The following is a 57,089-nucleotide window of genomic DNA, read 5'->3' on the forward strand; positions in this document are numbered from 1 at the left end:
CGACGGGAGCAACCTGAGCGTCTATCTCGCGGGTCTCGAACACACCCTGACCCGGCTCACTGCCGCAGGTAAGCGCGTGGTGTTCGTGCTCGACACGCCGGAGCTGGATTTCGATCCCAGCACCTGCGTACGCCGTCCTGTGCAATTTTCGCTGCGCTCACCCTGCGCGGTCCCACGCGCGAAAGTCGAGCGTCGACTGACGCGCGCGGAAACGCGCATCCTCGCGGTGCTGGCGAGGTATCCCGGTGTAAAGGTGTTCAATCCGCTGCCGTTCCTGTGCGATGCGCAGAATTGCTACGCGCGGCGGGGCGGCGAGTTCATGTACGCGGACCGGGATCACCTGACGCCTGACGGTTCACGCTACGTCGGCAAGTGGCTCGCGCAAGACGTCGAAGACGCAGACGGGACCTGAGCCAGTCAGATCGCGTCCTGTTTGACGGACACGTTGCGTGCCGGGACGTCATGGGCAGCCATAACCGGCTGGTTGATTACCGCGTGCCTCGTTCCATGCCGCGGCATCTTCAGTAGCCGGTGCAACAGCCGGCGCGCGCCGGTGTGCAGCGGCTTGTCGACGAACCAGTAGAGCATGCCGCCCACTGCGGTCGCCACGACGATGATGGTCGCCACCCCGATGGGCGACGTGACGTCAAAACCGTGGATCGCCTTTGGCAAAAGTTTGCGCGCGGCTTCGACGCAGTAGGGATGGCTCAGGTAGACGGCATAGCTGGCATTGCCAACGAATATCGCGCCACGGGTCAGCGGGTCGGAACCGATCATCGATTCGAGACTCAGGCTGCCGAAGACCATCAGAAACGCCGGAATGCCGAAATACAGCAGCGGCGCATCGGCCATCTGGTGCCAGTCGACGAACGCCATCCACACGTAACATCCTGCCACCGTGCAGGCGGCGAGGACCGGATTGATCCGGATCCCACGCTTCCAGAGCCACCAGGCCGTGAAGCCGAGCGGGAACTCAAAGACGCGCTCGTGAGAGTAGAACGTGGCAATCGCGCCGTGCGAGCCGGATGCCCTGACTACGCAAAAGATCGCGAGAATCAACGCCGATGCGAATAGCAGCCGATGGCGGCGCATCAGTATCAACGACACGGCGGCGACCATGTAAAACATCATTTCGTAGTTCAGCGTCCAGCCGACGAACAACATCGGGAAGATTTCGCCGCTTTCCTTGCGGTAGGGAATGAAAAGCAGTGACTTGAGCAGGTTCCCGAGATTGGCCGTGGTTGAATTGAACAATGACGGGGCGATCAGGGTGGCGGCGAACACGCTGAAGGTCAGCAGCCAGTAGAGCGGCACGATCCGGGCAATGCGGTCGGCGAGGAAGTGCCGTGCGGTCATGCCGGGGCTATCCAGCACGAGTGCGATCACAAAGCCGCTCAGCACGAAGAAAATATCCACACCGAATCCGCCGAACGTGTGGCCGGTCGGCGCGAGGGTGTGAAAGAAAATCACCGTCGTGGCTGCGATGGCGCGCAGCACGGTTAGCGAGTGGAGCTTGTTCGTCATGGGCGGCTCATTGGCTACTTTGCGCCCAGCGGCGCGTGTAGTTGCGCATCGACGCGACCAGCTCGAGCAAACGCGCGTAGGCTCGCGGTTCGGTGCGCGCGCTCCACGCGAGCGCAACGGCTGTCGTGCCGAGCCAGACCACGATAGCGGGCCACGTGAGTGGAGCGAAGACGAGCGTGCCGACATACGCGAGCGCGATGATCAGCGCCGGCACGGCCAGCATGCGCGTTGGCCGGGCATCGAGGCGCGCGGCATGGAGCAGCAGCACGCCATCGAGCAGGCAGCGCGCGCTCCATGCGAGTGCAGCGCCCAGTACGCCGAAGTGTTGCAGCATCCACCACAGCAGGGCGAAGAACGGCAACATTTCGTAGGCCTGGAAACGCGCGACGATGCCGGGCTTGCCGATTGCCTGCAGGTGACAGGCGGCGAGCGATGCAATCGAGGTGAGCCAGATGCCGACGAGAATCGTTTCACCCACCGACGCGGCCCGTGCGGCGAAGTCCTGGCCCACCCACAGCGAGAGAAACGGATGCATCAGGAATATGCCGAACACGGTCATCGGCGTGAGTGCGGCGGCGAGGCCCCGTATCGAGCTGGAGGAGAGCGCTGCGGCGCTCGCGGCGTCGAGCGCAGAGAGGCGCGGAAATAGCGTCCGGACAATGACCGAGGGAAAGATCCGCACACGGCCGGCGAGATTGAACGGCACCTGATAGTAGGTGACCGCCTGCGGGCCAAGCGCGTGGCCGATCATGAGGCGGTCGGCGGTCTCCAGCAGAGGCTGCGCGAGGCTGGTCACGCTGATCCAGGCGCCGTACGAAAAGAGTTTGCCGATCAGGTCGCGGCGCGGGCCGGCGGCGAGGCGCAGCGGAAAGACGCGCCACACCGCGAACGCGGTCACCAGCAGCGCCGCGATCCCGGCCACTAGCGTGCCGTACACCAGATACCGCAGGTTCGGGCCGAAGAGAAGCGCCGCCCCAAGCGGCACGAGCTGGTACATCAGGGTGACCGGAAGCGTGACGACGTTGAGCGTGCCAAAACGCTCGCGCCCCACCAGTGCGCCGTTGAAAACGGAAATGAGGTTCGAGAGCGGCACGAGGCAGGCCACGCAGGGCAGCGCGGGCAACAACTCGTTACGCAGGTCCGGACCCATGTCGAAGTACGAGAGCAGAACGTGCATGAGCCCATAAAGTGCGACGCCGCCCGCGAGACCCAGTGCGGCGTTGAGGATCAACGCGGTCCACAGGACGGCCTCGCGCTCGCGGTGCGGCTCTTCGCCGAGTTGCGCGATGCGGTTGGACGTCGCGGATGACAGCCCCAGATCGAGAAAGCCGAAATAGCCCTGCACCATCCAGACGATGGCGAGCACTCCGTAGCGCGCTGCGCCGATGTAGTGCAGATAAATGGGCGTCGTCACCAGCGCGACGAACATGGGCAAGATTCCGCCGATGAAGTTGAGCGTGGCGCTGCGTTTGAGGCTGGGTCTAGCTGTCATGTGGTACTCCAATGCGCGACTTGCACATTCTGGCCGAGGCGGCCCGGAGCGTTTGTGTGTCGGCGCACGGTGGGGTGGGCTTTGCATTATTAAAATTCGCTTGCACCGCGGGGCAAGGCGGTTATGGGCGTTTGCGTGCCGCAGCGGCATGCATGTTGCATGCTGCAGTTGCGTGCGGTAGGCAGCAGTGCCGCGTTTTGTGCGCCGATAACCTGTCTTCTTGAGAAAACTGCTTCGTCCTGCGTGATGTCGTCACATTCGGTCGTCCGCAACATCGTGCGCACTATTGCGAAGAACATTCACGCGTGAGCGTACGGAAAGGCTATGAAAACGATCGCATCGAAAACGATAGCGTTCAACGGCAAGTTCTTCGGAGCGGCGCCGACGGGCGTGCACAGGGTGGCGGAGCAGCTGGTCGCCGCAACGGATGCCCTGATCGCCGGGCAGGGCGGTAACGGCGTGAACTACGCCGTCGTAGTCAGAGATCGGGTCGAGATTCCGCCTTACCGCAATATTTCGTGCGTTCGCGAGAGTCATTGGGCTCGCAAGATCCACAGGATCGCGTGGGAACAAGGCTATCTTCCTTTCGCGCGCAGGAAGGATTTCATTCTCAATCTCTGCAATCTTGGGCCGCTGCTTCATCGCAATTCGGCGACGATGATTCACGACGCCCAGGTGTATTCCGCACCCGAATCCTATTCCCGGGGTTTTCGGACGTGGTACAAGTTTCTGTTCTTTTTCATCGGCAAGCGGCACAAGATCATTTTTACCGTTTCGGAGTTCTCCAAACAGGAGCTCGTACGTTACGGCGTTGCCAGTGCCGACAAGATCGTCGTCGTACACAACGGTTGCGACCATGTTTTGCAGGTTGTGCCGGACGAGGGGCAACTCGCGGCATTGCGCCTCACGCCGCGACGCTATGTGCTTGCGCTCGCGAATACCCAGAAGCACAAAAACATCGGTGTCCTGCTCAAGGCCTTCGCCGATGCGGAGCTGCGGGGCGTCGAGCTCGTGCTGTTCGGTGGCGCGACACAGGCCGATTTTGAAAATCTGGGGCACGTGGTACCGCCCAACGTGCGATTTGCCGGCCGCATTAGCGATCCGGAGCTCGTTGGACTGATGATCAATGCCGGCGCGCTCGCCTTTCCGTCGCTAACGGAAGGGTTTGGTTTGCCGCCGCTGGAAGCGATGGCGCTGGGCTGTCCGGTTGTGGCCGCGCCGTTCGGCGCACTTCCGGAGGTGTGCGGCGAGGCCGCGCTGTTTGCGGACCCTTTCAGCCCGGACGCGTGGCGTCTGAATATTCTGAAGGCGCTCGACAACGAAGCCGTGCGGCATTACCTGATAGCCGCCGGACGCCGGCAGGCTGACGGCTTCACCTGGAAACAGGCGGCGCGCAACCTGTGCGACGCCCTGAAGGCGGCGAACCGCTAACTTGCCTGAAGACAGAGATATTTGGGGTAAACAATGTCGATTGATGTTGATTTCTCATTGGCGCTGAATGATCGTACCGGGAAGCTTTTTTTGGGGAGGGACATTATTTCCTCGCTCGGTCACCGGATCGCGAAGGTCCGCTACGGGCGATTTCACGGATTTCCGCCCAATAATTTCATGCGCCGTGTGGTGGGTCGCCTGACCCACAAGGAAACCATCGCGAGGGTGTATAGGCCCCGGTTGGCTTCGTTCATGCCGGTCATTCGTACGCCCCGTCCTACGTTGCATCTCGATCCGCTCAGCGTCGTGCGTCATCGCCTGGAGGCGAGGGACATCGTGCTCTGTCACGACGTCGGTCCAATCACGCATCCGCAATACTTTGCCCCTGGCGTGAATGATCTGTACAGCCAGGCTTATGAGCAGATCCGTCGAACCGGGCCTCACATGGTGTTTGTCAGCAAGACGTCCCAGCGGGAATTTCATCGGCTCTACGGTGACGAATTTGCTTCGTCGAATGTCATCTACATTCCGACCCGGTTGGGGGTAACGGAGGGCGAAGGGCGCCCGGTGGATGGACTGGAGTTACCCTTTATCCTGACCGTCGGGAGTATCGGTGACCGTAAAAACCAGGCCCGTTGTATCGAGGCCTTCGCGGCAAGCGGGCTGGCGGAGAAAGGGTGGCGGTATGTGATCGTCGGTGGGCGCGAGCCCGGTGCGGATAACGCTATCCAGCTGGCGAAGCAAACCCCCGGGGTTGTGATGCCGGGATATACGACTGATGAGGAGCTTCGCTGGCTCTACCGTAACGCATCCGGTTTTGTGCTGATGAGTCTGCTGGAAGGATTCGGAATGCCGGTTGTCGAAGCAACGGAGCATGATTTGCCGTGCCTCGTTTCCAGCTCCAGTATTTTGACGGAGATAGGTGGGGAGGCGATGCTGGACGCCGATCCGCTCGATCCTGAATCGATCGCATCGGGTATGCGGTTGCTGGCCGGCATGCCGGACGAGGAACGTGCCCGGAGAATTTCCCAGGCCCGTTCGCATCTCCTGAATTTTGCCCGCGAACCCATCCTCGCCAGCTGGAGGGAGCTGATCGAGAGGGTGAGCTGAAGCGGACAGGAAAATTACGACTGTGATGCCGGATTAGCGGACCCGCTCCAGATTGCGAACGATACGCCTGCGCACGGGAACGACAACCTTCATCACCGATGACTTCGCATTGTCGGTGCCGGGGTTCGTACCGGGCGGCTGGGGAGTGACACCGAGTTTGCGGAGGAAGTGATTGGCGGCAAAGATACGGCCACGGGCCCGGCTCGCGTCGGTCTCGTAGACGAACGCATAGGACACGCTACGTTCCGCGCCGGTTTGAACCCAATGGGGCGCGTCCTGCGGCTGATGAAAGCCATTACCGGGCACGAGGTCGAAGACGTGTTCGAGGCTCTTGTCGCGCGTGGCGAGATCCACCTGGCCGATCTCGATTTTGCCCTGCACGTAGAAATCCTCAAGCTCATCTTCCCGAACCGCACTCGGACGATAGACGTGGTATTGCTTGCCGCCCTCGATCTGAAAGAAGTGATTGATTTCCGGATCGAAATGAAACGGTGTGGTCGAGGAGGCGGAGCTGATGAAGATGGCCGATTCGAGCCGCACGATCTTTTCACCGTTGAGACCGCCGCGCAGTTCGGCCACTTTTGCAAACAGTGTGTCCAGCAGTTCTCGAAAGCCGGCGTCATAATTTTCGGGCCGCTTCAAAAGCACGCGCGTCGGCCCCATGGCAAGCTGGGCGAGCGCTTCATCCGGTTTCGACGGTTTTGCCTTGACATCGAAGAACCTGGTCCCCGGCGTGGGGGCCGAGTTGGAGACGTAATAATCCGCGGGTTGCTCACGATACTTCTTTGCCAGCTCCATCAATGCCTCCGGCTGGAACATCGGCAGCTGATGCAGATAGTGTTTGAAACTGAACGGCGTATTGTTGAACGCGGTCTTGTAGACAGCGGGATCAACGGTCAGTAGAGCATCGGCAGAAGGTAGCATTATTGTCAATCCGGACTAGGTGAAACAACTTCTCAAACGCGGCAGGAACCGATGCCCATTCATCCAACTCCGCGTTCTGCGGCACTAACCGCCTCTGCGCAAAGCCGACCTGGCAGCTTCGCGAACGGCCTTCGCTGTCCCAAACGCCATAGCCTTGGCGCGATCCTTCACCGGGCTTTGTCCGGGTGGAGTGGGATTGATTCCAAGCTTCCTGAGGTGATGGTTGGCCCGATAGATATCCGCTCGCACGGAGTCGATAAACTGGAAGTTCACGCTCAAAGTCACTGAGATGTTGTCGGCGTTCTTCAACCAGTGGGGACAGTTGACAGGAACGTGAACGCCATTTCCGGGAGCCAGTTTGTACAGGCGCGCGCGGTCCTGCAGTTCGGGTCTATAGTTTGGCGCGTTGTTGTCCACCGCCCAGAATTCCTCGATTTCCTCCTCTGGAAGAATCTGCCGGTCTTGACGATCGAAGACGTACAGATCCTTTTCCCCTTGGAGCTGAAGAATGAAATTGCATTCACGATCGATGTGATAGGCCGTCACCCGCTTCGGCGACGTCACGAAGATGATGATGTCTTCCCTGCTGATCTGGGGTTCGATGTGGCGTCCAACGAGATCCTTGACCTCTTCCATCGCTTGTCTGTACAGCTCGGTATAGAGCGGATCTCGTTGCGCACTTCTGAAAATGAACCAGGCGTCCGACTCTTCCAGCTGGGTTAGCGCGTTCAGTGGTGAGAACGCGCGATTCGTATCTCGCCATTTTTGACCAGGTGCGACGTTGCCCATGTCGTAGTAGAGATCAAATGGGCGCGTCTTCAGGGTTCGCTCCGCGAGGCCCATCAATTGAGGGAGTTGAAACAGCGGATGGCCCGCCAGATGGTGGGCGACCTCGAAGCTCTTCCGCTCGAAATTCTCGCGGAACAGCGAAGAATCCGAGTCGATCCATTTGTCAGGCAATGTCGCTTCAAGTACTGGGGGAACCGTGGACATGTCCATGCGATCGCTCCTTGCAGTCTGATCAGGAAGCCGTCTCATCCAGCCGCTCGCTTGGCGGCACTGGTATTAAAATCTTTATCTATAAAACGGTACTATTTCAGGGGTTTCGAATAAACCGCTCTGTTGCAACTGGCTCATATGGCCTGAAGTGTGGTCCGTGTTCGCCCCGGCGAATGTGCGCCGTCGCTCATGTCATGCTATTTGGTTAAAGGTGTGAGTAGTGGCGCGTCTGCGCGCGTGCTTGCAGTGAAGCTCGGCTGCAGAAAGCCGAACACTTCGGCATCCGTGACCGGTTTGAGATGCAATCCGAACGCAGTGTTCAGGGAAGTGACAAGGTGTTGCGTCCAGAGGGTATTCCAGACTACGCCGGCATGTCCGTCGGCAAGGACAGCGTTGTGCGGATCATCGCCGGATGCATTGGTGATTGCCCAGCCAGGCGACAGATGCACGGTCTTGTACAGCGGACGGCCCTGGTCGTCGCGGGTGCCCCACAGACTCCTGAACCAGGCGCGATCATCGAGAAAGTGGACATGTCGATCCGCCGCGGCCAACTTGCGCAAGCCGTTGTCGAAGCGATCAAGGCCTGCGTCGATATTGGCTATCTGTCCGGCCGATTGCCAATTGTCGAACTTGATCGACCAGTCCGCATTGCTGAGCACACCCACCAGCACGATATTCGTATCCGGGTGTTTTCTGCGGATCAGAGCGACGCTCTCGGCGATTGCGCCAATGCAGGCGTTGATCGCGGCCCCGGGGCGCGAAGCATTCGGATCACGGGAGAGCTCGTCGAGGATGTCTTGCGCACCGAGATCGTTGATGCCAATCCGGATCAGCACGATGCCGCCTCGCCAGGCTTGTGGCTCGGTGTCCATCAGGTCGACGAGGCGGGGCGTCTCGCGCAACGGATGGCCCATCAGTTGATTGCAGGTAGCGCCGCTGACGGCAAAATTGTAGCGATAGTCGTCCTTGCGAGGCGCCCGGGCGAGAGCACCGAAAGCCTCGTCGAAATAGGCGCGATACTTGCCGGTGCCCCACGTCCCCCAGTCGCCGAGGTCGATCTGGTTGCCCCGCAGCCGGGCGAGGACTTCGGTCCACTGCCAGGTGGTTGCGCGCCGGGGGCCGCCTCGCATGTTCGGGTCTCCCAACATCCGCGTGTCATGGTAGGACTGGCTATCGGAATCCCCGAGCACTGCAAGTCGTATCCTGTCAGACGGCATCGGCAAGCCGGCAGCAAGGGCGGTGGGCGGGCGGCGGAACAGGTAAGGCATGGCGAGCGTGACAAAGATCAGGCCGGCCACGGTCAGTGCACCCAGAAACGCCGCCAATAGCACTCTACGCAAACGGGACATAACCCAGCCGCCTTGTCGAGTCACGTCCCGTTCTGGCGCAAAGGACTATTTTTGAAGCCACTTCTGATCTAGGCCTCGGCACGGCTCAGCAATGCTGCCGGGGCGTCCTGCTCACCCGAACTGGCTGCAACCCTGTTCGCTCCGATTCCGCCCAGGCGTTCACGCAATTGCTTGCCGATCACCGCAGAGCCGGCGGGGCGGAAAATCTGATCGTGCATGCCCGGCACCTCGGTGACGACCAGCCTGTTCCCGACCACCGGTTGCCATCCCAGGTCCCACGCGAACAGACGCCCTTTGAGCACCTGGCCACTGCGGAAGATCTGGACGTCGCCGTCATAGGGTGCCGGACGGTAGCGGGCCTGCTGAGCCAGCAAATACTCGATGTACCAGCGATTCTCAGAAACCATATGCTCCGACGCATTACCCTTGATGAGGCCGAGCCTGAGAGCAAGGTCCGCGATGCCGAGCCAGCGCACGATCCGATACTGCTTGAGGAAGGCGACCATGGAGGTTTCGCCGCGCATGGCCTTGCGGAAGTCGCGCGGGATGTTGTCCGCACGCACCTGCATCTTGCGCAATTTCTGATCGTACCAGGGCATCGACTCGCGATAACCCGGGCACCATGAATCGTTGAGAACGACGAGCTCTACCGTTTCGCCCTCGCGCCGCAGCTGATGGGCCGCCTCCAGCGATAGCGAACCCAGCACGCAATGTCCCATGAGGATGTAGGGACCTGTTGGCCGGGCCAGCCTGATCAGGCGTACGGCGTCCGCGGCGATATCCTGGAAGGCCCGCGGTGGGAACTCACGCGGCGGCCCTTCGGGCACCATCGGAATGTCGATGATGGGCCGGTCGGTGCCGATCTGCCGGGCCAGTTCGTAGAATACGGCCGTGTTGTTGAGCACGATGATCGGCGTGCCCGGCGCGTTCTCGTTGAAGCGCACGATGTTGCGTACTTTTGCCTCGATCTCGGCCTGACTCATGAAACCGCTGGCGCCGACGCCTGCCGTGAGTTTCACCGTCTCTTTCGCCGGTGCGGGTGCTGGCGAGCGCTGCGTGACGATTTCAACGGTTTCCAGCACCTCGCGCCACTTCGCCAGATGACGGTCGATCGTCTCGACATCGTAGAGGTCCGTGTCGCCTTCGCAGGAGATGCGCCAGCCATCCGGGCGCCGCACCATAAAGAAGTTGAGATCGTAGAGTGCGCCCGCGTTGAACGAGGGCGAGGTCGTCGCGGCGAAATCCTGGCGGCGAACCTCGTCGCCCATGCCGACGAAGCTTTGCTGCAGGGCGAAGTTCACCGAGCAAAGCGGCGGGCGATCTACGCTGGAAACCTCGCCGGCCATCTGCATCATCTCTTCGAACGGCAAGTGCAGATGTTCGATCGCGTCGCTAAGCTTGGCGCCACACTGCGCGATTATGGAGGCAACGGTGCTGCCTTCCGGAACGTCGAGGCGCAGGATCACCGTGTTGATGAGCGGTCCGACGACGCCCTCGAGTTCCTGTTGATCGCGCACCGACATCTGCGTGCTGATCGCTACCCTGGTCTGGCCGGCCGCCGTTTGCAGCGCCATCGCGAGGCCCGCAGCCGCCACGCTGAACAGCGTCACGCCCTGGGCCTTGGCGGCCGCTATCAGGCGATCGCTCAGCGCAGCGGGCAACAGAATGGAGCGAATGACGCCCTGGAAGCGCCGCTCCTGCGGCCGGGGACGATCGCCAGGAACGTCGAAGCGGCTGAAACCCTGAAGCTCCTGACGCCAATGGGTGCGGGCGCGATCGAGCGCGCCGCTGGTCAGGAACGCTTCCTTCCACAACGCGTAGTCGCCATGATGAAGGTCGACCTCGGGGAATTCGGCGTCATGGCCGGCATGCAATGCGGCAAGGCCTTCCACTAGCTCGCGCGTGAGGATTGCGAAGGACCAGCCGTCCATCACAAGCGAGTGGAAGGTCAGCTGCAATTCGCCCTGCGTGTTCGACCGGGGCAACCACACGGCGCGGAAGAAGGAGGGGGACGACAATGCGAAAGGCGTGCGAGCCTGCTGTCTGCCGACACGTTCGTCCTCGGCAAGGGCAGCCTTCTCGTCGAAACCGGCAAGGTCGACCACTTCGAGCTGGAAGGGCGCGAAGCTCCAGACCTGCTGCTGCAGCCCCGCCCCCGTCATCAGGAAGCCAGTGCGTAATATCTCGTGCCGTGCAACCAGTTCGCTGAGTACGCGTTCGATCCTCGCGGCATTCAGCGGCCCGGACAACTGCAGCCTGAAGGCGATATTGAGCGCGGACGCCTTCGGCGATGCGTTCTGTTCATGCCAGAACCGCACCTGGCAGGCGGTCGCCGGGAACAAGGCGAAGCTGGCTTCGCTCTCGTCGGTCTCGGCGATCCTTAAGGCTATCCCGTTCATTGCTCAGATCCCCCCTGCGTTCTTGCGCTTGAAGTTCAGGATCGATGGCCGGTTCACCGCAGGAGCCTCCATCGATTCGTTCTCCTGCGTGCCGTCAAGGCTTGCCGCCAATTCGGCGATCGTGACATTCTTCATGAGCTGACGTGCATCCACGCCCAGTCCGCGCTCGTTCATTCGCGCGACGATGCGGAACAGCTGCAGGCTGTCTGCGCCGAGGCTGAAGAACTGCTGGTCGATGCCGACATGCTGCAGGCCGAGCACGTCTGCCCAGATTGCCGCGAGGGTAGCCTGGGTCGGTGTCATCGCTGCGGGTTTGAACACGATGAGTTCGGGCTCCGCCGGTTCCACCGCGGCTGGTTCCACCGGCGTGGAGGCAGGCTGAACCACCTTGAGCGCAGCGTGTGATTGACGCACAGGCGCCGCCACCATATCCGCCGTCGGCACCGGCAGCGCTTTACGGTCGAGCTTGCCGTTGCTGGTCTGCGGCAGCGCGTCGAGCGTCATCCACAGAGTCGGCACCATGTAGGCCGGCAGTTGCGCGGCAACGTGCGCTGCGACCGCGCCCTGGTCGGTCTTGTCCGAGGCCGTCTCGACGATGTAGGCCGCGAGGCGAGGGCTGCCGTTGACCGTATGCAGGGCCACGGCTGCCGCGGCGACGCCAGGCGCCTTGCGCAGGGCAGCTTCGATATCCTCGATCTCGATGCGGAAGCCGCGCAGCTTGATCTGCTGGTCGCGACGGCCGAGGTGTTGCAACGAGCCGTCGGCGAGCCGTTTTGCGAGGTCGCCCGTGCGATAGAGCCGGCTCGGCGCAGCGCCCTCGATGGCCACCTGCCTGAAGGCGGCGTCGGTGAGATCGGTACGGTTGAAATAGCCCTTTGCGAGGCCTTCACCGCCGATCCACAGTTCGCCGCTGACACCTTGCGGCGCCAGACGCAGGTCGTCTGTCAGCACATGCAGTTGCGTATTGGCGAGCGGGGCGCCGATCACCACCGGTCCGTTGGCAACGACACGCGAGGCCGCAGACCAGATCGTGGTTTCGGTCGGGCCGTAGAGGTTCCACACCTGCGCGCCGGTCGCCAGCAGGTCGTCGGCGAGATCGCGCGGCAAGCCTTCACCGCCGCACAGGATCTTGAAGTTCTCCGGTGCCTTGAAGCCCGCTTCCAGCAGCATGCGCCAGAGCGACGGCGTTGCCTGAAGCGCGGTGGCGTTCTGCTCCTTCAGCCGGGTCACCAGTTCGAAGCCGGTGCGTACTTCCTCATGACCTGCAATGAAGGTCTGTCCACCGACGATGAGCGGCAGGAACAGTTCGAGACCGGAAATATCGAACGAGAAGGTAGTAACCGCGATGATGCGGTCGCTAGCCGTGAAGCCTGGCGCTTCCTTCATCGACAACAGGAAGTTGCTCAGGGCGCGATGGGGAATATCCACGCCCTTGGGCTGGCCGGTCGAGCCCGACGTGAAGATCACGTAGGCCGAATCGGTATCCGGCACGATGGGCAAAGACACGGCCGCGTCGTCGCGTTGCGCGAGCAGAGCCTCGAGTTCCAGCACGCGATGTTCGCCCGCTTCCAGCACGGTGCGGCTTGCGCTATCGCTGAGGATAGCGGCAATGCCGGCACCATCGAGGATCTGGCGCAGGCGCGCAGGCGGCATCGTCATGTCGAGCGGCACGTAGGCGCAACCGGCACGCCACACGCCGATCATGGCGGCCACGGTCATCGCCGTGCGGTCCATGGCGATGGCGATGCGTCCGCGCGGTGCGATACCCGCCGCCACGAGTCTGCGGGCGATCTGGCTGGCGCGTGCATCGAGCGCGCCATACGTCAGGCGCGTCGTCTCGTCCGACACGGCTGCGGCGTCGGGGGTTTGGCGAGCCTGCGCAGCGATCAGCGCAGCGGTCGTCTGCGAGAGATCGTAGGCGCGCCCGGAGGCGTTCAGTTCGTCGCGCAGGTGGCGGATTTCGCCATCGTTGAGCAGAGGCAGTGCCGCAACCGGCGTTTCGGGATCGCGGGCGATCGCCGTCAGCAAGGTTTCGTAATGGCCGAGCCAGCGCTGGATCGTCGCCTCGTCATAGACGTCGGTGTTGAAGTCGCAATCCAGACGAAGTCCCTGCGCCGATTCGATGACGTTCAGGAACAGATCGAAGTTGCTATAGGCCTTTGCGTTCGGCGCAAAGCGCGTGGTGACGCCGGCCATGTCGAGCTGCCCGTCGACCTTCTCCAGATTGAACTGCAGATCGGTCAGCGGAAGCCGGTTGAAGTCACGCTTGATACCGAGTTCGCGCACCAGCGCGCCGTAGGTGTAGTTCTGCCGGTCGCCAGCGTCGAAGAGGTGATCGCGCACCGCCTTCATGTGCGCGGCGAAAGGCTTGTCGCCATCGAATCTGACGCGCAATGGCAGGAAGTTGACGCAGTGCCCGACCAGCAGCGCTTCGCCGGCTTGCGACTGACCTGCCATCGGTGCGGCGATGACGACATCGTCCCTGCCGGACAGGCGGCCGAACAGTACTTGAGCGGCGCCGAACAGGGCGGCAAACAGCGAGCAGCCCTGCTTCGACGCAGCGGTTTTGACCTGCTTGAGAAGATCAGCACCCAGATGACGTGTCGTCGATGCACCGTTGAAGGTCTTCACCTCGGGGCGCGCGCGGTCGCCGGGCAAGTCGAGTTGCGGAGCGGGCTCGCGATGAAGGTTCAGCCAGAACTCGCGCGTCTCCTTGTCGATGCCGGCCTCATCCTGATCCTTGGCAAAGGCGAGAAAGCTCTGCACTTCGTCGAGCTCAGGCGCTTGGCCTGAAATTTCAGCCGAGTAGAGCGCTTGCAGATCGCGCAGGACGATGTTGATCGACCAGCCGTCGCAGACGATGTGATGCGCGGTGAACACGAACGCCCATTTCTGGCTTTCCAGACGGATCAACGCGGCACGCACGAGCGGAGCGCGGGTGAGATCGAACACCTCACGCGCTTCCGCATCGACGAGGGCCTTGAGATCGCCGGCTGCATCGGCGTGGCCGGAGAAGTCGATTCTTTCCAGTGGCACGGTCGTCGCTGCATCCACGAACATCGTATCGCCGACGCGCGAGAAGTGAGCGCGCAACGCATCGTGACGGGCAATCGTCGCCGCGAAGGCGCGTTCGAAAGCCGCTTCGTTCAGGTTGCCCATGAGCTCGAGCGTGAAAGACTCATTGAACGCGAGCGATGCTTCGTGGCCGAGCTGGGCCGACATCCAGATTTCTTTCTGCGGCTCGGTGAGCGGCGACTGCGTGAGCTGTTTCGCTTCGACCGGGGTCGTGAGAGACGGTGCTTCCTGCGTGCTTCCGAGAATGCCGACGCTCTGGAGTGCGCGAATGCTTTCGACGAAGGCATCGCCGATCTTGCGGATGTCCTCATCCGAATGGCTGGTGGTCAGGAAGCAGGGGAAGCCTTCCATGATGTGCACGCCGAGGTAACGCATATAGGCATAGAACAGACTGCCCAGACGATCCTCGCCTGCGAAGCTGATATAGAACCAGCTCGAGAACGATTCCGCCCGCGTGGTGATGCCGACTTTTTCCAGATGCGTATTGATGCGCTGTACGAGGCCCTCCATACGTGCACCGAGCGATTCCTGCAGCGCCGGACCGGCCTCCTTGAGATGCATGAGAACGGCTTTCATCGCGGCCAGCACGACCGGGTGGCGCACGAAGGTGCCTGCGAAGAAGGTCGGCGGGACTTCGGGAACCGACGCGTCGCCGAATTGCCACTGGCCGCCGTCGAGCGCATCCATGTACTGGGCGCTGCCGGCGAGCACGCCGACGGGCAGACCGCCGCCGACCACCTTGCCGTACGTCGCCATGTCGCCCTTGATGCCCCAGTAGCCTTGCATGCCGGCCGGGTGCACGCGAAAACCCGTCACAACCTCGTCGACGATCAGCGCGGACTCGTTGGCCGCGGTGACCTCGCGCAATTGCTGAACGAATTCCTTCGGCCGCAGATTGGGATGGCGCGACTGCACAGGCTCGATCAGGACCGCGGCGATATCGTCGATGTTGGCCTTGATCCACTCGAGGCTTTCGGACCTGGCGTAGGGCAGCACGACCATGTTGCCCACGGAGCTCTGCGGGATGCCGGGTGCGAGCGGGAACGCACGCGGCACGCCGGCTTCGCTGCCCGGCTTGACAAGCACTTCGTCGAACTGGCCGTGATAGTCGCCGTCGAAGCAGACGACCTTCTCCTTGCCCGTCACGGTACGCGCGAGACGCATTGCTGCCATCACGGCTTCGGAGCCGGTATTGCAGAAGGTGACGCGCTCATGTCCGGTCATCTCGGCGAACATCTGGGCGACTTCGCCCGCAAGCGGTGACTGAGGTCCGATGGCGAAGCCTTCCGCCATCTGCGCGTTCACCGCTTCGACCACGAAATCCGGCGTATGGCCAAACGCGGTCTGGCCGTAGCCGTTGACCACGTCGATATATTCATTGCCGTCGACGTCCCAGATCTTCGAACCTTTGGAACGCTGGGCGACGATCGGGTAGACGAGTTCCTTCCATTCCTCGCGGAAACCGCTCGCGGTGCGCGGATCGGCAAGCACCGCACGATAGGTCTGCGTACGAGCCTTGGAGGTGGCTGTTTTGGCCGAGTAGCGAACCGACAGGTCGGCGATGAACGCCGTCTGCGCATCCGTGATCTGCGCCGAGCTGGATGCGCCCGGCTTGTACGCGGTGAAGCGCGTCGGCCGGTTCTCCTCGAACTTGATCTCGGGGGCAGCGGCCCGCGCGGGCACTGCGGCTGGCTTCGGAGCCACGGCCGGTGCCGGCGCGGCAGGGGCCTGGGCGGCCACAACCGTTGCTGCTACAGGCTGCTGGACGGCTGCCGGTGCGCCCTGCAGCAGGTCGAGCTGACGCGACATCAGCGACTGCATCGCCGCGAGTTGATCGCGGAACACCGATTGAATGTCGCCCGTGGCCGGGGTGGCCGCAAACGGAGCGGCCGCTGCGACAACAGTGACCGGTGCGGCCACGCTAGGCGCGGCCGGCGCTGCAACGGCTACGGCCACTGCGGCAGGCGCGGCCTCGGCCACGACCGGCGCGACCTGCGGTTCCGGGTCAGGCGGCAATGCGCCATCGAGGAACTGCGCCAGGGCGGGCAGCGTCGGGTAGTCGCTCATGATCTGCCGGAAGCTGATCGTGACATCGTAGCGGCGGCGAAGCTGGCGGGACACCTGTCCCATGAACAGAGAGTCGTAACCGAGATCCCAGAAGGTCACGTCCGGATTGGACGTATCCGGCGCCTCGCCGGACATCTCGGCGAGAAGTGATGCCAGTTCGGCAATGAGACGCGGTTTGCGGTCGATTTGGTCAGTATGGGCCATGGCAGTCTGAGGAATGTCGGTTATGACGTCGGACGAAGCTGGAGCGGCGAGCGTCGCGGCGGGCATCGTCGTGTGATGTGAAGAAGCGGTTGCAGGGGCATCGATCCAATGCCGTTCCGGTTCGAACGGATAGGTCGGTAGCGAAATGCGGTGGCCGGCTTCGGCCCGGACGTTTTGCCAGTTCGGCGTGACCCCGTTCAGCCACAGTCGCCCGGTTGCTTCGGCGAGGACTGAGAGTTCACGGTCGCGCATGGCGAAATCAGGCAGCGAGGCAATCGCGCCCAGATGCCGGTCCTTGGGCAATCCCGGCATGACGAAGGTCGACAGTGTCCGGCCGGGACCGATTTCGAGAAGCAGCGGTTTGCCCTCGGCAGTCACCGTGGTCAGTGCGTCGCTGAAGCGCACGACATTGCGGCAATGACTGGCCCAGTAATGTCCCGGCACCGGCTGATCCATCGACGCCCACTGTCCGGTCACCGAGGACACGTACGGGATCTTCGGCCTTGCGAAAGAAAGACTGTCCGCGAGCTTCGCGAGATCGTCCACGACACCGGACATCATGCGCGAGTGGAAGGCATGAGACGTATGCAGCCGTCGATGCTCGATATCGCCCGCTTTCAGTGTGGCTTCGAAAGCCTCGACCGCGACGAAGGGGCCCGCTACGACGCTGAGCGACGGCGCATTGACTGCGGCCAGATCGACGTCAGCGGGCAGAAGGGGGACGAGGTCCGTCTCGGACAGGCGTACCACCAGCATCGCGCCCGGTTCGGCCGACTGCATGAGCGCACCGCGCCTGGCGATCAGGTACAGCGCATCCTCGAAGGTGATCGCCTCGGCCACGCAGGCGGCGACCAGTTCGCCGATGCTATGGCCGATCATGGCCGTCGGCTTGATGCCGCGCGACATCCACAGTTGCGCCAGCGCATATTCGACCAGGAACAGGGCCGGCTGCGCGTAGAGCGTCGAACGGATGGGATGCGGGGTATCGTCGCCTTCCGGGGAGTCGCTCAACAGCAGGGTGCGGATGTCGAGGCCGACATGCGGGGCCAGCGCTTCGGCACCCTTGTCGATCCACTGGCGATAGACCGGCTCGGTGCGATAGAGCGCTTGTCCCATGCCCGGGTACTGCGCGCCCTGGCCAGGAAACATGAACACAACCGGAGGCGTGGCTTGAGGGGCCTGTGCTTCGATCGCTCCTTTGACGAGCCGAGCCTGAGCCTGGTCGACACTGTCCGCGATGACGACGGCGCGATGCGCGAAGTCACGGCGACCCGTTTGCAGCGTCGCGGCCACGTTGGTGAGCGAGACGCCGGGGTTGGCTGCCAGATGCCCGGCGAGATTAGCCTTGGCCCGTTCGAGCGCTGCCGCGCTCCGTGCCGAGAGCGGCAAAATCTGCAGCGCTTCTTGTGACTTTTCTTGCGGCTCACATGCGGCGTCGACACGGCGCGGCGCTTCTTCCAGCACCACGTGGACATTCGTACCGCCGACGCCGAATGAACTCACGCCGGCGCGACGCGGCGTCGCGCCGGCAGCCCAGGCGTTCGCGCCGACGTTGAAAAAGAAGGGGCTGTTAGCGACATCGATGCCCGGGTTGGCTGAACGGAAATGCAGGAGCGGCGGCAAGACCCGGTCGCGCAGCGCGAGCGACGCAGCGATGAAGCCCGTCACGCCGGCGGCCGCGTCGAGGTGGCCGACATTGGCCTTCGCCGAGCCGAGTGCGCAGAACTGGCCGCCTTCGACGCCGCCGAGGCGGAATGCCTGCACGAGACCCGCGAACTCGATCGGGTCGCCGAGCGGCGTCGCCGTACCATGAGCCTCGATGTAGCCAATGGAGGCTGCATCTACACCGGCTTCGGCGTGCGCGATCGCAATGGCGCGAGCCTGCGCATCGACGCTAGGCGCCGTGAAACCGACCTTGTCGGAGCCGTCGTTGTTGATGCCGACACCACGGATTACGGCATAGATCGGATCCTCGTCGGCGATCGCGTCCTCGAGACGTTTCAGCAGGACAACCCCAGCGCCGCTGCCGAATACCGTGCCCTTGGCCTCGGCATCGAACGGGCGGCACACGCCGTCGGGCGCGCCCATCCCGCCTTCTTCATAGTAGTAGCCGCGCTTTTGCGGGAAGGTGATCGACACACCGCCGGCCAGTGCCATGTCACAGCGGCCCGAGCGCAGGTTCTCTACGGCGAGACCAATCGCAGTCAGCGAGGTCGAGCAGGCCGTCTGCACTGAGAGAGCTGGTCCCTTGAGACCCAGCTTGTACGCGGTGCGCGTGGCGACGAAATCACCGGCCCCGACCAGCTTTTGATACTCGCCGATCTGGAACTGGCTCGTGAACTCGTCGATGACGCCACGGTCCGTCAGCACATGCTTGAGGAAGTAGGTGTTCATCGAGGTGCCGGCGAATACGCCGACGGCGCCTGCGATCGTCGCCGGATCGTAGCCGGCATCTTCGAACGCCTCCCAGGCGATCTCGAGGAACAGGCGCTGTTGCGGGTCGGTCAGCGCTGCCTCGCGCGCGAGCATCCCGAAGAAGCCTGCATCGAAGCGGTCGACGTCCGGAAGGATCGGCCGTGCCTTGACATAACTGACGTCGCGGCGCGAGCTCTCGTCGAAACTGTCTTCCAGTTCCGCCACGTCGAAATGGGTGATGCAGTCGCGTCCCGCGAGGATGTTGGCCCACAGCTCGGAGACATTGCGCGCGCCCGGAAACCGTCCGGACATGCCGATGACGGCGATTGCCCCGCCCTGGGCATCCCGGCGTTGCCGGATTGCCTCGTTCTTTACCGCTCCGAGGGTGGTGCGCAGGTGCGCGGCCAGCGCCTCGACATTGGGATGGCGAAACAGATCCACTAGCGCCATCTTTGCCGCTACATCGCGCGCGATGATGGCGTGGGCCCGCATCAGATCCAGCGAGCGCAGTCCAAGGTCGAAGAAGTTCGCGCGGCGATCCACGGGGTTGCCGAGAATTCCCTCGAACACGGCTGCCAGCTTGCCGGCGATATCGTCGCCCACCTGCTGCGCCGCAGCTGATGCGGCTGCACGCGCATCGGCCTGCGTGAGCTCCTCGAGCAACGCTTTGCGGTTGACCTTGCCGTTCGGCGTAAGAGGAAAGGCCGACAGGACACGCAACTCCGTCGGCACCATGTAGTCGGGCAATGCAGTCTTGAGGTAAGCGCGTAGTCCGGCCAGGAAGACGTCAGACTCCGCCGCGTCGGCCTTCACGAAGCCGGCGATGGACTTGCCTCTGCGGCCATCGAATGCCGCCACCGCCGCATCGCCGACGCCGGGAGCCGCACGCAGGGCATGTTCGATTTCATCGAGCTCGATACGTTTGCCGGCGATCTTGATCTGCCGGTCGTTGCGACCCAGGAAATCGATCGCACCGTCCGGGCGCCGGCGCACCAGGTCGCCGGTGCGATAGAGCTTGCCGCTGGGGCTGAAGACGTCGTCGACGAACTTCTCCGCGCTCAGTTCGGGGCGATTGAGGTAGCCGAGCGCCACGCCGTCACCGCCCACGACGAGCTCACCGACTTCTCCTTCGACAACCGGCACGAGCTTCTCGTCCACGATATAGACGTGCGTGCCCGCGATGGCGTCGCCGATCGGAATGGCGTCGCCATTTGCCAGGGCTTCGCCAGTGCGCGGAATGCGGTAGCAGCAGGAGAAGGTCGTGTTCTCGGTCGGGCCGTAGCCATTGATGATCTGCAGCTCGGGATGCGCCTCCATGACCTTGCGGATATGGACGGGTGACAGCACGTCGCCGCCGGTCAGCGCCTCCTTGAGCGGAAGAAAGGCTTCCGGCCGATAGTCGGCGAGCGCATTGAAAAGGCCGGCTGTGAACCAGGCGCCGGTCGCGCCGAGTCGCGCAATCTCAGAGGCGATCGTGTCGAGCGAAGGCTGAACCTCGTTGATGATCGCAGCGCACCCGCCGTTCAGCAGCGGACCCCAGATCTCCAGCGTACTGGCATCGAAAGCGAGCGGCGCCAGGTTGAGAAAGCGCGTCTGCGGCGACAGCTCAGCGAAGCTCTGGCCATGCACGAGGCGCAGAATCGCGCGGTGCGGCACGATCACGCCCTTGGGTTTGCCGGTCGAGCCGGAGGTGTACATGATGTAGGCGGGGTCGTCGCGGCCGCAAGCCTGGAGCGGAGCGGGATCCGCCGTCTCCGCCGATGTCACGATATCCGACAGATCGACCGCTACGCCAGTCAGGTCGCCGACGCTGGCGAGAGCCGCCCCTTCCGCGATGATGAGCTTGGGCGAGCAATCGGCCACGATGAAATCGAGTTGTGCGCGGGGATAGGCCGGATCCAGCGGCACGTAGACGGCGCCGACGCGCAGGATCGCCAGCATCAGGGCCAGCGTGTCGCGACTGCGTGGAACCATGATGGCGCAGCGCTCGCCTCGTTCCAGTCCCATGCGGGACAGGACGGTGGCAAGGCGCGCCGAGCGTTCGCCGAGTTCGGCATAACGCTCTTCACCCGTTGCGTCGATCACAGCAAGATGATCGCGAAACTCTGCACATACGACATCGAAGCACGCTGCCACGCCAGGTACATGACCTGCCCCGTTCGGCAAGTCGCCTGGATAGTTGTCTCTGTGTGACATTTGCCGCTCTCTAATAATTTAGATGAAGGCCTTGTACTGAGCTACGCCTGGCCATTAGCGCGCAGCTAGCGCACATAACGGCGGCCGGTCCCGGCAGGCGCAAGCAGCACGAGGCTCTCTGCACCTGACCCGTGTCTCAAGCGCGAAAGATGCTGTAAGTGAAAGTTAATCTTTCGCGGACCACCTCTCCGTACGCCTTCGCACACACGAGCGATTCAACAACACATCAGCTCGACGAGATTGCGTGTTCAGAGCGTGTCAGGCGCCCGCGCTAAAGCCTGGAATCTGACGGGAGAACAGACTGCACGACGTTGAAGCAGACGCCGTCCGTCAATTCATTTCGACAATCGACCAGTCCGTGCTTCGGGCCGCTACCGCTCCCGCGCAGGTCGAACTGGGTGACAGGGCGCAGATGCGCCACTGGGTTGCTTCCTCCGCCTCGCCGCCGACTAGGCGCGGTGTCGTGTCGCCGCGAATGGACAGATCGAACTCGAAATGGGCCGGGGGCAGGGTAAAGCCGGTGCCGAGCGCTTTCAGGCAGGCTTCTTTGCGCGCCCAGCTTTCGAAGAAGACCTCTTGCCGTTCTTCATCCGGCAACGCGCTGAATTCCGCGCACTCCTGTATGGAGAACACTTCGAGTGGCACACACTCTTCGATCGGTCGAACGTTTTCTACGTCGATGCCGACTTCGAAGCCGTTCGAGATGGCGAGAGCCGCCGCACTCTCGCTGTGGCTGAGGTTGAAGCAGACCGTCCATCCGACAGGCTGGAGGTTGCAGAACGGTTTGCCGTCGGGACCATAGTCGAGGGCGACCTGTCGCGGCGATAAGCCGAGATAGCGGCTCAGGAGTTCCCTGAGTTCGCCTCGACCTGCCACATAGCGACGGCGATGCCGTTCGAAGCGGAACTTGTCGGCGCGCTCGCGCTCTTGCGTCGACAGCATGGCCCAGTGCCGATCGAAATCGTCACCGCAGACATCGAGATCCCACTGCCAGACATGCACTTCCTGTGCAGAGGGCGGTGTGAGGAGAGAAGAGGACATTGAAAAACCTGGATTCGACTGGCAGCGACACCCACGCGTCGCGGCGCACAGGACAGCAAACCGGCGTTCAGGAGGACGCCGGCTTTATCACGCGCCCTTCGGCGCCTTTTTGGGATTCGCGTTTTCGCGAATCGTGCCGCCAGAGTTCAACGAACTGGCGTAAGGACGCTCTCGAAGGCAGCGCGATGCTTCTTCTATTACTGCAACTGCGCGAACGAAGGTGAAGGCTTAGCTGACCGTGTCGGCCTGACGCATACGCGGCAGCAACCGGTCGAACTCACGCTTCACGAGGCCGTAGCATTCGCATGCACGCGATTCCAGCGCCTTGCGGTCGAGTACCTTGATATGGCCACGGCTGTGATGAATCAGGCCGTCGTCATGCAACTTGCCCGCGGCTTCGGTGATGCCCTCGCGGCGTACGCCGAGCATGTCCGCGATCAGTTGCTGTGTGACCGTCAGCTCGTTCGAGGCGACGCGATCGATCTCGATCAGCAGCCAGCGGCACAGCTGTTTGTTCAGCGAGTGATGGCGGTTGCATGCCGCGGTCTGTGCAACCTGCGTGAGCAGAGCATGCATATAGAGCATCAGCAGGCGGCGCAGAAAGTCGGAGCGCGCGAACTGCTGGCTGAGGGCTTGCGCCGTCATGCGATAGGCGAAACCGGCGCTTTGCACCTGCACTCGGTTAGGCATGGTCTCGCCGCCCGTCAATACCGGAACGCCCGTCATGCCTTCGCGTCCAACTGCGGCGATCTCAACCGAGCTGCCGTCTTCCATCGTCGACAACATCGAGATGATCGCGGTAGTCGGAAAATAAACGTGATGAATACGTTGTCCGGAATCGCACAGAAGCTGTTCAGTGCGCAGATGGACGAGTTCGAGGTGAGGGGCGATGGCTTGCCACTCATGGGAGGGCAGTGCGCCAAGCAAATGATTGCCGTGCAGATCGGATTGAAGCGTAAGCATGATTCGGTCCTCGCGTGGAGCCGCGTGAGGCAGCTCCTTGTTTTTTCTACCCGTCCCTGCATCCGTCTTGCGTTGCCGCCTGGCGAGCGGTCATGGATTTGCAGTGCGGGCCCCGTATGGCTGTTGCGCGCCAGCGTTATTTTTGGGTTGTGTACATCGGCGCTGGTGTTGCGCTTCTCATTTAGCGAGGACTGTGCCAGCTTGTCCGGAATGAGTACTGGTGCGACGCAGCGAAGAGGTCAATGGGGGTTTGCGCTGCAAAATGTGCGTTTTTGTTTCAATTTTGTACCAGGGGCCTCCCTGGTCATGGCCGCGCCCGAAGCATTTGTTTTTGACTCAAGTCTTTGATCGGATTGCGTTAGTTCGTGTCGGACAGGCGGCGGAGCAAGGCGAATCGACGCCGAAATGCTAGCTGGGCGGGACCATACACCGCCGTCCAAGATGACTCAGAAATGATTCACATGTGGTTAGCGGATTGCGTGGGCTGGCGCACGGAAGTGGTTTTTGACGACCAGTTCGATGTCGACGTAACCTTCTCGAACTCGCTACAACGAAATGCGTAGAGTGAGGTTCCATGCGCGCTGTGGGGCAGTCAGGTGATCCAGCGGATCGCGTCAGCGCTAAAAAAACGGTGCTTCAGTATTAATTCTGCATACCTCGGGCTCAAGTGCGGCATCTGTATCGTTCGCGTTAAACGGCACCTGGTGAATCGTTCATGAACAGTTGGACGACACGATGGAACATGCGCGAGCAGGCTTGTCCAGTTGACGGATTGCGAAGTGCCGCGTGCATCACGTCATGCGTGTGCGGGCCGAAGCGATGTGCATAGATGAAGTCGACGAGTCGTCCACGACAGTCGGCGGCGTACATGCGCTGCACGATGTGTGACTTGTGTGTGGCCGATGCGTGGCGCGAGTTGAAGCACGCGATTTTCGATGCAATCTTGACTCCTGAGTCGTTGAGGCAGATATGCCGAGGTTGTGCCTGCAACGACTTACTGGTGTCATGGATCAGGTGTAGTTCGAGGCCGTTCTGTCCTTCCCGGTTGTTCGCATTTGACTGCTTGTGACGTCTTGTCGTCGGTGCGCTTGCGCACCGAGTTCGAAAGGAGCGTCGGCGTACCTTGCGTGCATGGCAATGACCAGGTCCTGTCGAATAAATCGCAGGAGGGGACGCGCGATGAACTGGAAGACGCTCGAATTCGAGCAATGCACGGTACGTGAGTTGTATCTGATCATGCGCGCACGCAGCGCCGTATTCGTCGTCGAACAGTCGCACCTGTGTCTCGACGCCGATGGCCGCGACGAATACGCGCTGCACGTTTTCGCGGCCGAAGACATGTCTCACGCAATGCCGATCATGGCGTATGCGCGGATTCGGCGCGTCGATACGAAGCATCCGCAAGTGGTGCTCGACAAGGTCTTGACAAGCCCGGCGAGGCGCGGCGACGGCACGGCCGAGGAACTGATCGAGCGGGTTCTGTGGGCGACGGCGGAGCGCTGGCCGGGAATCCTCGTGCGAGTGACTGCGCCAGTAGGCATGCGTGCCTTCTATGAGCAGTTCGGCTTTCGCAAGGTGGAGGGGCCATTCCTCGACCATGGCGCGCTATCTGTCGGTTTGACGTGCCGCACGCGTAACGTCCGGGCGCCGATGGCCTTTGCCCGGCGCGAGCGCAGCATCATGTCGGGTGCGGGTACGTTCGAAAATCTGTGAGCACATCGGCGTGGGCCCCGAATCGCCGCGTGCTGCCAGAGATGGCATCCATTCGCGAGTTATCTGTCGGCGAAGAACGTTAATTATTTCGGTATTCTAATCGTTATAACCACATGAACGGCAATGGCGTCGGTACGTCTTTCCGGCTTTGGCGCCTATGAACCCGTAGAGACAGATCGAAGGCCGCCTGGCCCGTGAGGCAGTGTGTGGGTACGAACAGAGACGGGCTGCCTGAGCATGCTCCAATCAAACTATCACGCCTATTGTGTCGGATTCAATCAGGGTCGCGGGGGCTCTGGGGGTGTGCATTGGAGAGGCTCGAATGAACAATTTCAATTTGAACGAATTTGCATCGCCGGCTGCGCAGCCAGCACTGGCACGCGAGGCAATGGAAGACTGCGTCGTGCAGCCCGTGATTCTCGCGGGTGGCTCAGGCACGCGGCTGTGGCCGTTGTCGCGCGAGCAAAGCCCCAAGCAGCTGATCAACCTGTTCGGCGATGAGTCGCTGCTCGAATCGACAATTCATCGGCTCGAGCGCCTGTTTGCCGGCGAGCGCCAGTCTCAGGGTGCACCGGGCTTCGTGCGGGCTGCGCCGATCGTCGTATGCGGCGGCGATCTGCATCTGGCCACGCTTGAGCGGCTCAAGCGCTGCGGCGGCGTGCCGCGTGTTCTGGTCGAACCGTCGCCGCGCAATACCGCGCCGGCACTGACGCTCGCCGCGCTTGCCGCGCAGGCCGATCTGCCCGACGGCCCGGATCCGGTACTGATCGTCGTGCCTGCCGATCATCTGATTGCCGACAACGAGGCGTTCGTCGCGGCGCTTGCGCAAGCGGTGCTGCATGCCGCGCAGGGTGCCATCGTGACGCTGGGCGTGCCGCCCGAGCGGGCAGAGACGGGCTATGGCTATATCCGGATCGGCGCGCCGGTCGGGCTGCAAGGGGCGTGTGCAATCGACGGCTTCGTCGAGAAGCCGGATCGGGAACTGGCCGAACGCTACGTCGAGAGCGGCGGGTATTGGTGGAATAGCGGCATTTTCGTGGTGCGCGCGTCGGTGTGGCTCGCCGCCATTGCGCGTTGCCGTCCCTCGATCGCGTCGACGTGCGTGGAGTCGTTTGCGCGGGCGTCGCTCGACAGCACCGGCGCACGCCAGTTCGATCAGTCGGCTTTCGCAGCCTGTCCTTCCGATTCGATCGACTATGCGGTGATGGAACAGGTCGGTGCCGAGGCGGGTCTCGCCGGCGTGGTCGTGCCGCTTGTCGCGGGCTGGTCCGATGTCGGCGCCTGGGATGCGGTCTGGGAAGCGTCGGGCAAGGACGCCGATGGCAATGTTGGCCGCGGCCGGGTGCTGTTCGAAGGTTCGAGCGACAGTTTCGCGCATTCGGATGGCCGGCTGGTCGCATGCGTCGGCCTGTCGGGCGTGGTGGTGGTCGAAACCGCCGATGCGGTGCTGGTCGCCGCCAAGGACCGTGTCCAGGACGTGCGCGCGATCGTCAGCCGCCTCAAGACCGAGCGCGGCCCGGAAGTGCAGGAGCATCGCAAGGTCCAGCGGCCGTGGGGTTTCTACGATTCGATCGACCGCGGCGAGCGCTTCCAGGTGAAGCGCATCGTGGTGAACCCGGGCGGCCGTCTGTCGCTGCAGATGCATCATCACCGCGCGGAACATTGGGTGGTCGTGCGCGGCACGGCACGCGTCACGCGCGGCGAGGAGACTTTCCTGATGTCGGAGAACCAGTCGACCTATATTCCGCTCGGCGTGACGCACCGGCTCGAGAATCCGGGCAAGACACCGCTCGAAATCATCGAGGTGCAATCGGGCGGCTATCTCGGCGAGGACGATATCGTGCGCTTCGACGATCAATACGGCCGTGCCCCGGAGGCGGCACATGAGAGTAGCGACACTTCGGGTCGCTGAACCGTCCGCTACCGGAGCCAGGTTGTGCGCTGTCGGACACAAGCTGTTGTAGATCCGCCAATCGACGACGCTGCGTGCGTCGTCGCACGATGCAATCTGTGAGGCCCGCGCACGCTTATCACGCAAGCTTGGCGCGCTTCTTCGGCCAGCGCGTTACATGAACGAAACAATTCTTCAGAGGGATAACCCTGTCAGGACGTTTCCCAACTGGCGCATCTGTTTTTAAGCTAGCACCGTATCGATTAATACAACAACAAACAATACAAAACGACACACGAGGGCCGCTTGATCAACAGGCTACGCGGGGGGATAACCCGCTTTCGGGGAGAGTGTCATGGAACAGGGAAACAAGGATCGTTCGTTGGTCAGCAAGGTCATGGACGGGCTCGTCACGGGCATCGTCGAAGAAAAATATGGCGCTGTGCTGCCACCGCAGGATGTGTTGTCGAAAGAGTTCGATGTGAGTCGAACTGTGATGCGTGAAGCGCTGTCGATGCTGCTTGCGCGCGATATGCTCGATGTGCGGCCGAAGATAGGCACGCGCATCAGGCCGATGCGCGACTGGCGGATGATCGATGAGGATGTGGTGAGTTGGCGTTTTCGTGCAAAGCCCGATCCGGTGTTTCTGCGCGATGTGATTGAGTTTCGCATCCTGATCGAACCGCGTGCGTGCGCTCAGGCGGCGGCGCGCGGCAGTGCGGCGGATATTGCCGGGATTCGCGATGCCTACGACGCGTTCCGCACCATCCGCCCGGGCGAGGCCGGCTATCAGGCGGCCGACGAACTGCTGCATACGCGCATCGTGGTGGCGAGCGGCAACCAGTTCTTCCAGCAGATGGCTGCGATCATCCGCGGTGCGCTGGCGGCTGCCAATCCCATCGTGACGGCCAGGCCGGGCGCGTGGGAGACCGTGGTGGCGAACCACGGGCGCGTGGTGGCGGCGATCGAGCGGCGCGATGCGAAGGAAGCGGAAGCGGCTTCGCTCGCGTTGATCGATTTCACAGCGGAAGAGATCGGCAGCACGTTTTCGGCGTAGTTGGCGGTTCGCGGTTGCGTGCGATCGGGGAGACCTGGGCGACAATGGCGCCTGGTCTCTACCGCACCGGAACTCGAACGCCACATGAACAACGCTCTGGAGGCCGTCCCCGGAGGGGACGCGCCTGAACACTTATCCTCTGTGAAACCCGCCGTGATTCGCTGGGGCATCGTCGGCACGGGGCGTATCGCCCGCCGCTTTGCCCAGGGCCTCGCGTATGTCGAGGCCGCGCAACTGACCGCGCTCTGGTCGCGCCGCGCCGAACCGGCGGCGGCTTTTGCCGCGGAGTTTGGCGGCACGGCGTGCGCGAGCTTCGACGCGCTGCTCGCCAGCGGTATCGACGCGCTCTATATCGCCACGCTGCAGGACAGCCACGTGGACTACGCGATCGCGGCGCTCGAGGCAGGCCTGCACGTGCTGTGCGAAAAGCCGGCCACGATCAATGCCGCCCAGCTCGAACGCGTGCTGACGGCCGCGCGCGGTGCGCGACGGCTTTTCATGGAGGCGATGAAGCCGCCTTTCTATCCACTGTATCGGGCTTTGCGCACCCATCTGGCTGACGACCCCATCGGCGAAATCGGCCTTGTGCGGGCCGGCTGTTCGGCGGCGAACGTGCCGCCCGATCATCCGTCGTTTTCCTTCGAACACGCGGGCGGCGCGCTGCTCGACATCGGCATCTACGAGATGTTCCTGGCCGTCGACTGGCTCGGTGCGCCGCTCGAGGTGCAGACGCTCGGCCGGCTCGGGCCGACCGGCGTCGATATTTTTGCGAGCCTCAATAGCCAGCACGAGCACGGCATCTCGCAACTGTTCTGCGGGCTCGACCTGCATGGTAAGGGCGATGCGCTACTGCTGGCGGCGGGCGGACACGTCACGATCCACGAGAACTGGTGGAACCCGGCCCGCGCCACGATCCGCTATGCCGATGGGCGCGTCGTCGAACTGGATGTGCCGTTCGAAGGCGGCGGCCTGAACTATGAAACCGCGCATTTCTGCGAGCTGATCCGGACGGGGCAACTGGAGAGTCCGGTGATGCCCCACGCGAAGTCATTGCAGATGATTGCGATGACCGACGCGGCGCGGGCCGCGCTAGGACTGCGTTTCGCGGGGGAGTGAGGCGCGCGAAGGGCGGTGTGGGCAGTGCTGCGCTTCGGGCACCCGTGACGCGCACGGTGTGCCGCGGTGGTACGATTTGCGCGGACGCGGTGCCCAGGCGCCGCCGAAGCTTTCGATTACCTTCCGCAGGAGCCGCTTTCGATGCGCATGCTTGGAAAATTGTGGCGCGAGAACAAGGGTCTTGTCGCCTTTATCGTGCTGATGGTGTTGTTCCGTAGTGCGATCGCCGACTGGAACGTGGTGCCGAGCGGCTCGATGCTGCCGACCATTCGCGAGGGCGACCGCATCCTCGTCGACAAGATGGCGTATGACCTGCGCGTGCCGCTCACGCATATCGCGATCGCGCATCTGCACGATCCGCAGCGTGGCGACATCGTCACGATCGAGTCGTCGGCGGCCCACGAACTGCTCGTCAAGCGGCTGATCGGCCTGCCGGGCGACAGCGTGGCGATGCGCGACAACGTGCTGTATGTGAACGGCGTGCGCGCGGCCTATCAGCCGCTCAAGTTCGGGCCGCTGCCGGGCGATGCGTCGTCGCCGGGCGACTATCTGACTGAGCGTTTCGACGGTGTGTCGCATATCGTGCGGCTTTCGCCGGATTCGCCGAGCCCGCGCAATTCGTTTGGGCCGGTGGTCGTGCCGCCGGGCCAGTATCTGATGCTTGGCGATAACCGCGACAACAGCGCGGATTCACGCTACTTCGGCTTTTTCCCGCGCACGGAACTGATGGGCCGCACGCGTCGCGTCGCGTTCTCGCTCGACCCCGATCATTACTACGAGCCGCGCTTCAGCCGCTTCGGGGCGCCGCTGGATGCGCCGCTGGCGGCGCGCTGAGCGCTCGCCGATCAGGTACGCGTGCGATCACGCTGCTACGCGGTGGCAGTCCGGACGCCTCGCCTCACACGTGGCTCAGTGCCGCGTGGGTAGCGCGAGGCGCTGTTCGTACCAGTGCTGGATCCATTCGAGCACCTGGCACAACACCCAGTAGATGGCTGCCGCAGCGAGGTAGAGCGGCAGCGGCTGATAGGTCGACGCAATCACTTCCTGCGCGCTGCGCAAGAGCTCGGTCACGGTGATCACCGACACCAGCGAAGTGTCCTTGATCAGGCTGATCAGACTGTTCGACAAACTCGGCACGGCGATGCGCAGTGCCTGCGGGGCCACCACATACCGCAGCGTCTGACGCCGCGACAGACCTAAGCTGTAAGCCGCGAGCCACTGGCCACTCGGAATGCCGAGGATGGCGCCGCGCATGCTCTCCGACAGATACGCCGCGACATTCGCCGACAGCGCGATCACACCCGCAGGCGTTGGATCGAGCGAGATGCCGAGGCTCGGCAAGCCGTAGTAAATCACGAAGATCTGCACCAGCAACGGTGTGCCGCGCATCAGGCTCACGTAGACGCGCGCGATCCAGTTCAACGCGCGGTTGTGGCTGATGCCCATCACGGCGATGACGCTGGCGGCCAGCAGTCCGAAGATCATCGACAGGACCGCGAACTTGACCGTCAGAATGGCGCCCTGAGCGAGCACCGGAAGCGATTGGACGAGCAGGGAAGTGGTGGACATGGGCGATGAGTGATGTGCGCAGCAAAGCGCACATCATAAACGCTCAGTGGCTAAACGCTCAGTGGGGCTCAGTTCGCGATGGGCTTCGTGACGTCGATGCCGAACCACTTCTCGGAGATCTTCGTGAAGGTGCCATCCGCTTCGAGCTGGGTCATTGCATCGTCGATCGCCTTGGCGAACTTCGGATTGCCCTTCTTGAACGGAATGCCCGACGGCGTGCCGGTGCCGACCATCGCGCCGGTGCGCAGCGGCAGCGGCGAAGTCTTCAGCAGATAGGCCAGCATCAGACGGTCGTTGAGCGCGGCGTCGAGACGGCCGGCGGCGAGGTCAGCCAGATATTCAGGTGCGCCCGGGTAGGTCTTGACGTCGATGCCCGGCACCGACTTCGCCATATCCATGTAGTTCGTGCCGAGACCCACGCCGAGCTTCTTGCCCTTCAGGTCGTCGAGCGACTTGAACTCGCGCGAGTCGTCCTTGCGCTGGATCAGCTGGGCCGCGGAGAACGTGTAGCCGGGCGAAAAATCGAGCACCTGTTTGCGCGCGTCCGTGATGCCGACCTGGTTGACGATCACATCGAACTTGCCGGCCTGCAGACCCGCGATGATGCCGCTCCATTCGGTCGTCACGAACACCGGCTTCACGCCGAGCTTCTGCGCGACCGCTTTGGCGATATCCACGTCAAACCCGACCAGCTCACCCGACGGCGCCTTGGAGTCGAACGGCGGGAACGTGCCTTCGAGGCCGATGCGCAGCGTGCCGCTTTGCTTGACCTGATCGAGCAGGTCTGCTGCGTGGGCGGCTACGGCGGTGAACGAGGCGCCGATCAGACCAGCCACGAGGAGTTTTTTCAGCAAGCGAGATTTCATCGTCTTCCTTTATTCGTTTTTTTGCCCAGACGGGCGGTTAGAACATCGGAAAGGATAACAAAGCAGACTATCAATACTTAAATACTGTTTGTTTATGCCTATATAACGTGGCCGGGCGTTGCCCGGGCCGGCATAGCCTTAGTTTAAGCCAGCGCCTGCGCGCATTCGGCTACCAGCGCCGGGCCGCGGTAAATGAAGCCCGTGTAAAGCTGGACCAGCGCCGCGCCGGCGGCGAGTTTGGCGCGCGCGTCTGCGCCGGAAAAGATGCCGCCGACGCCGATGATCGGCACGGTCTCGCCGACTTCGGCGCGCAGTTTGCGGATCACTTCATTGGAGGCATCGAATACCGGCTTGCCCGACAGGCCGCCGGTTTCCTCGGCATGCGGCAGACCCGTGACCGCCGTACGCGAAAGCGTCGTATTGGTGGCGATCACGCCTTCGAAGCGATGACGCAGCAGCGTGTCGGCAATCGATTTGATCTGCTCGTCGTCGAGGTCCGGGGCGATCTTCAGTGCGAGCGGCACCAGCTTGCCGTGCAGATCCGCGAGACGCTGCTGCTTGTCCTTCAGTGCGGCGAGCAGGGCGTCGAGTTCGCCGGCGCCCTGCAACTGGCGCAGGTTCTTCGTGTTCGGCGACGAGATGTTGACCGTCACGTAGCTCGCGAACGGATAGACGCGCTCGAGACAGTACAGATAGTCCTCGGCGGCGCGCTCGATCGGCGTATCGGCGTTCTTGCCGATGTTCAGTCCCAGCGGACCGCGATAGCGCGCGGCCTGCACGTTCTTCACGAACTGGTCGACCCCGGCGTTGTTGAAGCCCATCCGGTTGATCACAGCGTTCGCCTGCGGCAGGCGGAACATGCGCGGCCGCGGATTGCCAGGCTGCGCGCGTGGCGTGACCGTACCTACCTCAATAAAACCGAAGCCCAGCGCGGCCAGCCCGTCGATGCACGCGCCGTCCTTGTCGAGCCCGGCTGCAAGTCCCACCGGGTTGCGGAACGTCAGCCCCATCACGGTGCGCGGCGCGTCGGGCACGCGCGGCGCGAGCGCGCTTGCGACGCCCGTGCGGCCGGCCGCGCCGAGCAGGCGCAAGGTCAGGTGGTGAGCGTCTTCCGCGTCCATGCGAAAGAGTTGGGCGCGTACGAGCGGGTAGAGGGAACTGAACACGGGGCGGAGCCGGACGGCTGGAAATGGGAACCCGGTATTTTACCGGCTTTAACGGGATGGCAGGGCGCGGAGGCGGGGGAGAGTTCGCCGCGCTGGCAATCGGCAGGGAGGTTCAGCGGGGCAGCTTGACGGGGCCGCGCCGGCCCTGAATCGCGGCGTCGACGGGCGCCAGCTCGAGGCTTTGCGGATCGAGCGTGCGCCATGTGCTGTCCACGAGGCCTTCCAGAGGTCGGAAGTTGGCCTTGTACGCCATTTTCTGGCTCTCGCGGATCCAGTAGCCGAGGTAGACGTAAGGCAGACGCAGGCTGCGCGCCTGTTCTATCTGCCAGTAGATGTTGTAGGTGCCGAAACTGCTGTGCGCGAGATCCGGTTCGAAGAAGGTATAGACCGACGAGAGCCCGTCGCCGAGGATGTCGATCATGCTGATCATGCGCAGCACGCCCGGCGCGTCAGGGTGTCCCGCGAGCGGCTCGCGGAATTCGACCAGCCGCGAGTTGATCCGGCTTTGCAGCAGGAACTGCTCGTACTGATCGCGGCTGTCGCGATCCATGCCGCCGCCGGCGTGCCGTGCCGACTGATAGCGCATGTAGAGCGCGTAATGCTCTTCGTCGTAGTGCAGCGGTGCAACCGTGGCGACGAGGCCGCCGTGTTTTTTCCACACCTTGCGCTGGGTGCGGTTCGGCTCGAACTGGTCGACCGGTACGCGCACCGGCACGCAGGCGCGGCAACCGTCGCAATACGGGCGGTAGGTGAACACGCCCGAGCGCCGGAAGCCCGCCTTGACCAGGTCGGTGTAGACGTCGGAATTAATCAGATGGCTTGGCGTGGCGACTTGCGAGCGTGCCACGCGCCCCTCCAGATAGCTGCAAGGATACGGCGCCGTTGCATAGAATTGCAGCGCGGAAAGGGGTGAAAGCGGCAGCTCGTTGGGGTGCGTCACGTTGGCAGCTCTCGAAGCGTCTCTGAGTATTTCAAACCCGTTTTACCAACAACGGGCCCGGCTATGCTCGCTACGCCGCAGGCGCGACGACATCGAGCAGGACCGTCTTGTCGAAGCGCCAGGGGATGGGCGCGGCACCGACAGACGCGCGGACATGCGCGATGAACGCCTTGCGCGCTATCTCGCGACCGCCCAGCGACGCCAGATGCGACGTGTTCTGCTGGCAGTCTATCATTTCTATTTTGTGACGTCGCAAGTGTCCGATGAGCGCGGAGAGCGCCATTTTCGACGCATCCGTGACCTCCGCGAACATCGACTCGCCGAAGAACATGTGCCCGAACGACACGCCATACAAACCGCCTACGCGCTCGCCTTCGAACCAGGTTTCGATGCTGTGCGCATCGCCCGTGCGATGCAGCGACGTGTAGGCATCGACGACGTCCGCGGTGATCCACGTGCCGCGCTGGCCGCGGCGCGGCGCCTGGGCGCAGGCGCGCATCACAGCGGGGAAATCGTGGTCGACGCGGATTTCCCAGGCGTCCTCGCGCAAGACCCGCTTCAAGGTCTTGCGTAGCGACGGGGATACCTTGAATTCGGCCGGACGCAGGATCATGCGCGGATCCGGGCTCCACCAGAGCACCGGCTGACCGTCTGAATACCACGGGAAAATGCCGCGCCGGTAGGCGTCGATCAGGCGCGAGGGCAGCAGGTCCGCACTGGCGGCAAGCAGGCCCGGCGCGCCGCTGGCCGCGCCGAGCGCGCGCTCCACGGCAGGGAACGGATCGTCGGGTCCGAGCCAGGGAACCATGCCGGGACGCTCAGCCTTCGCGCAGCGAACGGAAGATGTCGCCGGTGTGCAGGCCGTAACTGCCGGTCTGACGGTCAGCGAAATAGAAGCGCAAGGTCTGGCCGACGGTGGGAAACGCGATGTCGTCCCACGGAATCTCGTGTTCCTCGAACAGCTTTACTTCGAGGCTTTCCTCGCCGGCATCCACGTCGAGATCGAGCAGCCGCGCCAGGTAGAAAATATGCACCTGATGCACATGCGGCACGTTGAGCAGCGAGAACAGGTTTTGCACCTCGACGCGCGCGCCGGCTTCCTCCAGCGTTTCGCGGGATGCCCCTTCGGAGGTCGTCTCACCCATTTCCATGAAGCCGGCGGGCAAGGTCCAGTAACCGTAGCGCGGCTCGATGGCGCGGCGGCAGAGCAGCACCTTGTTGTCCCAGACGGGGATGGTGCCGACCACGTTGCGCGGATTCTGATAGTGCACGGTACCGCAACTGGCGCAGACAAAACGCTCGCGATTGTCGCCCGGCGGAATGCTCAGGCTGACCGGGTGACCGCAGACAGAACAGAATTTCATAGGAAGGGGACGAAGAATGGTGATAGGAGTTTATCACCAGGGCGAGCTTTGAAGATGGGAGCGATTGAGTTGGAGAAAAGCAGGAGCGCGGAGCAGTAGCGCTGGCCCTGGCCGGATGGCTAATCCGAAAGAATCGCTTAGCAAGGGGTGAGCGATTGCGTTAGGATTGCTACTCTATTTGGTTGCCCTCGTAAGGGCACTTGTCACGCGGTGGGGGAAGGGCATTATGCGCAAGTGGAAAATCTTTGAACAGCTTCGGTTTATCTTCGGTTGTGGGGTGATTGGCGGGGTCACGGCCAGCATGTTCTTTGGTTGGATCGACCGGTCGGTTGATATGCAGACAATAGGCATTGTGATTGGCGCAGGAGCGGCGACGCTCACAGAATTTGATATCGTCTAGCATGGCGCTACAAGTTGGCATAACTCTGTTCGGACTACAGATTGATGGAGGTTGGGTTGATGAATTTTCCTACTTGATGGCGGTCGCGTGGTCGTGGGCCCGCTATGTCAAACGCGTGTGCTTGCCGACGCGGCGTTCTGCGAGGCGGGTGCATCCAATGCGGGCGTTTTTCTGCAAAATGACTGCGGCGGACTTTTTCGGCGGCCTTGGTCTTTTCCCACTGTGTGTACTGGCCGTGTCGGTGTTTTCAAGTTCGCTGGTGCAGGCGCTGCTGTCGGGTAACCGTTTGCTTTTGAGTGCGGCCGGAATCATCGCGCTATATGCGATGCTCGAGAATTTTTAGCGAAGCCGCGAAGGAAGAAAAGCTGTGGGGCACAAAGTATGAACAAGAGGGAAGCAGGCAGAAGAGACGCAAACGAGAAAGACGCAAACAAAAAAGGCCTGCCGGTTTGGCAAGCCCTTAATGTTGTTCGACGTTAGCTACTTGGTTGCGGGGGTAGGATTTGAACCTACGACCTTCGGGTTATGAGCCCGACGAGCTGCCAGACTGCTCCACCCCGCGTCCGTCGAAGAAAAGATTATAGCGGAACCAGATTGTCCGTGCAATACCTTTTTAAGAATCGACTTCAACGCACGGATGATGGCGGTGCTGTTACGTGCTCGCGAAGTGGCTTGTTGCAGCTAGAATCCGTGTTCCATCTGCGTTGCCACTCCGTTGATCTTCGTTGGTCATCGGCAAGTGATTGCAGCGTGTCCTTCCTTCATTCCTTTCCCGCTCATGGACATCGTTCACGATCTGCAGTCGATTGTCGCTCAGGAAAACGCGCTGGTGTTTCCTCAATTCGATGCCGACCGTGCGTGGCAACTCGGCGCTTATCTGCACGAGCTTGCCAATGCGCGCGGACTCGCGCTGGCCATCGACATACGCACGTTCGGTCAGCCGCTGTTCTTCAATCTGCTCCCCGGTGCGACACCTGACAACGTCGACTGGGCGCGCCGCAAGGGCAACACCGTTGCGCATTTCCGGCGCAGCTCTTATGCAATCGGTTTGCGTATGCAGCAGGCGGGCAGCACGCTCGCCGAAAAGCACGGCTTGCCGCTCAGCGAATATGCGTCGCATGGCGGTGCGTTTCCGTTGATTGTCGCCGGTGCCGGTGTGATCGGTTCGGTGACGGTATCGGGCTTGCCGCAGCGATCGGATCACGAACTGGTCGTGGAGGCGTTGTGCGCGCACCTCGGTCACGACTACAGCAAGCTCGCGCTGGCAAAGGCCTGAACCGATGCGCTTGCCACCGTATGTGCTGCTCGCCATTGCCATCGTCGCGGAAGTGATTGCCACTTCCGCACTACGCGCCTCGGAGGGCTTCTCGCGTCTTTTACCCGCAGTCGTCGTGGTGCTGGGTTACGGCGTGGCGTTCTACTGTCTTTCGTTGACGCTCAGAAGCATTCCCGTCGGCATCGTTTATGCGATCTGGTCGGGCGTCGGCATTGTTCTGATTACGCTGGTTGCCGTGGTGCTCTACGGTCAGGTGCCCGACTGGCCCGCCATTTTCGGACTTGGGCTCATCATCTGCGGCGTCGTCGTGCTCAACCTGTTCTCGAAGATGCAGGCGCACTGACGCCTCGCGTTTTATTTGCAGCGGACGATCATCGAACGGTTTTTCACATTCGCCGTAACGACGTTGGTGACGCCGCCGCCTGTCGGGCCGCCCTGGTCGTTGTCTTTGGAGATGATGTCGTAGCCGGTGGCGCCGCATGCCTGGCCCGCTTGCACGTAGCACGATGCCCAGCTCGAGTCGGCGTCCGCGCCGCTGCAGTTAACCGCGAAGCCGGTTTCTCCGTTTGGCAGGTTGATCAGCGAGGTTGTATTCGACGACGCACATGCGCTAAGACCGACAGTGGCCAGCACGGCGAGGGGCAGCGCAGCGTAGCGCGCAAACCCGCGGCGGGTGCCGCATGCGGCGATGGCGGCCAGGCGTCGGCTAAACGGGAGACAGCCCCGCGTAAGTGGCTTCATGGTGTTTCCTTTTTAGACGGATGACGACGGAAGTCTAAAAACATTCTCCCATATCGCCGATTCAAGGTTCGTGTGGGCCGACGCACAGATCGTACCCGACCCCAGGATGCGTCCGCGCTGCGTTTGGGGATCGTGCGTTGTCCGTAAGGCAACAACATGTTCTCGCGCGCAGAACTTATTGGGCTCAAAAGCGACTTATACCTTAGAGGAACACCTCGGCGCGCAACGATGCGCGTCCGCCGGTCTGCGCCGAACGTGGTGGACTCGCGAAAATTAACGAGGAGAACGCATATGGCAGAACGTGTGAGCGGTCCGTACCGCGGTTACTTCATCAGTGCCGCTGCGCGCCTCGTTGTCACATATGAGGCAGCGGAGGCAAACGCGCCCGACGCGATTTACGTGGGCTCAGTGAGCCTGTCGCAGCGTGGCCCGGATGACTCGCATCGTATCGAGACGTTGCTTGACCTTGGCGGCGAACATCGCTTCGCTACAGAAGCAGAGGCGCTCGAACATGTCGAGCAGTCCGCGAGAGCTTACATCGACCGGTTGATTGAGCATGATTGAAGCAAGTGCTCCCGGTGTCGGCTTTAGGGAGTGGACCACGTTCCGGTCGGGCGAGTACCATAAGCGCGACACCCGAACGAGCGGGACTGCGTGTTCCGATGCCTGCTTTTCCGACGGATTCTTCTGATGAGGCAACCATGGAAATTCGGTTTCCCGCGGACGCGCCCGCTTACCGCGATTCCAATCTGACTGTCGTATTCCGCGCGCTGGTCGACGGCGAGACCGTGCCGTGCGCGATCTCGGTCGAAGCGCTCGAGGACCATTTCGGCGCGCGCTCCGAAGATCTCGAAGGCTGGATGCGCGCATTCGATGCCGGGCGCGGCCGTATTGAAGAAGTGGCGCGCGAGCATTTGCAGATCAGCAACGGCACGCCGGTGTTGCTGAAGAGCGGTCACTTTCCGCCAGGCAACGTCGCCGGACTGTGAGGCTGCCGGCCAAGCGTCAAACCGCGCGTCTTTAGTGCCTGTTCGGTTGTGGCTGCGAACTGGCCCCTGCCAACGCGATGCGGATCCCATCGTCATAGGAGGTCTTGCGGATCGGACCGATCAACGCTTGCAGCGCGCTGTCGTCGAGCACGAGCGGCTCGCTCATCAGGTAGTTCATCTCCACCAGTTCGCGCATGATCGGATTGAAGAGGCCGAGCACGCGCAGCATCGGCTTGCCGGCCACCATCATCTTGAGCTTATGTCCGGCTAGTGCGTACGCTTTCTCGGCAACCTCACGCTGCGTAATCGTGCCGGGGCCGGCGAGGTGCAGCCAGCGCCCGTAGGCCTCGGGGGTGCGCGTGAGCGTCTCGACTACCGGGCCGACATCCGGCACGAACACGAATTCGTGCCGCACATCGATGGGACCGACCATCTGCGCGCGCGTGCCATGCGCCGCGCCTTCGAAAACGCCATTCAGAACGCTGCGTTCGATGCCCGGGCCGTAGAAGTCCGGCAGGCGCAGCACGAGCGTCGACAGTCCCTTGCGACCGTGCGCCTCCAGCACCAGATTTTCCTGGGCGAGCCGCATCTTTCCTTTGAACGTGTGCGGCTCACGTGGATGCTTCTCCGTCACGAATTCGCTGCGTGCGCGACCATAGGGATAGACCGTGCCGATCAGGATCAGGCGCTCGACGCCCGCTGCGTTCAGGCCGGCCAAAGTTTTTTCCATCAGCGGCGGATGCTTCTCGAACTGGTTATAGGGCACCCCGACCAGATACACCGCGGTCCGCAGACCTTGGGCCGCGGCTGTAACCGACGCCGGATCTTCCGGGTTCCAGGTGACGATTTCCGCATACGGATCGTGGCCGAAGGCCGCTTCGAGCGCACTGCGCGAGCGTCCGATGACCCGATAGTGACGGCCGGCCGCGGCGAGCGCGACAGCAATGCTTTGCCCGATAGCGCCCGCGGCGCCGAACAGCCCGACTTTTCCTGCGTTTTCCATGACGACTCCTTGAACAGGTGGCTGCCGGACACTACCGTTGAGTGGCCGGTCAAAATTTTATGAACGATGTTCAGTAAACGGTGTTCAGTTTAATTTGACTTTTCAGTTTGTCAACCGGAAAATGCATGCCATGGGAATCACAGAAAGAAAGACTCGCCAGAAGCAGGCGCTACGCGAACGCATCCTCGATGCGGCGCGGCGCATCGTGGTGCGCGAAGGCTTCGCTGCGCTGTCGATGCGCAAGATTGCCGACGCCATCGAATATTCACCGGCCACGCTCTACCTGTACTTCGCAAGCCGCGACGAGATTGCGCGCGCGTTGTGCACCGAAGGGTATGCGCAGCTTCTTGCCACGTTCGAGCCGCTCGCGCAGATTGCCGATCCCGCGGAGCGCCTCAAGGCGATGGCGTACGCCTATGTGGGGTTCGGCGTCGCGCATCCGCAGACATACCGGCTGATCTTCATGGAGGATCCGACGTATATGGGTGCCGCGCTCGGGGCGGCGTCCGAAGCGGAACAGGGCGCCGGCAGCGAGCCTGACAAAGGGGCGGATAAAGGGGCTGACAAAGGGGCTGACAAGCACCCCGAAAGTCATACTCAGCCCGTGGCCGCCTTGATCAACCCGGCGGCGTCCGACGACTCGAGCGACGCAGCGATGCGTCTCATGGTCAGCGCGCTCGACGAACTGAAAGCGGCAGGGCGCCTGCGCACGTCGGCGGAAGGCGCGGTATTTTCCCAGGTGTTGTGGGCCACGCTGCACGGTATCGTCGCGCTCAATCTCACGTGCCCGGTGTTTCCGACTGCACCGCTCGCAACCATCATCGACGCCGCGCTGGACGCCTGGTTCGGCGAGCGGGAGCCGCCGGCGGCGTCCCGGGATGCACCAGTGGTTGTCGCGACCGCGGCCAACGACATCCCGGCCGCTGGCCCGGCCGCACCGGCCGCACCGGCCGCACCAGCCACCCCATCTGCAACGGCACCGCGCGCACGGCGCCCCGCCGCAAAGCGTAAAGCGGCGGGTGCGTGATAACGTTCAGCCTTCCCATCCACCGGTCTTTTCACCTGTCACGTCATGTCAATTTCTGAAGCCGCCGCCGTCAGCGAGGAAGTCACCACCTACATTGCCAACCGGATCGGTTTTATCGAGCTCGAACGCCCGAAAGCGTTGAATGCACTGTCGACCGGCATGATTCGCGCGATCCAGGCCTCTCTCGATGCTTGGCGCGAGGAACCCGGTGTGCTCGCCGTCGTGGTGCGCAGCCAGCATCCGCGCGCGTTCTGTGCGGGCGGCGATATCCGCTTCCTGTACGAGTCCGTTCAGCGCGGGGATGGGGCGGCGCGCGATACGTTCTTCATCGAGGAATACCGTCTCAATCACAGCATCTTTACCTATCCGAAGCCTTACATTGCGCTGATGAACGGCGTGGTGATGGGCGGTGGGATGGGCATTTCGCAAGGGGCGCATCGTACGGGCGGCCTGCGCGTGGTGACCCAGTCGACCCGTATGGCGATGCCGGAAACGCGCATCGGGCTCTTTCCCGATGTCGGCGCGGGCTGGTTCCTGGCCCGCACGCCGGGCGCGCTCGGCCGCTATCTGGCCGTGACCGGTGAGACGATCGGGGCGGCCGATGCCCTGTACGCAGGTCTCGCCGATACCTACATCGACGATGAAGCCTTGCCCGCGCTCGTCGAAACGTTGCGTACCGAGGTGTTCGAGCATGGCGCGGATGTGGTGGCGTGCGTCGAGCGCGAAACCTCGGCCCACAAGGTCGTTCCAACGCCCGATACTTCGCCGCTGGCCAGTGCCCGCGCCTTGATCGACGGGCATTTTGCGCTGCCGGACATGAAGCAGATTCTGGCTTCGCTCGAAGCGGAACAAACCGGCTGCGAGGCCGCCGACTGGGCCGAGCAGACCATCGGCGTGCTGCGTGAACGCTCGCCGTTGTCGATGGCCGTTTCGCTGGAAGTGGTGACACGCGCGGAGGGTGCGATGGCCGATTGCCTGCGTCGCGATCTGGATCTGACCCGTACGAGCTTTGAACACGGCGACGTGGTCGAAGGCATTCGGGCCCGCATCATCGACAAGGACAACGCGCCGCACTGGCGTTTCGCCCGTATTGAAGACGTTGGAGCCGACGACGTTGCGCGGATGTTCGACAGTCCGTGGCCGGCCGCCGAGCATCCGTTGGCCGATCTGCAGGGCTAAACGCCCGAATCTCCGGAGTACCGGCGCCGCATCAGCGAAATCGCAGCCGCGCCGGTGTCGGCGTCATTCCTCGTCTTCGAACGCCATAAAGGCACGCATGAACACGAGCGCGCCCCATCCCCACATGGCGTTTGCCGCGAATCCCATGGCGAGGCGCGGCAGCATGTTGCCGCTCGGCCAGATGCCCCGCAGCGGATCCACCACGAAGACGCTTGCCGCGGTCAGCACGATGCCGCCGAACACGAAGGCCTGAATCCACGGCGCACGCCGCTCGGGCGCCACGCGCAGCAGCCACGCCATCAGCACGGCCCAAACGGCACTCCAGACGGCGTTGGCGATGAACTCAGGCAACCCCAGCGGCTGAAACGGCGCGGTCGAGAAACCTGCCGGATCGATCAGCCCGGCTGCATGCAGCAGTCCGAGGGTGGACTCATGAAAAAATAGCGAAGCCAGAAAGCCGGAGACGAACGGCAGGATGATTTTTTGCATGCAATGCAGCGCCAAGGACCCGGGCGCAACTGACACGGCCCGCGCCGGATTATCGAAAGACGCGTCATTATATAGACGCTCCGGCAGGTTTCAGCCAAGCCGCTTGTATGCTTTAGCGTCAGGCTAATCACGAAAGTGGAAAACCTAAGCTAAAAAAAATCGTTCAAAAGCCTGGGGCCGATCCATAGACTGTTTCTCCATGTAGACGGCATGACTGCCGTCGTCCACTTTTCGTGCCCCGCCGAGGTGCACGTTTCGTCAAGGGAAGCTGTCGCGATGTCCTCTCTGAAGCCGATCTCCGCCATCCTCGCTGCGTCACCCGGGCGCGCCGAGCCTTGCTGTCTGGTCTGCCGGTAGTCACGCATCGGGGCCTAAGGCCGGCTCTGCCGCTAGTCCGCATCGCACGACGCTCGCGATCTTCGCGGTCCTGTAGACACGCTTTTCCGGTTTATCGCTCGACGCGTGCTCCGGCAACCGCCCGGGCCAGCGTCGCAGGTCCGGTCCGCCGCGCTCCGGTAGCGCGTGGCCGCCGGCCCTTTCGTCCTTCATCAATCCAGTCTCGAACAAGCAGGAGCAGCAAATGAATGTGTTCTGGTTCATCCCGACTCACGGCGACAGCCGATATCTCGGTACGTCCCAAGGCGCACGCGCAGCCGATTACGACTACTTCCAGCAGATCGCCGTCGCCGCCGATACGCTCGGCTACGAGGGCGTGCTGCTGCCGACCGGCCGTTCATGCGAAGACGCGTGGGTGGTCGCCTCGAGCCTGATCGCCGCGACGCGGCGTCTGAAGTTCCTCGTCGCGATCCGTCCGGGCATCACGTCGCCGGGGCTGGCGGCGCGCATGGCATCGACGTTCGACCGTCTTTCGGGCGGGCGCCTGCTGATCAACGTGGTGACCGGCGGCGATGCAGCGGAGCTGGAAGGCGACGGCGTGTTCGTCAGTCACGACACGCGCTATGAGATCACCGACGAGTTCCTGCACATCTGGCGCAAGATGCTCGCCGCCGCGCATACCAACGATACGATCGACTTTGAAGGCAAGCATCTGCAGTCGAAGGGCGGCAAGCTGCTCTATCCGCCTGTGCAGAACCCGCATCCGCCGCTGTGGTTCGGCGGCTCGTCGCCGGCTGCCCATGAGATGGCCGGCGAGCACATCGATACGTATCTGACCTGGGGCGAGCCGCCGGAAGCGGTCGCGAAGAAGATCGCCGACATTCGTGCGCGTGCCGAAGCGCATGGCCGCAAGATCAAGTTCGGGATTCGCTTTCACGTCATCGTGCGTGAGACGGAAGAGGAAGCATGGGCCGCCGCCGACAAGCTGATCAGCAAGCTCGACGACGAAACCATCGCGCGTGCGCAGGCATCGTTTGCCAAGATGGATTCGGAAGGACAGCGCCGCATGGCTGCGTTGCATGGCGGCAAGCGCGGCGGTCGCGCGGATCTCGAGGTCTATCCGAACGTATGGGCAGGCGTGGGGCTCGTGCGCGGTGGTGCAGGTACGGCGCTGGTCGGTAGTCCTGAGCAGGTTGCCGCACGCATGAAAGAGTATGCGGATCTGGGCATCGATACGTTCATTCTGTCCGGCTACCCGCACCTGGAGGAGTCGTACCGCTTCGCCGAACTGGTGTTCCCGCTGTTGCCGAACCGCAAGCGCACCAGCGCGAGCGGGCCGCTTTCCGGGCCGTTTGGTGAAATCGTCGGCAATATCCATTTGCCCAAGGTCAGCGCCAGCTAATTGCGTCCCGGCGTGGCCCCTGCATCAAGAAGGAGTGGAGTAAGCAATCATGGCTCGATCCAGTGGAACCGAAAATGTTTGGCGGCGTATCGGCGGGCATGCTGTGCCGTGGATTGCCCCGCTTGTGATCCTGCTCGCGTGGGAAGTCGCTGCGCGCAGCGGCCTCCTTTCGACGCGCGTATTGCCCGAACCGCTCGCTGTGGTGAAGGCGGCCTGGTCGCTGATCCAGTCCGGCGAAATGTGGGCCGATGTGAAGGTCAGCACCTGGCGCGCGGTGTCGGGTTTCGCGGTCGGCGGTGGTATCGGCCTCGCGCTCGGACTGGCGACGGGGCTGTTCAGACCGGTCGAAGTCGTGCTCGACTCGACCGTGCAGATGGTCCGCAATATCCCCGCGCTGGCGATGATCCCGCTCGTGATCCTGTGGTTCGGGATCGAGGAAGAGGCGAAGGTGTTTCTCGTCGCGCTCGGCGTGTTTTTCCCGGTCTATGTGAATACGTTCCACGGCATACGCTCGGTCGATGCCAACCTGATCGAAATGGCGCGCAGTTATGGCGTGAAAGGTTTCCGGCTGTATTGGGATGTGATCCTGCCGGGCGCGCTGCCGTCGATTCTCGTTGGCGTGCGGTTTGCGTTCGGCTTGATGTGGGTCACGCTGATCGTCGCTGAAACGATCTCTGCGCAATCGGGCATCGGCTACATGACGATGAATGCGCGCGAATTCCTGCAGACCGATGTCGTGGTGGTCGGCATTCTGCTGTATGCGGGGCTTGGGAAGCTCGCCGACCTGCTGGCGAAAACGCTTGAACGCGTCACGTTGCGCTGGCATCCGGCCTATCAACGAGGAGCGAAAGCATGAGCAGCCCGACCTTTTCGACGACGAGCTTTGGCGGTATCGCAGGTGTGGTGGACGCCGCTGCCGCCGCACCGCTTGCGCGCCAGGCACAGCGCGGCACCGATCACGCGGTCGAATTGCGCGGCGTCGGCAAACGGTATGGCGAACGCGCCGTACTGACGGACTTCGATCTGTCGATCGAGCGTGGCAGCTTCGTCGCGATTGTCGGCCGCAGCGGCTGCGGTAAATCCACCTTGCTGCGGCTCGTCGCCGAACTCGAGAAGCCTACTGCCGGTGTGCTGGAAAAGCGCGCCGAGGATGGTCAGCCTCTCGATACCCGCATCATGTTTCAGGACGCGCGTCTGTTGCCGTGGAAGAGTGTTTTGAACAACGTGATGCTGGGGCTAGGACGCGGCGCGCGCGAGGATGCGCGAGCGGTCCTCAATGAAGTCGGTCTGCTCGAACGCGCCAACGACTGGCCGGCGCAGTTGTCCGGCGGTCAGCGTCAACGGGTGGCGCTCGCGCGTGCGCTGGTGCACCGTCCGCAACTGCTGCTGCTCGATGAGCCACTCGGCGCGCTCGACGCACTGACGCGGATCGAAATGCATGCGCTGATCGAACGCCTGTGGCTCGAGCATCGCTTTACCGCGCTGCTTGTCACCCACGATGTGCATGAAGCGGTTGCGCTGGGCGACCGGATCCTGTTGATCGAAGACGGCCGTATTGCGCTTGATCAGCCCGTGCCGCTCGAGCGGCCGCGTGCACGTGCGTCGGCGGGATTCGCCGCGCTTGAGGATCACGTGCTGCAGCGCGTGCTGAAGACTACGTCGAACGACGATGCACTTCCTTATCGTCCCGATCCGCATCACGACGACCGCCTCGTGCGGCCTAGCGAAGTCCGTTGGGCTGTCTGACAGTCCTTGCCTGAGCTTTTTTCTCGATTTATCGATCTACTGGAGTCACTCGAAATGAGCATTTCCGCAATCAACGTACGTAATCAGTTCAAGGGCAAGGTCAAGGAAATCATCCGCGGATCGGTGGTGTCCGAAGTCGACGTGGAAACGCCGTTTGGTATCGTCACCTCGGTGATTACGACGCGTTCGGTCGACGAGCTCGACCTTCAGGTCGGCTCCGAAGTGGTGGCGCTGGTGAAGTCGACCGAGGTGTCGATCGCGCGGCTCTGAGGCCACGCAGTTTTGCATTCGCGCGGCAGGGGTAGTCGTGCGGCAGGGATATGCCGCATCGCTACCTTTGCCGCGTTTTATTTGGCGACGGCTGCGCTGGCAGGCGGCTCATGCGTCATCTTGTCGTGCGTAGGGGCGGGAGGACGTTTGACCGGCATGTTGTCGGGATTCGCCGGATTGGTCGTGCCGGCCGCGTCAGGCGGTTTTACCATCGAAGCGCCGCTATCCTTCGGCGGCGTCTGCGCGAGCGCCCCCTGGGGTGCGACGGTCAATACAGCGAGCGCGCAAGCCGCTGCGAGCAATGCAGATTTGCCTGGTTTCATCCGATCCTCCTTGGCCGTGCCTTGCGGTGCCTGATCAGCGGCCGCGCCCGGCCCTGTCAAGCGATCCGCTGTCCGTCTCGGGTAGACCACGGCCTGACAGGAAAATTCGCTTCCCTTTCAGATTCCTCGCGGCGGGATTTTCCGCGGATGCCGTTTTTATAGGCTGAGGTCGGCTTAGGTCGATCCAGCCCGTCCTATGCCGCCTTCGGCGGTGCCCGCAAAACAGGGGCGCGCCCACAAGTCACGTTGGGCTTACTTGGTCGGGCACGGAAACGCTGCCTGCAGCGAGCGCAGGATCGCAAGGCCGACCGGGAAGTCGTCGGAGAGGCCCGGGTGGTTGGTGAAAAACTCATCCAGCAGCGGGTACACGGTCTGCGCGCCGATAGGCAGCTGTTCGGGCGGACAGAAGAGCGGAGGGCGCTTTTTCGCTATCAGGTCGCCGTTTGCCCAGCCCAGTTCATTGATCGCGCCGGTGATGTAGGCGGCGTAGACCGAGCTGTTGTCCGCGTGCGCCCACTTCTTGTATTGGTCCGCCGTCATTTCGGCTTTCGCGTTGAGCGTGAAGCACGCCGTGAGCAACGTCAGCGCGAGCGTCCGGGCGTGTGTTCTGATTCTTGACTGCATGTGCTACATCCTCATACCAGATCGATTAGCCGGCTATTGTAGGGCAGGCGCCCGTATGCCTGCAGGTTTTGGCAAGGGCAAAAAAAAGGCCCACCAGGGGAAGTGGGCCGCAAGAGTGTGAGAGACAAACCCTCTCAGGGAAGAGGAGTACCTAGTGTAGAGCCGGTGGCGATGCCGCAGGTTTCACCGCAGCTTAACGCGCCTTACGGCACCTGACGCCGCGCGATTCTGTGGAGAGCTTTTGTTTACCCCGTGCCGTCCCGACGTGACACCGCGAGGCGGTGAAGGACTGGAACGGATACCGGGTTGACGAGGCGGGATGTAGTCGCATCACTTGTATGAATATACAAAGGAATCCTGATTGAGTGGAGCGGGCGGGCGCCGCGAGCAATTGATTGAAGGTTAGTTGTCGATCGACGGTTTATCTCAGGAAAGCCTCCTCATACGAACGACGCATGGACCATGCGCCCAACCCCGCGTCCCGAGTGCTGGGAACGGTTATTGCTGCCCGGCACATAAGGCATTACCAAGGGAGCGTTCGCATCATGCAGGACGTGAAGATAAATGAATCACAGGGGAAGGGCGATGCGAAAACGAGTCGTTAGCGGATTGCTGGCCGGCGCTGCCGGCCTGTTGACCTTACCAGGCGTGGCGTTCGCACAGTCGCAGGCTTACACCAATAGTCCGGTGAATCTCTATGCGGGACCGGCGGATGATTACCCCGCAGTGTCCCAGTTACCTCCCGGCGCGCCAGTGACGGTGATGGGTTGCGTCAGCGGGTATAGCTGGTGCGACGTGGCGGCGCCGGATGTGCGTGGCTGGGTCTACGCAGGCAGTCTCAGTTATCCGTATCAGGGGAGCAACGTGCCGATCCTCACTTATGGAACGGCGATTGGCCTGCCTATTGTGACGTTTTCGATCGGCTCATATTGGGGCAGCCATTACCGCGGACGGCCCTGGTATAACGACCAGCAGCGTTGGGCGCATCACCCACCGCCGCCGCCCGGACGCGGTGGGCCTCCGCCGGGCCATGGCGGCCCGCCCCCTGGGCATGAAGGACCGCCGCCTGGGCATGGTGGTCCGCCACCCGGACACGAAGGACCGCCGCCTGGCCATGGTGAGCCGCAGCCGGGACATGAAGGGCCGCCGCCTGGGCGTGGTGAGCCACAGCCGGGACATGAAGGGCCGCCGCCTGGCCATGGTGGTCTTCCTCCGGGAGCCGGCGCGCCTCCGGCGCATGTCGCGCAGCCGCCGGTCCACGCGGGTCCGCCGCCGGAACACAGTGGGGCGCCCGGAGGGCCGCCCGCGCAGCACGCTGCCCCGCCGCCGCAACACGCGGGTCCGCCGCCGGCCCATGGTCCTGCTCCACAGGAGCATGGAGGCGGTCATGAGGGACATGAGCAGCACAACTAGGGTGGTTGGCTAAACGAGGAAGACGGTAGAGATGCGGTCTTCTTTGCAGTGGCTTATGTCGCTGCGGTCAGCCGACTTACATGCGCCGCGTTGGTAGACGATGCCATCGCGGCGTATTTCGTTTGGGAGATGAGTTTTATCGCAGACGCGATGGAGTGCGAAATGAATGCAGAGGAATAAAGCGGAAGGTGTACGTGCGCGAGTTTTATCGCAAGGACAAAAGCGACAACTGGGTTCTGGTAACAGGCGCGAATGATGAGCTTCGCCGGACGACAAAAAGCCATAACGAAGTCGCAAGCCGAAAAAGCTCAAATATCCCTGACGGAGGAACTAGCACGCAACAGCTTTGGGGAAAGTGGGGTGGCTGATGGGACTCGAACCCACGACGACAGGAATCACAATCCTGGACTCTACCAACTGAGCTACAGCCACCACTGGAACATCTGCTTGGCTCACCAAGAACTGGCTTGCCGATCAAGAAGCGAGATTATACAAACATGATCTGTATTTGCCTAGCCCTTTATTCAAAGATTTCGGCGGGCTCGCGCAGATGCTGTCTTGCTTCGTCGAAAATCGCGAGATCGCGCGCGGCCAGTTTTTTGCTGTCCGAAAGCACGCGACGCCAGCCGCGTGCGCCGGCCACACCGCGGTACAGTCCAAGCGCATGACGCGTGATCGCACCAAGGAACGTGCCGCGCGCGAGTTCAGCCGCGCAATATTCGATCAGTTTCGCTTCGGCCTCTTCGCGTGTCACCGGGACAGCGGTCGAGCCATAAAAGCGCGCGTCGACATCGGCCAGCACATACGGGTTGTGATAAGCCTCGCGGCCCAGCATTACACCGTCGACGTGTTGCAAATGCAGTTCGACTTCGTCGAGCGTCTTGATACCACCGTTGATGATGATCTCGAGCTGCGGAAAATCACGCTTTAGCTGATACGCGAAATCGTATTTGAGCGGCGGAATCTCGCGATTCTCTTTGGGGCTGAGGCCTTTCAGAATCGCATTGCGCGCATGCACGATGAACACTTCGCAGCCGGCCTCGGCAATCGTGCCGACAAAATCGCGCACGAAGCCATATTCCTCCACCGCGTCGACACCGATCCGATGTTTGACCGTCACCGGCACCGAAACAGCGTCGCGCATCGCCTTGACGCAGTCGGCCACCAGTTGCGGTTCGTTCATCAGGCATGCACCGAATGCGCCGCGCTGCACCCGCTCCGACGGACAGCCGCAATTCAGGTTGATTTCGTCGTAGCCCCACTGTTCGCCGAGTTTTGCCGAGCGGGCGAGATCGTCGGGTTCGCTGCCGCCCAGTTGCAGCGCAACCGGGGCTTCGTGAGGCGTGAATGCCAGATGGCGGGGGACGTCGCCATGCAGCAGCGCGCCGGTCGTCACCATCTCCGTGTAAAGCCACGTATGGCGCGACAGCACGCGATGCAGCGAACGGCAGTGGCGATCAGTCCAGTCCATCATCGGCGCAACACTGACGCGACGTGGATTGGCGGGTAGGGCGAGAGACATGGGAAACGGCCGGCGGCGGAAATCAAACCGCAATTTTACCGCAAGCCGGCAAGAGTCCGAGCGGCGCGCCGCCGGTGTTGCGGAGCCGGCTTGTTGGGGGCGTGACAGATAAAAGAAGGGCCAGAATAAAATTGACCCTGACATCTTTTTGGGTAGTCCTGACCCCCTTGTCATCCGCCTCAGGTAAGGCGCTGACGGATTGTTTCAGCCACAAGAAAAGTTATTTCGGATTATCAGTATAAAATCTCGATAGTAAGGGAATACACTTATTCCCATCGATGTTGCAGACAGCCTTAGCAGCACCATGTCGCGACGTCTTCCTGAAACGAAATCCGAAACATTTATTGGAGTCATCATGAAGAACAAGCTTATCGCCGCCCTGTTGGTTGCCGCTTCCGCCTCGCTCGCAGCACCTGCTTTCGCCAGCGGCTACGGCCCGGCACCATTCTATCGTCCGGGCGTTGGTGCTCCGGCTTCGCAACAAGGCCAAAGCGTGCAAACCGTTGCCGCCGAGCGCGCTGCTGCAGACCAGAACGCATACGGCGGTGTGAACGCAACGTCGTCGCAATCGGGCTCGCATCAGGTTTCGAACGGCCAGCAAGCTCAGTAATTGCAGTAATCGGGTAACGCAAGGCGTTCGCAAGGAACGCCTTGTGAAGAAACGCCAGACTCTGGAGGCAATCGCCGGCAGAGCCTGGCGTTTTTTATTGGCTGCATGCAATTTTATCCTGGCAGCTACCGCATCCTCACGTCGTGTTCGCCGCTACCTCACACCGTTACTCCTCCTGTAACAGTTTGTGAAATTTGGAAATCAAGTTCTGACGCATTCCTGCTAAGTTCGCGCTCTATTGGTACGACGTACGCCGCCCGCCGCTCAACGGTGCTTTTAGTCGCGATTTCTGGCCGTCCATGACGCAAGACAAACAGCTGGCAACAGCGGACGACTGGTTCGCCCGTGGTAACGCGTGCGCCGAACGCGGTGAGTTCGAGGAAGCGCTCGCGTGCTACGAACAGGTTCGACTCGAGCGGCCGGCAGACCCCGGCGTCTACAACAACCTCGGCTCGACGCTCGCCAGAATGGAGCGCCTCCCGGAAGCGCTGGAGCGTTACCGCCAGGCGCAGGCGCTCGACCCCAACAACGCGGACATCCATCACAACATCGGCTGGATTCTCGAGCAGATGCATCAACTCGAAGAGGCGGTGCTCAGTTATCGGCGGGCGGCGCAACTGGGCACGCTGGTCGACGGTTCGTACAACAACATGGCGAACTGTCTCCAATCGCTGGGTCGTTTCGACGAGGCGCATGCGGCTTACCGCCGTGCGATCGAGATCGCGCCGCACAGCATGGTGTACTACCGCAATTTCGTTCAGTCGAAGCGCATGACGCTCGACGATCCATGCTTCGTCACGATGCAAAAGCTGGTGCGGCACGCCGCTGCGATGACCCCGGACAATCAGGCGCAACTGCATTTCGCCATGGGTCACGCGCTAGGCGATCTCGGCCAGCATGACCAGTCGTTCGAGCATCTGCTGAAAGCCAATACGATGTATCGCCGTGGCGTGAACTACAACGAGGCCATGACGCTGGACCTGTTCGGTCATCTGCCTCGCCTGCTGAACGCAGAGGTGTTGAAAGCCAAACGAGGTCTCGGCGATCCGTCCACGTCGCCGGTTTTTATCGTTGGGATGCCGCGTTCCGGATCGACGCTGATCGAGCAGATCCTGGCGAGCCATCCGCAGGTCTTCGGTGCGGGAGAGCGTCCGGATTTCGGCAAGGCGTTGGTGAACGCGCTCGCGCGCAGCGAGGCGGACAAACACAAGCTCAACTTCGACGACATGCGTTCGGCGACTGCTGTGCAGCTGGCTCCGCTCGGCGCGGACTACGTGCGCCGCATTGGCGTCGAGGTGCCTGACGCATCGAGCTACGGGCGCATTACCGACAAGTATCCGTTCAACTTCATCAACGTCGGCCTGATCCATCTGGCGTTGCCGAATGCACGGTTCATCCATAGCCGCCGTTCGCCGGTAGAAGTCTGCCTGTCGATTTACTCGCGCATCTTCCAGGACGTCCCGTTTGGCTACGACCTGGGCGAACTGGGCCGCTACTACCGTGCGTACGATGCACTGATGGCCCACTGGCGCGAGGCGCTACCTCCGGGCGTGATGATCGAGGTGCAATACGAGGACCTCGTGAACGATCTCGAGGGCAACGTGCGACGCATGCTCGCGCACTGCGGGCTCGACTGGGACGAACGTTGTCTCGCGTTCCACCAGACCCAGCGTCAGGTGAATACCGCGAGCGCTTCGCAGGTGCGCAAGCCGTTGTTCCGCACCTCGCTCGAACGCTGGCGTCCGGCCGCGGAACTCCTTCAGCCTCTCTACGATGGCCTTGGCCCCGCGCTGATGGAGGCAGATCGCAAGCGGAGTGCCGTCTGACGCGGGCCGTCCGCCTGCGACTGAAAAAATTTCCCTCTTTGGCCTGTTTCCGCGATACCTTTCGACAACTCAAACGAGGGTAGGGGTGACAGGGCAATGCCAACACTGTCGATCAGCAAAACAAGGTTAAACGTCGAGACAGTCATCTGGGCGGCCGATCTGGCCGGCACGTTTGTATTTGCAGTCGAGGGGGCGGTCAGCGCGATGCGCGGCAGTCTCGATCTGCTGGGGGTGATGGTCATATCGTTCGTCGCCGCACTCGGCGGCGGCGTGATCCGCGACCTGCTGCTCGGCGCGACACCGCCAAGCGCCATCCGCGATTGGCGCTATCCGGCGCTGACGTTCGCAGCGGGTCTGCTCACCTTCGTGCTTCATTCGTTTGTGCCGCCGGTTGCGGGTCTGGTGGTGACCGTGCTGGACGCCGCGGGCCTCGCGTTGTTCGCCGTGGCCGGGGTTGAGAAAGCGCTGCTCTACAAGATCCGTCCGTTTGTTGCGATGCTGATGGGCACCATCACGGGGGTGGGTGGCGGCGTGATCCGCGATATCCTGCTGGCCCGTGTGCCCCTTGTACTGCGGGCGGATATCTACGCGAGCGCGGCTTTTTTCGGTGCGCTGGTGGTGGTGCTTGCGCGTCGCGCCGGCGTGTCGCCGGGTTGGGCCGCATTCGCAGGCGGGTTGGCGTGTTTCGCGCTGCGAATGGCGGCCGTCACGTTTGGCTGGCATCTTCCGAAGGCTTCGGGTTACTAGGCGCAACGGAGTTGATAAGGATACCTACGGACAATCTTCCTTCGCTCAAACACCGGCGACTATCCGGCCTGACCGGCTGGCCGCGGCTTGGCGGCGTCATCGGGACGTGTGCGCACTGCGCGGACATCGGGATGCTCGCCTAGCGAAACGAACTTTGGCGGGTTGGCTGAACCGTCGAGAGCGTCAATTGCGCCTCGCTCGATGTCATACACCCAGCCGTGCAGGTTGAGGCGCCCTTGCGAGAGCGCCACCGCAACCGACGGATGGGTCCTGATGTTGGCGAGTTGTGCCTCGACGTTATCGCGCACCAGTGCGTTCAGGCGCGCCTGGGGCGTCGCATGATTGTGGGCGGCGTTGACGGCTTTGGCCGCATCGGCGTGCCGCAACCACGCATCCACGGCGGGCAGCTTATCGAGGTCCATGCAGCTCGAGATGGCGGTCATCGCTCCGCAGTCCGAATGCCCGCAGATGACGATGTCTCTGACGCCCAGCACCGCCACCGCATATTCGACGGTTGCCGAGACGCCGCCCGGTTCCGGTCCATACGACGGCACGATATTGCCGGCATTGCGAATCACGAACATATCGCCAGGCTCGCGTTGCGTCAGCAGTTCGGGTACCACGCGGCTATCGGAGCAGGTGACGAACAGCACCCCAGGTTGCTGGCTGCTGGCGAGGCGCTTGAAGAGCGCGGAGCGGGCGGGGAACACTTCCCGCTGGAACTTCAGAAAGCCTTCGATGATGTCCTGCATGTGTGTTTCTCCGGGCGTGGAACCATGACGCGAGCATGTCCCCCTTTGGCTACGGGGTCCAAGACCGGATTATGACGGATCGAATGAGTCAATCCTATAGCTGGGCGGTTATGTTGCAGTGCTAGTGCGTCACACTGATCGCTGGCGGTGGCAAATGCAACGCATGATGCAACATCGGGTACACGCACACGAGGAACGCGGCGTACAACGCGGCCATTGTCACACCGGCCGCCGTGCCCCAGACGTCGCGCGACGCAGCACCCTGGCGGAAGTGGACAGGCAGGCCCACGATGACATAGCCGAACATGAAGAATGCAATGACGGCCCATACGGGCGACATGTCGTGACCGATGTATTCCAGCAGATGAATGAGGCTGAGATTGTGCATAGAAGCAAACGGGATCTGAACTGAGAAACGGATCAGTGGTGCTGATTACAACGCGATGAATCCGATGGGTCAAGCCGCAAAACGTTAATATTTTTTACAGAAGAAACAGCACGCCCGACAGCTTTCATTCTGTATTGCTTTGGTGATGAAACTGTCGACTGATTTTGCAGAACTGAAAGCTCGACGATCAACGTTTGCGTAGTGGTTCGATTAACGACTTGAGGCCGTTGTGATCGATCTCGTGCATAAGCGCCAACAGGCGGCCGATTTCGCCTGGAGGGAAGCCTTGACTCGCAAACCAGTTCAAATAGTGACCCGGCAAATCCGCAATCAATCTGCCTTTATATTTTCCGAAAGGCATGACGCGAGTGACCAGCAATTCGAGGTGTTCTGGATTCATCGCGAGGGTTGAGGTGAGCTTACCGGAGTGACGTGAGGCCTGCATTTTAGCTGCGCTGCAAGCATTCTGCCGGCATGGTAACTTCGTGGCCTTTCGTACAATCAACCAACCAACAGGAACAGTTCGATGGAATACCGCAGACTAGGCAACTCCGACATCGAGGTCAGCCTGATCGGTCTCGGCACCATGACCTGGGGCGAGCAGAACAGCGAGCGCGAAGCGCACGAGCAGATCGACTATGCACTCGACCACGGCGTTACGCTGGTCGATGCCGCCGAAATGTACCCGGTGCCGCCGCGTCCGGAGACCCAGGGCGCGACCGAACGCTGTATCGGCACCTGGCTCGCGCAGCATCGCAGCGCGCGCGAAAAAATCGTACTCGCGACCAAGATCGCCGGCCCGGCGCGTCAGCCGCATAATCCACGCCATATTCGCGGCGAGGGTAATCAGTTCGACCGCAAGAATCTGACTGAGGCACTCAACGACAGTCTCAAGCGCCTGCAAACCGAATACGTCGATCTGTACCAGTTGCACTGGCCCGATCGCAGCACGATGACCTTCGGCCGTAGCGCGTATCCGTGGGTTGAAGATGCCTATACGGTGCCGATCGAAGAAACCTTGTCGGTGCTCGCTGAGTTCGTCAAGGAAGGCAAGGTGCGGCATATCGGTGTGTCGAACGAAACGCCCTGGGGCGTCGCGCAGTTCCTGCACGCGTCCGAGAAGCTCGGCTTGCCGCGCATTGTCAGCATCCAGAATCCGTACAGCCTGCTGAACCGCACGTTCGAAGCCGGGCTGTCCGAGTTCACGCATCGCGATGGCGTTGGTCTGCTGGCGTATTCACCGCTTGCCTTCGGCTGGCTCTCAGGCAAGTACGAAGGTGGAGCGCGTCCGGCGGGTGCCCGCATCACGCTGTTCGAACGCTTCCAGCGCTATAGCAAGCCGCAAGCCGTGCAGGCGACCAGCCGTTACGTCGAACTCGCGAAACAGCATGGCCTGTCGCCCGCGCAGTTCGCGCTGGCGTTCGTCAATAGCCGGCCTTTCGTGACGAGCAATCTGATCGGCGCGACCTCGCTCGAGCAGTTGAAGGAGAATATCGCGAGCGTGGACGTGAAGCTCTCGCCGGAAGTGCTGGCTGAAATCGACGCATTGCACGAGCGGCAGCCGAATCCTGCGCCGTAAGTTGCGGTAGGAAAAGAAGCGGGCCCGGTTGCGTATGCAAGCGGGCCCGTTGTTTATTGTGGCGTGCTGCGTGCTGCGTGGCATTGTCGTGGCGCCGTCCTGGCGCGGTCCTCGCGTCGACTCGGCAAGTGCTGGTCTCAGGCGCTCGCTGCCGGCACCTTGGGTGCGTTCTCGCCGAGGTCCCAGAACAGCCCCGCCATGATCTGCAGTCCTTCACGCGCCACCGGTCCGAGCAGATGCTCGTTCGGCGCATGCTGCGAGCAGGCCGGATATGAGTGCGGCACCCAGATGGTCGGCAGGCCTAGCGTGTCGGCGAACACCTCATTGGGCAACGTGCCACCGAGGTTCGGCAGGACCGCCGTCTTTTTGCCGGTAGTGCGTTCGAGCGATGCGATGGCCCACGTGACCCACGGGTCGTCAGGATCGAGTCGCGTGGCCGGCGCGCCGCGCTCGACTTTGATCTCGACCATCGGAAAGCCGTGTGCATCGAGATGGGTGCGCAGATACCCAGCGAGGTTCTGCCAGTCGGTGCCCACCACGAAGCGCAACTGGCAATACGCAAAGGCGGACGCGGGAATCGCATTGACTGGATTCTCGGGATTGCCGGCCTTGAGCGCCAGCACTTCGAAGCTGTTCCAGCCGAACACGCGTTCCGGCGGGGTGAGGCCGGGCTCGCCCCAGTTGTTGTCGACGGCGGGGTCGCCCGGACCGCCGCCTACGCTGATATCGGCGAGCGCGCGGCGTACCGCGTCCGGAATCGGCGGCGGTCGCAGGCCTTCGACGGCGATCACGCCGCGTGCGTCCACAAGGCTTGCCAGCGCATTGGCAAGGACCGTGGCGGGATTGCGGAGCAGCCCGCCCCAGTTGCCCGAGTGATGCGCACCCTCGCGCAGGTTCAACTCCAGCCGGAAATTGATCGAGCCGCGCGAGCCGAGAAAGACCGTGGGGCGCCGCGCCGCGAGGCGCGGGCCGTCCGAGGCGATCAGCACGTCCGCGCCGAGCGCTTCCTTGTGCGTGTGACAGAAGGCGTCGAGTCCCGGCGAGCCGGTTTCCTCGCCCATCTCGATCAGCAGTTTGGCATTGAAGCCGAGCTTGCCGTCGCGTGCGTCGAGCACGCTGGCGAGCGCCGCCAGATTGATGCTGTGCTGGCCTTTGTTGTCGGCGGTGCCGCGGCCGTACCAGCGCTCGCCCTCGACCTTCACGGTCCATGGCGTCAACGACTCGCGCCACTGGTCGTCGTAGCCGCGGACCACGTCGCCGTGGCCGTAGATCAGCACGGTCGGCAGGTCGTCGCCTTCGTGCCGCGTGGCGATCAGGAGCGGGCCGGCGCCAGCCACCGGGTTGTCGAAGATGCGCGTTTCGAAGCCGAGGCGCTCAGCCTCCGGGACGATCTCGCCGGTCAGATAGGCGAGCAGGGTGGCAGCACGTTCAGGCTCCTGGCTCTCGGTGCGAAAGCCGACGCGGCGATTGAGGTCGGCGAGAAACGCGCCCGAATCGAAGTGGTGGGTTGCGTGCTGGATAGCCTGGTCGCGGGTCACGGTCGTCTCCGGTGGGGCGATAGAGGGCAGGGGTGCGA

At 62.4% G+C, this 57,089-nt stretch carries 50 protein-coding genes and 2 tRNA genes (1 of these 52 running past the window's edge); 25 read left to right on the forward strand and 27 right to left on the reverse strand.

Annotation, left to right across the window (positions count from 1 at the left end; genetic code table 11):
* Positions 1–412, forward strand: the 3' end of a protein-coding gene (locus P3T20_RS19295) for an acyltransferase family protein (protein WP_167379389.1). 1,640 nt of this gene lie to the left of the window's left edge; 412 of the gene's 2,052 nt are visible here — the last part of the coding sequence; its start codon lies off the left edge, out of view; its stop codon occupies positions 410–412.
* Positions 413–417: 5 nt separating this feature from the next.
* On the opposite strand, the gene P3T20_RS19300 is transcribed toward P3T20_RS19295, so the two are convergent.
* Positions 418–1,524 carry an acyltransferase family protein gene (locus P3T20_RS19300; RefSeq protein WP_429287559.1) on the reverse strand — a complete coding sequence of 369 codons (1,107 nt, stop codon included), beginning with the start codon at positions 1,522–1,524 and terminating at the stop codon, positions 418–420.
* A gap of 7 nt (positions 1,525–1,531) precedes the next feature.
* Entirely contained in the window at positions 1,532–3,016 is a 1,485-nt protein-coding gene (locus P3T20_RS19305) for a flippase (protein WP_429287560.1), read from the reverse strand.
* Positions 3,017–3,340: 324 nt separating this feature from the next.
* Here P3T20_RS19305 and P3T20_RS19310 point away from each other — a divergent pair, with 324 nt between their 5' ends.
* A complete protein-coding gene (locus tag P3T20_RS19310; protein WP_429287561.1) occupies positions 3,341–4,447 on the forward strand; it encodes a glycosyltransferase family 4 protein in 1,107 nt (368 codons plus the stop codon).
* A gap of 33 nt (positions 4,448–4,480) precedes the next feature.
* Positions 4,481–5,557: a glycosyltransferase family 4 protein gene (locus tag P3T20_RS19315; RefSeq protein ID WP_429287562.1), complete on the forward strand. Its 1,077-nt coding sequence runs from the start codon at positions 4,481–4,483 to the stop codon at positions 5,555–5,557.
* A gap of 33 nt (positions 5,558–5,590) precedes the next feature.
* Here the strand turns inward: P3T20_RS19315 and P3T20_RS19320 are convergent, their stop codons facing one another.
* From P3T20_RS19320 to P3T20_RS19350, 7 genes are all read right to left on the reverse strand, one after another.
* Positions 5,591–6,481 carry a hypothetical protein gene (locus P3T20_RS19320; protein ID WP_429287563.1) on the reverse strand — a complete coding sequence of 297 codons (891 nt, stop codon included), beginning with the start codon at positions 6,479–6,481 and terminating at the stop codon, positions 5,591–5,593.
* 84 nt (positions 6,482–6,565) lie between these two features.
* A complete protein-coding gene (locus P3T20_RS19325; protein ID WP_074264917.1) occupies positions 6,566–7,480 on the reverse strand; it encodes a transcriptional regulator in 915 nt (304 codons plus the stop codon).
* Positions 7,481–7,677: 197 nt separating this feature from the next.
* Entirely contained in the window at positions 7,678–8,778 is a 1,101-nt protein-coding gene (locus P3T20_RS19330) for an SGNH/GDSL hydrolase family protein (RefSeq protein WP_429287564.1), read from the reverse strand.
* Between the two features lie 119 nt (positions 8,779–8,897).
* Positions 8,898–11,228: a condensation domain-containing protein gene (locus P3T20_RS19335; protein ID WP_429287565.1), complete on the reverse strand. Its 2,331-nt coding sequence runs from the start codon at positions 11,226–11,228 to the stop codon at positions 8,898–8,900.
* Between the two features lie 3 nt (positions 11,229–11,231).
* Positions 11,232–21,185 carry an amino acid adenylation domain-containing protein gene (locus tag P3T20_RS19340; RefSeq protein ID WP_429287566.1) on the reverse strand — a complete coding sequence of 3,318 codons (9,954 nt, stop codon included), beginning with the start codon at positions 21,183–21,185 and terminating at the stop codon, positions 11,232–11,234.
* 330 nt (positions 21,186–21,515) lie between these two features.
* A complete protein-coding gene (locus P3T20_RS19345) occupies positions 21,516–22,226 on the reverse strand; it encodes a 4'-phosphopantetheinyl transferase family protein (RefSeq protein WP_074264913.1) in 711 nt (236 codons plus the stop codon).
* Between the two features lie 228 nt (positions 22,227–22,454).
* A complete protein-coding gene (locus P3T20_RS19350; protein ID WP_074264911.1) occupies positions 22,455–23,189 on the reverse strand; it encodes a Crp/Fnr family transcriptional regulator in 735 nt (244 codons plus the stop codon).
* Between the two features lie 1,179 nt (positions 23,190–24,368).
* Between P3T20_RS19350 and P3T20_RS19355 the strand changes: the two genes are divergently transcribed.
* The 5 genes from P3T20_RS19355 (at position 24,369) to lepB (ending at position 29,800) form a co-directional block, all read left to right on the forward strand.
* Complete coding sequence (locus P3T20_RS19355) at positions 24,369–24,902, forward strand: GNAT family N-acetyltransferase (protein WP_074264909.1); 534 nt, start codon at positions 24,369–24,371, stop codon at positions 24,900–24,902.
* A 388-nt stretch (positions 24,903–25,290) separates the two neighbouring features.
* The gene (locus P3T20_RS19360) at positions 25,291–26,814 is read left to right on the forward strand and encodes a mannose-1-phosphate guanylyltransferase/mannose-6-phosphate isomerase (protein ID WP_143787603.1); all 1,524 of its coding nucleotides are present in this window, start codon (positions 25,291–25,293) and stop codon (positions 26,812–26,814) included.
* Between the two features lie 334 nt (positions 26,815–27,148).
* Positions 27,149–27,850: a FadR/GntR family transcriptional regulator gene (locus P3T20_RS19365; RefSeq protein ID WP_074264908.1), complete on the forward strand. Its 702-nt coding sequence runs from the start codon at positions 27,149–27,151 to the stop codon at positions 27,848–27,850.
* A gap of 84 nt (positions 27,851–27,934) precedes the next feature.
* Positions 27,935–28,966: a Gfo/Idh/MocA family protein gene (locus tag P3T20_RS19370; RefSeq protein ID WP_429287567.1), complete on the forward strand. Its 1,032-nt coding sequence runs from the start codon at positions 27,935–27,937 to the stop codon at positions 28,964–28,966.
* A gap of 141 nt (positions 28,967–29,107) precedes the next feature.
* Complete coding sequence (gene lepB / locus P3T20_RS19375; RefSeq protein WP_429287568.1) at positions 29,108–29,800, forward strand: signal peptidase I; 693 nt, start codon at positions 29,108–29,110, stop codon at positions 29,798–29,800.
* Positions 29,801–29,875: 75 nt separating this feature from the next.
* On the opposite strand, the gene P3T20_RS19380 is transcribed toward lepB, so the two are convergent.
* From P3T20_RS19380 to P3T20_RS19405, 6 genes are all read right to left on the reverse strand, one after another.
* A complete protein-coding gene (locus P3T20_RS19380; RefSeq protein ID WP_429287569.1) occupies positions 29,876–30,535 on the reverse strand; it encodes an amino acid ABC transporter permease in 660 nt (219 codons plus the stop codon).
* A 68-nt stretch (positions 30,536–30,603) separates the two neighbouring features.
* On the reverse strand, positions 30,604–31,401 hold the full coding sequence (locus P3T20_RS19385) for a cystine ABC transporter substrate-binding protein (protein ID WP_074264904.1): 798 nt from the start codon (positions 31,399–31,401) through the stop codon (positions 30,604–30,606).
* Positions 31,402–31,544: 143 nt separating this feature from the next.
* The gene (locus tag P3T20_RS19390) at positions 31,545–32,567 is read right to left on the reverse strand and encodes a quinone-dependent dihydroorotate dehydrogenase (protein ID WP_074264903.1); all 1,023 of its coding nucleotides are present in this window, start codon (positions 32,565–32,567) and stop codon (positions 31,545–31,547) included.
* Positions 32,568–32,679: 112 nt separating this feature from the next.
* Entirely contained in the window at positions 32,680–33,507 is an 828-nt protein-coding gene (locus P3T20_RS19395; RefSeq protein ID WP_074264902.1) for an arginyltransferase, read from the reverse strand.
* Positions 33,508–33,577: 70 nt separating this feature from the next.
* Positions 33,578–34,315: a leucyl/phenylalanyl-tRNA--protein transferase gene (gene aat / locus P3T20_RS19400; RefSeq protein WP_429287570.1), complete on the reverse strand. Its 738-nt coding sequence runs from the start codon at positions 34,313–34,315 to the stop codon at positions 33,578–33,580.
* 10 nt (positions 34,316–34,325) lie between these two features.
* Positions 34,326–34,871, reverse strand: a complete 546-nt coding sequence (locus tag P3T20_RS19405; protein ID WP_074264900.1) for an NUDIX hydrolase — start codon at positions 34,869–34,871, stop codon at positions 34,326–34,328.
* 226 nt (positions 34,872–35,097) lie between these two features.
* Here P3T20_RS19405 and P3T20_RS19410 point away from each other — a divergent pair, with 226 nt between their 5' ends.
* Both P3T20_RS19410 and P3T20_RS19415 read left to right on the forward strand, forming a co-directional pair.
* Positions 35,098–35,271 (forward strand): hypothetical protein, encoded by a 174-nt coding sequence (locus P3T20_RS19410; RefSeq protein WP_167379388.1) that lies wholly within the window; start codon positions 35,098–35,100, stop codon positions 35,269–35,271.
* A gap of 1 nt (position 35,272) precedes the next feature.
* Positions 35,273–35,614: a hypothetical protein gene (locus P3T20_RS19415; protein WP_143787518.1), complete on the forward strand. Its 342-nt coding sequence runs from the start codon at positions 35,273–35,275 to the stop codon at positions 35,612–35,614.
* 142 nt (positions 35,615–35,756) lie between these two features.
* Here the strand turns inward: P3T20_RS19415 and P3T20_RS19420 are convergent.
* Positions 35,757–35,833: transfer RNA gene (locus P3T20_RS19420), tRNA-Met, on the reverse strand.
* A gap of 216 nt (positions 35,834–36,049) precedes the next feature.
* On the opposite strand from P3T20_RS19420, the gene P3T20_RS19425 reads away from it, so the two are divergent.
* Together P3T20_RS19425 and P3T20_RS19430 are read left to right on the forward strand one after the other, a co-directional pair.
* Positions 36,050–36,547 carry a heme-degrading domain-containing protein gene (locus tag P3T20_RS19425; protein ID WP_429287571.1) on the forward strand — a complete coding sequence of 166 codons (498 nt, stop codon included), beginning with the start codon at positions 36,050–36,052 and terminating at the stop codon, positions 36,545–36,547.
* 4 nt (positions 36,548–36,551) lie between these two features.
* A complete protein-coding gene (locus P3T20_RS19430; RefSeq protein ID WP_074264896.1) occupies positions 36,552–36,890 on the forward strand; it encodes a DMT family transporter in 339 nt (112 codons plus the stop codon).
* An 11-nt stretch (positions 36,891–36,901) separates the two neighbouring features.
* Here P3T20_RS19430 and P3T20_RS19435 read toward each other — a convergent pair whose 3' ends face one another.
* Positions 36,902–37,288, reverse strand: coding sequence for a hypothetical protein (locus P3T20_RS19435; protein WP_429287572.1), 387 nt, complete (start codon positions 37,286–37,288; stop codon positions 36,902–36,904).
* 291 nt (positions 37,289–37,579) lie between these two features.
* On the opposite strand from P3T20_RS19435, the gene P3T20_RS19440 reads away from it, so the two are divergent.
* Complete coding sequence (locus tag P3T20_RS19440) at positions 37,580–37,852, forward strand: hypothetical protein (protein WP_074264894.1); 273 nt, start codon at positions 37,580–37,582, stop codon at positions 37,850–37,852.
* A 137-nt stretch (positions 37,853–37,989) separates the two neighbouring features.
* Entirely contained in the window at positions 37,990–38,277 is a 288-nt protein-coding gene (locus tag P3T20_RS19445; protein WP_074264893.1) for a DUF1488 domain-containing protein, read from the forward strand.
* Between the two features lie 31 nt (positions 38,278–38,308).
* On the opposite strand, the gene P3T20_RS19450 is transcribed toward P3T20_RS19445, so the two are convergent.
* Positions 38,309–39,280 carry an NAD-dependent epimerase/dehydratase family protein gene (locus tag P3T20_RS19450; protein ID WP_429287573.1) on the reverse strand — a complete coding sequence of 324 codons (972 nt, stop codon included), beginning with the start codon at positions 39,278–39,280 and terminating at the stop codon, positions 38,309–38,311.
* 130 nt (positions 39,281–39,410) lie between these two features.
* Here P3T20_RS19450 and P3T20_RS19455 point away from each other — a divergent pair, with 130 nt between their 5' ends.
* Both P3T20_RS19455 and P3T20_RS19460 read left to right on the forward strand, forming a co-directional pair.
* Positions 39,411–40,307: a TetR/AcrR family transcriptional regulator gene (locus P3T20_RS19455; protein WP_429287574.1), complete on the forward strand. Its 897-nt coding sequence runs from the start codon at positions 39,411–39,413 to the stop codon at positions 40,305–40,307.
* Between the two features lie 45 nt (positions 40,308–40,352).
* Positions 40,353–41,486 (forward strand): enoyl-CoA hydratase/isomerase family protein, encoded by a 1,134-nt coding sequence (locus P3T20_RS19460; RefSeq protein ID WP_429287575.1) that lies wholly within the window; start codon positions 40,353–40,355, stop codon positions 41,484–41,486.
* A gap of 63 nt (positions 41,487–41,549) precedes the next feature.
* Here the strand turns inward: P3T20_RS19460 and P3T20_RS19465 are convergent, their stop codons facing one another.
* Positions 41,550–41,975 carry a hypothetical protein gene (locus tag P3T20_RS19465; RefSeq protein WP_074264889.1) on the reverse strand — a complete coding sequence of 142 codons (426 nt, stop codon included), beginning with the start codon at positions 41,973–41,975 and terminating at the stop codon, positions 41,550–41,552.
* Positions 41,976–42,555: 580 nt separating this feature from the next.
* On the opposite strand from P3T20_RS19465, the gene ssuD reads away from it, so the two are divergent.
* From ssuD to P3T20_RS19485, 4 genes are read left to right on the forward strand one after another with little or no spacing between them, the layout of a single operon-like run.
* Positions 42,556–43,713, forward strand: a complete 1,158-nt coding sequence (gene ssuD / locus P3T20_RS19470; RefSeq protein ID WP_074264888.1) for an FMNH2-dependent alkanesulfonate monooxygenase — start codon at positions 42,556–42,558, stop codon at positions 43,711–43,713.
* A 49-nt stretch (positions 43,714–43,762) separates the two neighbouring features.
* Complete coding sequence (ssuC, locus tag P3T20_RS19475) at positions 43,763–44,569, forward strand: aliphatic sulfonate ABC transporter permease SsuC (protein ID WP_074264887.1); 807 nt, start codon at positions 43,763–43,765, stop codon at positions 44,567–44,569.
* On the forward strand, positions 44,566–45,459 hold the full coding sequence (locus P3T20_RS19480) for an ATP-binding cassette domain-containing protein (protein WP_429287576.1): 894 nt from the start codon (positions 44,566–44,568) through the stop codon (positions 45,457–45,459). Before ssuC ends, P3T20_RS19480 begins: the two co-directional genes overlap by 4 nt.
* Positions 45,460–45,513: 54 nt before the next feature.
* Complete coding sequence (locus P3T20_RS19485) at positions 45,514–45,729, forward strand: TOBE domain-containing protein (RefSeq protein ID WP_074264885.1); 216 nt, start codon at positions 45,514–45,516, stop codon at positions 45,727–45,729.
* Between the two features lie 77 nt (positions 45,730–45,806).
* Here P3T20_RS19485 and P3T20_RS19490 read toward each other — a convergent pair whose 3' ends face one another.
* Positions 45,807–46,052 (reverse strand): hypothetical protein, encoded by a 246-nt coding sequence (locus P3T20_RS19490; RefSeq protein WP_074264884.1) that lies wholly within the window; start codon positions 46,050–46,052, stop codon positions 45,807–45,809.
* 252 nt (positions 46,053–46,304) lie between these two features.
* A complete protein-coding gene (locus P3T20_RS19495) occupies positions 46,305–46,676 on the reverse strand; it encodes a hypothetical protein (RefSeq protein WP_074264883.1) in 372 nt (123 codons plus the stop codon).
* Positions 46,677–47,261: 585 nt separating this feature from the next.
* On the opposite strand from P3T20_RS19495, the gene P3T20_RS19500 reads away from it, so the two are divergent.
* Positions 47,262–48,089: an SH3 domain-containing protein gene (locus P3T20_RS19500; RefSeq protein ID WP_429287577.1), complete on the forward strand. Its 828-nt coding sequence runs from the start codon at positions 47,262–47,264 to the stop codon at positions 48,087–48,089.
* 356 nt (positions 48,090–48,445) lie between these two features.
* Here the strand turns inward: P3T20_RS19500 and P3T20_RS19505 are convergent.
* Both P3T20_RS19505 and dusA read right to left on the reverse strand, forming a co-directional pair.
* Positions 48,446–48,521, reverse strand: a tRNA-His gene (locus P3T20_RS19505).
* An 88-nt stretch (positions 48,522–48,609) separates the two neighbouring features.
* On the reverse strand, positions 48,610–49,611 hold the full coding sequence (gene dusA / locus P3T20_RS19510; protein WP_074264881.1) for a tRNA dihydrouridine(20/20a) synthase DusA: 1,002 nt from the start codon (positions 49,609–49,611) through the stop codon (positions 48,610–48,612).
* 355 nt (positions 49,612–49,966) lie between these two features.
* Between dusA and P3T20_RS19515 the strand changes: the two genes are divergently transcribed.
* The 3 genes from P3T20_RS19515 (at position 49,967) to P3T20_RS19525 (ending at position 52,794) form a co-directional block, all read left to right on the forward strand.
* Positions 49,967–50,221 (forward strand): hypothetical protein, encoded by a 255-nt coding sequence (locus P3T20_RS19515; RefSeq protein ID WP_074264880.1) that lies wholly within the window; start codon positions 49,967–49,969, stop codon positions 50,219–50,221.
* Between the two features lie 299 nt (positions 50,222–50,520).
* Positions 50,521–52,047 (forward strand): tetratricopeptide repeat-containing sulfotransferase family protein, encoded by a 1,527-nt coding sequence (locus tag P3T20_RS19520; RefSeq protein ID WP_074264879.1) that lies wholly within the window; start codon positions 50,521–50,523, stop codon positions 52,045–52,047.
* Positions 52,048–52,143: 96 nt separating this feature from the next.
* Positions 52,144–52,794: a trimeric intracellular cation channel family protein gene (locus tag P3T20_RS19525; protein ID WP_074264878.1), complete on the forward strand. Its 651-nt coding sequence runs from the start codon at positions 52,144–52,146 to the stop codon at positions 52,792–52,794.
* A gap of 59 nt (positions 52,795–52,853) precedes the next feature.
* On the opposite strand, the gene P3T20_RS19530 is transcribed toward P3T20_RS19525, so the two are convergent.
* The 3 genes from P3T20_RS19530 to P3T20_RS19540 form a co-directional block, all read right to left on the reverse strand.
* Positions 52,854–53,546 carry a carbonic anhydrase gene (locus tag P3T20_RS19530; protein ID WP_074264877.1) on the reverse strand — a complete coding sequence of 231 codons (693 nt, stop codon included), beginning with the start codon at positions 53,544–53,546 and terminating at the stop codon, positions 52,854–52,856.
* 121 nt (positions 53,547–53,667) lie between these two features.
* Entirely contained in the window at positions 53,668–53,934 is a 267-nt protein-coding gene (locus P3T20_RS19535; RefSeq protein WP_074264876.1) for a hypothetical protein, read from the reverse strand.
* A gap of 187 nt (positions 53,935–54,121) precedes the next feature.
* Complete coding sequence (locus P3T20_RS19540) at positions 54,122–54,334, reverse strand: DUF3820 family protein (RefSeq protein ID WP_074264875.1); 213 nt, start codon at positions 54,332–54,334, stop codon at positions 54,122–54,124.
* 126 nt (positions 54,335–54,460) lie between these two features.
* Between P3T20_RS19540 and P3T20_RS19545 the strand changes: the two genes are divergently transcribed.
* Positions 54,461–55,513, forward strand: a complete 1,053-nt coding sequence (locus tag P3T20_RS19545) for an NADP(H)-dependent aldo-keto reductase (protein WP_074264874.1) — start codon at positions 54,461–54,463, stop codon at positions 55,511–55,513.
* 137 nt (positions 55,514–55,650) lie between these two features.
* On the opposite strand, the gene P3T20_RS19550 is transcribed toward P3T20_RS19545, so the two are convergent.
* Positions 55,651–57,051, reverse strand: a complete 1,401-nt coding sequence (locus P3T20_RS19550; RefSeq protein WP_074264873.1) for a M20 family metallopeptidase — start codon at positions 57,049–57,051, stop codon at positions 55,651–55,653.
* Positions 57,052–57,089: the final 38 nt, after the last annotated feature.

The sequence above is a fragment of the Paraburkholderia sp. GAS206C genome, from assembly GCF_050435645.1.
In the GTDB taxonomy this organism is placed as follows: domain Bacteria; phylum Pseudomonadota; class Gammaproteobacteria; order Burkholderiales; family Burkholderiaceae; genus Paraburkholderia; species Paraburkholderia phenazinium_B.

Coding starts and splice junctions, on each gene's coding strand:
- P3T20_RS19430 (WP_074264896.1), top strand. CDS start 36,552: ATGCGCTTGCCACCGTATGTGCTGCTCGCCATTGCCATCGTCGCGGAA.
- P3T20_RS19415 (WP_143787518.1), top strand. CDS start 35,273: ATGGCGCTACAAGTTGGCATAACTCTGTTCGGACTACAGATTGATGGA.
- P3T20_RS19540 (WP_074264875.1), bottom strand. CDS start 54,334: ATGAATCCAGAACACCTCGAATTGCTGGTCACTCGCGTCATGCCTTTC.
- P3T20_RS19425 (WP_429287571.1), top strand. CDS start 36,050: ATGGACATCGTTCACGATCTGCAGTCGATTGTCGCTCAGGAAAACGCG.
- dusA (WP_074264881.1), bottom strand. CDS start 49,611: ATGTCTCTCGCCCTACCCGCCAATCCACGTCGCGTCAGTGTTGCGCCG.
- P3T20_RS19370 (WP_429287567.1), top strand. CDS start 27,935: ATGAACAACGCTCTGGAGGCCGTCCCCGGAGGGGACGCGCCTGAACAC.
- ssuC (WP_074264887.1), top strand. CDS start 43,763: ATGGCTCGATCCAGTGGAACCGAAAATGTTTGGCGGCGTATCGGCGGG.
- P3T20_RS19410 (WP_167379388.1), top strand. CDS start 35,098: ATGCGCAAGTGGAAAATCTTTGAACAGCTTCGGTTTATCTTCGGTTGT.
- P3T20_RS19365 (WP_074264908.1), top strand. CDS start 27,149: ATGGAACAGGGAAACAAGGATCGTTCGTTGGTCAGCAAGGTCATGGAC.
- P3T20_RS19385 (WP_074264904.1), bottom strand. CDS start 31,401: ATGAAATCTCGCTTGCTGAAAAAACTCCTCGTGGCTGGTCTGATCGGC.
- P3T20_RS19325 (WP_074264917.1), bottom strand. CDS start 7,480: ATGGACATGTCCACGGTTCCCCCAGTACTTGAAGCGACATTGCCTGAC.
- P3T20_RS19490 (WP_074264884.1), bottom strand. CDS start 46,052: ATGAAACCAGGCAAATCTGCATTGCTCGCAGCGGCTTGCGCGCTCGCT.
- P3T20_RS19495 (WP_074264883.1), bottom strand. CDS start 46,676: ATGCAGTCAAGAATCAGAACACACGCCCGGACGCTCGCGCTGACGTTG.
- P3T20_RS19530 (WP_074264877.1), bottom strand. CDS start 53,546: ATGCAGGACATCATCGAAGGCTTTCTGAAGTTCCAGCGGGAAGTGTTC.
- P3T20_RS19520 (WP_074264879.1), top strand. CDS start 50,521: ATGACGCAAGACAAACAGCTGGCAACAGCGGACGACTGGTTCGCCCGT.
- P3T20_RS19380 (WP_429287569.1), bottom strand. CDS start 30,535: ATGTCCACCACTTCCCTGCTCGTCCAATCGCTTCCGGTGCTCGCTCAG.
- P3T20_RS19545 (WP_074264874.1), top strand. CDS start 54,461: ATGGAATACCGCAGACTAGGCAACTCCGACATCGAGGTCAGCCTGATC.
- P3T20_RS19440 (WP_074264894.1), top strand. CDS start 37,580: ATGGCAGAACGTGTGAGCGGTCCGTACCGCGGTTACTTCATCAGTGCC.
- P3T20_RS19535 (WP_074264876.1), bottom strand. CDS start 53,934: ATGCACAATCTCAGCCTCATTCATCTGCTGGAATACATCGGTCACGAC.
- P3T20_RS19445 (WP_074264893.1), top strand. CDS start 37,990: ATGGAAATTCGGTTTCCCGCGGACGCGCCCGCTTACCGCGATTCCAAT.
- P3T20_RS19405 (WP_074264900.1), bottom strand. CDS start 34,871: ATGAAATTCTGTTCTGTCTGCGGTCACCCGGTCAGCCTGAGCATTCCG.
- P3T20_RS19525 (WP_074264878.1), top strand. CDS start 52,144: ATGCCAACACTGTCGATCAGCAAAACAAGGTTAAACGTCGAGACAGTC.
- P3T20_RS19345 (WP_074264913.1), bottom strand. CDS start 22,226: ATGTCCTCTTCTCTCCTCACACCGCCCTCTGCACAGGAAGTGCATGTC.
- P3T20_RS19485 (WP_074264885.1), top strand. CDS start 45,514: ATGAGCATTTCCGCAATCAACGTACGTAATCAGTTCAAGGGCAAGGTC.
- P3T20_RS19435 (WP_429287572.1), bottom strand. CDS start 37,288: ATGAAGCCACTTACGCGGGGCTGTCTCCCGTTTAGCCGACGCCTGGCC.
- P3T20_RS19500 (WP_429287577.1), top strand. CDS start 47,262: ATGCGAAAACGAGTCGTTAGCGGATTGCTGGCCGGCGCTGCCGGCCTG.
- P3T20_RS19455 (WP_429287574.1), top strand. CDS start 39,411: ATGGGAATCACAGAAAGAAAGACTCGCCAGAAGCAGGCGCTACGCGAA.
- P3T20_RS19355 (WP_074264909.1), top strand. CDS start 24,369: ATGAACTGGAAGACGCTCGAATTCGAGCAATGCACGGTACGTGAGTTG.
- P3T20_RS19320 (WP_429287563.1), bottom strand. CDS start 6,481: ATGCTACCTTCTGCCGATGCTCTACTGACCGTTGATCCCGCTGTCTAC.
- ssuD (WP_074264888.1), top strand. CDS start 42,556: ATGAATGTGTTCTGGTTCATCCCGACTCACGGCGACAGCCGATATCTC.
- P3T20_RS19465 (WP_074264889.1), bottom strand. CDS start 41,975: ATGCAAAAAATCATCCTGCCGTTCGTCTCCGGCTTTCTGGCTTCGCTA.
- P3T20_RS19300 (WP_429287559.1), bottom strand. CDS start 1,524: ATGACGAACAAGCTCCACTCGCTAACCGTGCTGCGCGCCATCGCAGCC.
- P3T20_RS19350 (WP_074264911.1), bottom strand. CDS start 23,189: ATGCTTACGCTTCAATCCGATCTGCACGGCAATCATTTGCTTGGCGCA.
- P3T20_RS19315 (WP_429287562.1), top strand. CDS start 4,481: ATGTCGATTGATGTTGATTTCTCATTGGCGCTGAATGATCGTACCGGG.
- P3T20_RS19480 (WP_429287576.1), top strand. CDS start 44,566: ATGAGCAGCCCGACCTTTTCGACGACGAGCTTTGGCGGTATCGCAGGT.
- P3T20_RS19310 (WP_429287561.1), top strand. CDS start 3,341: ATGAAAACGATCGCATCGAAAACGATAGCGTTCAACGGCAAGTTCTTC.
- P3T20_RS19450 (WP_429287573.1), bottom strand. CDS start 39,280: ATGGAAAACGCAGGAAAAGTCGGGCTGTTCGGCGCCGCGGGCGCTATC.
- P3T20_RS19460 (WP_429287575.1), top strand. CDS start 40,353: ATGTCAATTTCTGAAGCCGCCGCCGTCAGCGAGGAAGTCACCACCTAC.
- P3T20_RS19360 (WP_143787603.1), top strand. CDS start 25,291: ATGGAAGACTGCGTCGTGCAGCCCGTGATTCTCGCGGGTGGCTCAGGC.
- aat (WP_429287570.1), bottom strand. CDS start 34,315: ATGGTTCCCTGGCTCGGACCCGACGATCCGTTCCCTGCCGTGGAGCGC.
- P3T20_RS19515 (WP_074264880.1), top strand. CDS start 49,967: ATGAAGAACAAGCTTATCGCCGCCCTGTTGGTTGCCGCTTCCGCCTCG.
- P3T20_RS19335 (WP_429287565.1), bottom strand. CDS start 11,228: ATGAACGGGATAGCCTTAAGGATCGCCGAGACCGACGAGAGCGAAGCC.
- lepB (WP_429287568.1), top strand. CDS start 29,108: ATGCGCATGCTTGGAAAATTGTGGCGCGAGAACAAGGGTCTTGTCGCC.
- P3T20_RS19340 (WP_429287566.1), bottom strand. CDS start 21,185: ATGTCACACAGAGACAACTATCCAGGCGACTTGCCGAACGGGGCAGGT.
- P3T20_RS19305 (WP_429287560.1), bottom strand. CDS start 3,016: ATGACAGCTAGACCCAGCCTCAAACGCAGCGCCACGCTCAACTTCATC.